The 56,260-nt window shown below is 70.9% G+C and carries 45 protein-coding genes and 15 pseudogenes (1 of these 60 cut by a window edge); 32 read left to right on the forward strand and 28 right to left on the reverse strand.

What is annotated here, in order from left to right; genetic code table 11:
- The first annotated feature begins 148 nt into the window (after positions 1-148).
- Both AB0M56_RS12885 and AB0M56_RS12890 read left to right on the forward strand, forming a co-directional pair.
- The gene (locus AB0M56_RS12885; RefSeq protein WP_364174472.1) at positions 149-1,129 is read left to right on the forward strand and encodes a helix-turn-helix transcriptional regulator; all 981 of its coding nucleotides are present in this window, start codon (positions 149-151) and stop codon (positions 1,127-1,129) included.
- A 120-nt stretch (positions 1,130-1,249) separates the two neighbouring features.
- Complete coding sequence (locus AB0M56_RS12890) at positions 1,250-1,696, forward strand: hypothetical protein (RefSeq protein ID WP_364174475.1); 447 nt, start codon at positions 1,250-1,252, stop codon at positions 1,694-1,696.
- 42 nt (positions 1,697-1,738) lie between these two features.
- Here the strand turns inward: AB0M56_RS12890 and AB0M56_RS12895 are convergent.
- Positions 1,739-2,488 (reverse strand): annotated as a pseudogene (locus AB0M56_RS12895) (nitronate monooxygenase); the annotation flags it as partial.
- A gap of 77 nt (positions 2,489-2,565) precedes the next feature.
- Between AB0M56_RS12895 and AB0M56_RS12900 the strand changes: the two are divergent.
- The 3 pseudogenes from AB0M56_RS12900 to AB0M56_RS12910 form a co-directional block, all read left to right on the forward strand.
- Positions 2,566-2,949: pseudogene (locus tag AB0M56_RS12900) on the forward strand (Zn-ribbon domain-containing OB-fold protein); the annotation flags it as partial.
- Positions 2,950-2,958: 9 nt separating this feature from the next.
- Positions 2,959-3,429 (forward strand): annotated as a pseudogene (locus AB0M56_RS12905) (lipid-transfer protein); the annotation flags it as partial.
- Positions 3,430-3,527: 98 nt separating this feature from the next.
- Positions 3,528-4,674: pseudogene (locus tag AB0M56_RS12910) on the forward strand (thiolase domain-containing protein).
- Here AB0M56_RS12910 and AB0M56_RS12915 read toward each other — a convergent pair.
- The 3 genes from AB0M56_RS12915 to AB0M56_RS12925 are packed head-to-tail and all read right to left on the reverse strand — an operon-like array spanning position 4,669 to position 7,776.
- The gene (locus tag AB0M56_RS12915; RefSeq protein WP_364174478.1) at positions 4,669-5,691 is read right to left on the reverse strand and encodes a YhjD/YihY/BrkB family envelope integrity protein; all 1,023 of its coding nucleotides are present in this window, start codon (positions 5,689-5,691) and stop codon (positions 4,669-4,671) included. The pseudogene AB0M56_RS12910 and the gene AB0M56_RS12915 overlap by 6 nt on opposite strands.
- A 44-nt stretch (positions 5,692-5,735) precedes the next feature.
- Complete coding sequence (locus AB0M56_RS12920; RefSeq protein WP_364174481.1) at positions 5,736-6,512, reverse strand: transglutaminase family protein; 777 nt, start codon at positions 6,510-6,512, stop codon at positions 5,736-5,738.
- A 37-nt stretch (positions 6,513-6,549) separates the two neighbouring features.
- Positions 6,550-7,776, reverse strand: coding sequence for a cytochrome P450 (locus AB0M56_RS12925; RefSeq protein WP_364174484.1), 1,227 nt, complete (start codon positions 7,774-7,776; stop codon positions 6,550-6,552).
- A 219-nt stretch (positions 7,777-7,995) separates the two neighbouring features.
- Here AB0M56_RS12925 and AB0M56_RS12930 point away from each other — a divergent pair.
- Together AB0M56_RS12930 and AB0M56_RS12935 are read left to right on the forward strand one after the other, a co-directional pair.
- Positions 7,996-9,218 (forward strand): annotated as a pseudogene (locus AB0M56_RS12930) (steroid 3-ketoacyl-CoA thiolase).
- Positions 9,219-9,249: 31 nt separating this feature from the next.
- A complete protein-coding gene (locus tag AB0M56_RS12935; protein WP_364174487.1) occupies positions 9,250-9,612 on the forward strand; it encodes a VOC family protein in 363 nt (120 codons plus the stop codon).
- A 6-nt stretch (positions 9,613-9,618) separates the two neighbouring features.
- Here AB0M56_RS12935 and AB0M56_RS12940 read toward each other — a convergent pair whose 3' ends face one another.
- Both AB0M56_RS12940 and AB0M56_RS12945 read right to left on the reverse strand, forming a co-directional pair.
- On the reverse strand, positions 9,619-10,233 hold the full coding sequence (locus tag AB0M56_RS12940) for a hypothetical protein (protein WP_364174490.1): 615 nt from the start codon (positions 10,231-10,233) through the stop codon (positions 9,619-9,621).
- A 371-nt stretch (positions 10,234-10,604) separates the two neighbouring features.
- Positions 10,605-11,075: a pyridoxamine 5'-phosphate oxidase family protein gene (locus AB0M56_RS12945; protein ID WP_364174493.1), complete on the reverse strand. Its 471-nt coding sequence runs from the start codon at positions 11,073-11,075 to the stop codon at positions 10,605-10,607.
- Between the two features lie 138 nt (positions 11,076-11,213).
- Between AB0M56_RS12945 and AB0M56_RS12950 the strand changes: the two genes are divergently transcribed.
- The 4 genes and pseudogenes from AB0M56_RS12950 to AB0M56_RS12965 all read left to right on the forward strand — a co-directional run bounded on the left by AB0M56_RS12950 (position 11,214) and on the right by AB0M56_RS12965 (position 14,719).
- Positions 11,214-12,074, forward strand: a complete 861-nt coding sequence (locus tag AB0M56_RS12950) for a CoA-transferase (RefSeq protein ID WP_364174496.1) — start codon at positions 11,214-11,216, stop codon at positions 12,072-12,074.
- Positions 12,075-12,144: 70 nt separating this feature from the next.
- A pseudogene (locus AB0M56_RS12955) lies at positions 12,145-12,862 on the forward strand (CoA-transferase).
- Positions 12,859-13,909, forward strand: a pseudogene (locus AB0M56_RS12960) (nitronate monooxygenase). The pseudogenes AB0M56_RS12955 and AB0M56_RS12960 overlap by 4 nt, the downstream one beginning before the upstream one ends.
- Before the next feature lie 9 nt (positions 13,910-13,918).
- Positions 13,919-14,719, forward strand: coding sequence for an alpha/beta hydrolase (locus AB0M56_RS12965; protein ID WP_364174499.1), 801 nt, complete (start codon positions 13,919-13,921; stop codon positions 14,717-14,719).
- 4 nt (positions 14,720-14,723) lie between these two features.
- Here the strand turns inward: AB0M56_RS12965 and AB0M56_RS12970 are convergent, their stop codons facing one another.
- Complete coding sequence (locus AB0M56_RS12970) at positions 14,724-15,341, reverse strand: cytochrome P450 (protein WP_364174502.1); 618 nt, start codon at positions 15,339-15,341, stop codon at positions 14,724-14,726.
- Between the two features lie 61 nt (positions 15,342-15,402).
- Between AB0M56_RS12970 and AB0M56_RS12975 the strand changes: the two genes are divergently transcribed.
- The gene (locus tag AB0M56_RS12975; protein WP_364174505.1) at positions 15,403-15,651 is read left to right on the forward strand and encodes a hypothetical protein; all 249 of its coding nucleotides are present in this window, start codon (positions 15,403-15,405) and stop codon (positions 15,649-15,651) included.
- On the opposite strand, the gene AB0M56_RS12980 is transcribed toward AB0M56_RS12975, so the two are convergent.
- A complete protein-coding gene (locus AB0M56_RS12980) occupies positions 15,624-16,202 on the reverse strand; it encodes a VC0807 family protein (RefSeq protein ID WP_364174508.1) in 579 nt (192 codons plus the stop codon). The genes AB0M56_RS12975 and AB0M56_RS12980 overlap by 28 nt on opposite strands.
- A 102-nt stretch (positions 16,203-16,304) precedes the next feature.
- Complete coding sequence (locus AB0M56_RS12985; RefSeq protein WP_364174510.1) at positions 16,305-17,468, reverse strand: low temperature requirement protein A; 1,164 nt, start codon at positions 17,466-17,468, stop codon at positions 16,305-16,307.
- 75 nt (positions 17,469-17,543) lie between these two features.
- Here AB0M56_RS12985 and AB0M56_RS12990 point away from each other — a divergent pair, with 75 nt between their 5' ends.
- The 5 genes from AB0M56_RS12990 (at position 17,544) to AB0M56_RS13010 (ending at position 22,316) form a co-directional block, all read left to right on the forward strand.
- On the forward strand, positions 17,544-18,674 hold the full coding sequence (locus AB0M56_RS12990) for a sensor histidine kinase (RefSeq protein ID WP_364174513.1): 1,131 nt from the start codon (positions 17,544-17,546) through the stop codon (positions 18,672-18,674).
- Complete coding sequence (locus tag AB0M56_RS12995) at positions 18,659-19,318, forward strand: response regulator transcription factor (RefSeq protein WP_364174516.1); 660 nt, start codon at positions 18,659-18,661, stop codon at positions 19,316-19,318. Before AB0M56_RS12990 ends, AB0M56_RS12995 begins: the two co-directional genes overlap by 16 nt.
- Before the next feature lie 20 nt (positions 19,319-19,338).
- Entirely contained in the window at positions 19,339-20,283 is a 945-nt protein-coding gene (locus AB0M56_RS13000; protein WP_364174519.1) for a squalene cyclase, read from the forward strand.
- A gap of 330 nt (positions 20,284-20,613) precedes the next feature.
- On the forward strand, positions 20,614-20,895 hold the full coding sequence (locus AB0M56_RS13005; RefSeq protein ID WP_364174522.1) for a hypothetical protein: 282 nt from the start codon (positions 20,614-20,616) through the stop codon (positions 20,893-20,895).
- A gap of 32 nt (positions 20,896-20,927) precedes the next feature.
- Positions 20,928-22,316: a hypothetical protein gene (locus tag AB0M56_RS13010; protein ID WP_364174525.1), complete on the forward strand. Its 1,389-nt coding sequence runs from the start codon at positions 20,928-20,930 to the stop codon at positions 22,314-22,316.
- A gap of 320 nt (positions 22,317-22,636) precedes the next feature.
- Here AB0M56_RS13010 and AB0M56_RS13015 read toward each other — a convergent pair whose 3' ends face one another.
- Genes AB0M56_RS13015 through AB0M56_RS13030 form a run of 4 tightly spaced genes read right to left on the reverse strand, consistent with a single transcriptional unit; the run spans position 22,637 to position 26,673 of the window.
- The gene (locus tag AB0M56_RS13015) at positions 22,637-23,839 is read right to left on the reverse strand and encodes an amidohydrolase family protein (protein WP_364174528.1); all 1,203 of its coding nucleotides are present in this window, start codon (positions 23,837-23,839) and stop codon (positions 22,637-22,639) included.
- Positions 23,836-25,269: a sodium:solute symporter family protein gene (locus tag AB0M56_RS13020; RefSeq protein WP_364174530.1), complete on the reverse strand. Its 1,434-nt coding sequence runs from the start codon at positions 25,267-25,269 to the stop codon at positions 23,836-23,838. Before AB0M56_RS13020 ends, AB0M56_RS13015 begins: the two co-directional genes overlap by 4 nt.
- A complete protein-coding gene (locus tag AB0M56_RS13025; protein WP_220238265.1) occupies positions 25,269-25,469 on the reverse strand; it encodes a hypothetical protein in 201 nt (66 codons plus the stop codon). Before AB0M56_RS13025 ends, AB0M56_RS13020 begins: the two co-directional genes overlap by 1 nt.
- Positions 25,470-25,473: 4 nt before the next feature.
- On the reverse strand, positions 25,474-26,673 hold the full coding sequence (locus AB0M56_RS13030) for a M20 family metallopeptidase (RefSeq protein ID WP_364174534.1): 1,200 nt from the start codon (positions 26,671-26,673) through the stop codon (positions 25,474-25,476).
- Between the two features lie 121 nt (positions 26,674-26,794).
- Here AB0M56_RS13030 and AB0M56_RS13035 point away from each other — a divergent pair, with 121 nt between their 5' ends.
- On the forward strand, positions 26,795-27,808 hold the full coding sequence (locus tag AB0M56_RS13035; RefSeq protein WP_364174536.1) for an Lrp/AsnC ligand binding domain-containing protein: 1,014 nt from the start codon (positions 26,795-26,797) through the stop codon (positions 27,806-27,808).
- Between the two features lie 127 nt (positions 27,809-27,935).
- On the opposite strand, the gene AB0M56_RS13040 is transcribed toward AB0M56_RS13035, so the two are convergent.
- The 4 genes from AB0M56_RS13040 to AB0M56_RS13055 form a co-directional block, all read right to left on the reverse strand.
- Positions 27,936-28,115, reverse strand: coding sequence for a hypothetical protein (locus tag AB0M56_RS13040; RefSeq protein ID WP_364174539.1), 180 nt, complete (start codon positions 28,113-28,115; stop codon positions 27,936-27,938).
- A gap of 318 nt (positions 28,116-28,433) precedes the next feature.
- Positions 28,434-29,927: a DUF1996 domain-containing protein gene (locus tag AB0M56_RS13045; protein WP_364174542.1), complete on the reverse strand. Its 1,494-nt coding sequence runs from the start codon at positions 29,925-29,927 to the stop codon at positions 28,434-28,436.
- 241 nt (positions 29,928-30,168) lie between these two features.
- Positions 30,169-30,918, reverse strand: a complete 750-nt coding sequence (locus AB0M56_RS13050; RefSeq protein ID WP_364174545.1) for a zf-HC2 domain-containing protein — start codon at positions 30,916-30,918, stop codon at positions 30,169-30,171.
- A 7-nt stretch (positions 30,919-30,925) separates the two neighbouring features.
- Positions 30,926-31,543 carry a sigma-70 family RNA polymerase sigma factor gene (locus tag AB0M56_RS13055; RefSeq protein ID WP_364174548.1) on the reverse strand — a complete coding sequence of 206 codons (618 nt, stop codon included), beginning with the start codon at positions 31,541-31,543 and terminating at the stop codon, positions 30,926-30,928.
- 311 nt (positions 31,544-31,854) lie between these two features.
- On the opposite strand from AB0M56_RS13055, the gene AB0M56_RS13060 reads away from it, so the two are divergent.
- The 5 genes from AB0M56_RS13060 to AB0M56_RS13080 are packed head-to-tail and all read left to right on the forward strand — an operon-like array spanning position 31,855 to position 35,129.
- Positions 31,855-32,280 (forward strand): hypothetical protein, encoded by a 426-nt coding sequence (locus AB0M56_RS13060; RefSeq protein ID WP_364174551.1) that lies wholly within the window; start codon positions 31,855-31,857, stop codon positions 32,278-32,280.
- Positions 32,264-33,007, forward strand: a complete 744-nt coding sequence (locus AB0M56_RS13065) for a DUF4142 domain-containing protein (RefSeq protein ID WP_364174554.1) — start codon at positions 32,264-32,266, stop codon at positions 33,005-33,007. The genes AB0M56_RS13060 and AB0M56_RS13065 overlap by 17 nt, the downstream gene beginning before the upstream one ends.
- Positions 33,000-33,608 (forward strand): ferric reductase-like transmembrane domain-containing protein, encoded by a 609-nt coding sequence (locus tag AB0M56_RS13070; protein ID WP_364174556.1) that lies wholly within the window; start codon positions 33,000-33,002, stop codon positions 33,606-33,608. The genes AB0M56_RS13065 and AB0M56_RS13070 overlap by 8 nt, the downstream gene beginning before the upstream one ends.
- Positions 33,605-33,829 (forward strand): ferredoxin, encoded by a 225-nt coding sequence (locus AB0M56_RS13075; protein WP_220238256.1) that lies wholly within the window; start codon positions 33,605-33,607, stop codon positions 33,827-33,829. The genes AB0M56_RS13070 and AB0M56_RS13075 overlap by 4 nt, the downstream gene beginning before the upstream one ends.
- On the forward strand, positions 33,822-35,129 hold the full coding sequence (locus AB0M56_RS13080; RefSeq protein WP_364174559.1) for an NAD(P)/FAD-dependent oxidoreductase: 1,308 nt from the start codon (positions 33,822-33,824) through the stop codon (positions 35,127-35,129). The genes AB0M56_RS13075 and AB0M56_RS13080 overlap by 8 nt, the downstream gene beginning before the upstream one ends.
- A 169-nt stretch (positions 35,130-35,298) precedes the next feature.
- On the opposite strand, the pseudogene AB0M56_RS13085 reads toward AB0M56_RS13080, so the two are convergent.
- The 4 genes and pseudogenes from AB0M56_RS13085 to AB0M56_RS13100 form a co-directional block, all read right to left on the reverse strand.
- A pseudogene (locus AB0M56_RS13085) lies at positions 35,299-36,382 on the reverse strand (acetyl-CoA C-acyltransferase); the annotation flags it as partial.
- A complete protein-coding gene (locus AB0M56_RS13090) occupies positions 36,375-36,974 on the reverse strand; it encodes a TetR/AcrR family transcriptional regulator (protein ID WP_364174562.1) in 600 nt (199 codons plus the stop codon). The gene AB0M56_RS13090 and the pseudogene AB0M56_RS13085, both read right to left, overlap by 8 nt.
- A 10-nt stretch (positions 36,975-36,984) precedes the next feature.
- Complete coding sequence (locus AB0M56_RS13095) at positions 36,985-37,749, reverse strand: SDR family oxidoreductase (RefSeq protein ID WP_364174565.1); 765 nt, start codon at positions 37,747-37,749, stop codon at positions 36,985-36,987.
- A complete protein-coding gene (locus AB0M56_RS13100; RefSeq protein ID WP_364174930.1) occupies positions 37,746-38,846 on the reverse strand; it encodes an acyl-CoA dehydrogenase family protein in 1,101 nt (366 codons plus the stop codon). Before AB0M56_RS13100 ends, AB0M56_RS13095 begins: the two co-directional genes overlap by 4 nt.
- Positions 38,847-38,932: 86 nt before the next feature.
- On the opposite strand from AB0M56_RS13100, the pseudogene AB0M56_RS13105 reads away from it, so the two are divergent.
- The 5 genes and pseudogenes from AB0M56_RS13105 (at position 38,933) to AB0M56_RS13125 (ending at position 45,102) form a co-directional block, all read left to right on the forward strand.
- A pseudogene (locus AB0M56_RS13105) lies at positions 38,933-40,493 on the forward strand (FadD3 family acyl-CoA ligase).
- 329 nt (positions 40,494-40,822) lie between these two features.
- Positions 40,823-41,641 (forward strand): annotated as a pseudogene (locus tag AB0M56_RS13110) (enoyl-CoA hydratase); the annotation flags it as partial.
- Positions 41,636-42,907 (forward strand): acyl-CoA dehydrogenase, encoded by a 1,272-nt coding sequence (locus AB0M56_RS13115; RefSeq protein ID WP_364174933.1) that lies wholly within the window; start codon positions 41,636-41,638, stop codon positions 42,905-42,907. The pseudogene AB0M56_RS13110 and the gene AB0M56_RS13115, both read left to right, overlap by 6 nt.
- A gap of 79 nt (positions 42,908-42,986) precedes the next feature.
- Entirely contained in the window at positions 42,987-44,021 is a 1,035-nt protein-coding gene (locus AB0M56_RS13120; protein ID WP_364174568.1) for an acyl-CoA desaturase, read from the forward strand.
- 10 nt (positions 44,022-44,031) lie between these two features.
- A complete protein-coding gene (locus AB0M56_RS13125) occupies positions 44,032-45,102 on the forward strand; it encodes an MBL fold metallo-hydrolase (RefSeq protein ID WP_364174571.1) in 1,071 nt (356 codons plus the stop codon).
- A 375-nt stretch (positions 45,103-45,477) separates the two neighbouring features.
- Here AB0M56_RS13125 and AB0M56_RS13130 read toward each other — a convergent pair whose 3' ends face one another.
- Together AB0M56_RS13130 and AB0M56_RS13135 are read right to left on the reverse strand one after the other, a co-directional pair.
- Positions 45,478-45,744 carry a hypothetical protein gene (locus AB0M56_RS13130; RefSeq protein WP_364174574.1) on the reverse strand — a complete coding sequence of 89 codons (267 nt, stop codon included), beginning with the start codon at positions 45,742-45,744 and terminating at the stop codon, positions 45,478-45,480.
- A gap of 3 nt (positions 45,745-45,747) precedes the next feature.
- A complete protein-coding gene (locus AB0M56_RS13135; RefSeq protein ID WP_364174577.1) occupies positions 45,748-48,270 on the reverse strand; it encodes a BTAD domain-containing putative transcriptional regulator in 2,523 nt (840 codons plus the stop codon).
- Positions 48,271-48,411: 141 nt separating this feature from the next.
- On the opposite strand from AB0M56_RS13135, the gene AB0M56_RS13140 reads away from it, so the two are divergent.
- Positions 48,412-48,831, forward strand: a complete 420-nt coding sequence (locus tag AB0M56_RS13140) for a peptidase inhibitor family I36 protein (RefSeq protein WP_364174581.1) — start codon at positions 48,412-48,414, stop codon at positions 48,829-48,831.
- Between the two features lie 95 nt (positions 48,832-48,926).
- A complete protein-coding gene (locus AB0M56_RS13145; protein ID WP_220238245.1) occupies positions 48,927-49,181 on the forward strand; it encodes a Smr/MutS family protein in 255 nt (84 codons plus the stop codon).
- Between the two features lie 12 nt (positions 49,182-49,193).
- Here the strand turns inward: AB0M56_RS13145 and hsaB are convergent.
- The 5 genes and pseudogenes from hsaB to AB0M56_RS13170 form a co-directional block, all read right to left on the reverse strand.
- Positions 49,194-49,729 (reverse strand): annotated as a pseudogene (hsaB, locus tag AB0M56_RS13150) (3-hydroxy-9,10-secoandrosta-1,3,5(10)-triene-9,17-dione monooxygenase reductase subunit).
- 512 nt (positions 49,730-50,241) lie between these two features.
- Positions 50,242-51,138, reverse strand: coding sequence for an iron-dependent extradiol dioxygenase HsaC (gene hsaC, locus AB0M56_RS13155; protein WP_364174584.1), 897 nt, complete (start codon positions 51,136-51,138; stop codon positions 50,242-50,244).
- Positions 51,139-51,187: 49 nt separating this feature from the next.
- Positions 51,188-52,015 carry a 4,5:9,10-diseco-3-hydroxy-5,9,17-trioxoandrosta-1(10),2-diene-4-oate hydrolase gene (hsaD, locus tag AB0M56_RS13160; protein WP_364174587.1) on the reverse strand — a complete coding sequence of 276 codons (828 nt, stop codon included), beginning with the start codon at positions 52,013-52,015 and terminating at the stop codon, positions 51,188-51,190.
- Positions 52,015-53,184: pseudogene (gene hsaA / locus AB0M56_RS13165) on the reverse strand (3-hydroxy-9,10-secoandrosta-1,3,5(10)-triene-9,17-dione monooxygenase oxygenase subunit). The gene hsaD and the pseudogene hsaA overlap by 1 nt, the downstream one beginning before the upstream one ends.
- A pseudogene (locus AB0M56_RS13170) lies at positions 53,181-54,158 on the reverse strand (FAD-binding protein); the annotation flags it as partial. The pseudogenes hsaA and AB0M56_RS13170, both read right to left, overlap by 4 nt.
- A gap of 23 nt (positions 54,159-54,181) precedes the next feature.
- Between AB0M56_RS13170 and AB0M56_RS13175 the strand changes: the two are divergent.
- Both AB0M56_RS13175 and AB0M56_RS13180 read left to right on the forward strand, forming a co-directional pair.
- Positions 54,182-55,535, forward strand: a pseudogene (locus tag AB0M56_RS13175) (FAD-binding protein); the annotation flags it as partial.
- Positions 55,536-55,568: 33 nt separating this feature from the next.
- Positions 55,569-56,260: pseudogene (locus AB0M56_RS13180) on the forward strand (Rieske 2Fe-2S domain-containing protein) (its annotated part continues 426 nt past the right edge of the window); the annotation flags it as partial.

The following is a 56,260-nucleotide window of genomic DNA, read 5'->3' on the forward strand; positions in this document are numbered from 1 at the left end:
GCGCCCGTACGGCGTGCGCACGAGCACCACCGGTCCCGATCGCTGGCCGGCCGGCGTGTACCGGTCGGCACGTTCGGGCACGCCGCTTCCGTAACGTGAGCAGCCGATTACCCGACTTGCCGGAAAGGGGCGAACCACAGGGGGCGGCATGCGCGGGAGCACACGGACGGAGGTCCTCGCGGGCCTGGTCTCGGCCGAGGCGGCGGGGGCGTACGACCGGCTTCACGCCGCAGGCCGGCTGCCGGTCGGCGTGGGCGCATTCGACGCGGACGCCCCCGCCGAGCGTGAGCTGCAGGAGGCGGGGGTGATCAGCTTCGGCGGTTCGGGCGCGGACCGGTTCGCGCGTGCCGTACCACCGGCCGTCGCGTTGCGGCGACTGCTCGATCGGCAGCACCGGCACATCTCCGAGCTGCAGGCCGATCTCGCGGGCACCTGGGAACGGTTCACCGCACTCGTCGCTCCGACCGGCGGCTTCACCGCGGTCGACCGCGAAGGGGTTCGCGCCATCGAGGACCACGACGAGCTGACCCGGCTCGCGTCCGGCCTCTACCGCTCCCCGCGGCGGCTGCTGCGTGCCACGTTCACCGGCAGCACTGGCGGGCACCGGGTGAGCGAGGGTGTGCTGCTGCCGCCCGCCGACGCCCTCGCGGCGGGCGCGGCGTTCCGGATGATCTACGACACCGCCCACGCAGCCGACGGCTGGGGCGCCCGCAGCATCCGCGAGTCCACGGCCGCCGGTGAACAGGCGCGGGTCCGCAAGTCGGTGCCGTTGCGGATGATGCACGTGGACGACACCGTCGCGCTGGTCACGATCGATCGCACGGGCGCGTCGGGTGCGCTGCACGTGACCTCGCCCGAGCTGTTGAAGCTGCTCGCCGAATGGTTCGACGCGCTGTGGGCCGCGCCGGACACCGTGCCGCTCGACGGTGCCGACGGCGACGAGCTCACCCCCGCCCGTCGCCGGGTGCTGTCCCTGCTCGCCGCGGGGCTGACCGACGAGGCGATTGCCCGCAGCACCGGCACTGGCGAGCGGACCGTGCGCCGGCACGTGTGCGCGATCCTCGAAATCCTGCAAGTCGAGAGCCGATTCGCCGCCGGTGTGGCTGCCGCCAAGCGCGGCTGGGTGTAACGCGGTCACCCGGTGGCCGGAACCGGACATTGGCCGGAAAATCACTCGCCGGGTCTCTCCGGCAGCCGCGAAGGTGGGACGAACGGGTCGAGGGGCGACCCGGTCAGGGGAAGGATTTCGATGCGCAGGATTCTCACGCTCGCCAGTGCCGTGGCGCTCGTCGGTACCGCGGTCTTGGCGGCAGCACCGGCCGGACAGGCGGCCGGGCGGTACTCGATCGTCAGCACGTGCCCGGGCAGCATGGTCAGTGGCTTCCCGAAGACTTTGCACAACGCGGTCGACGAGACGCAGGGCACCGTCGAGCTCAGGTATTCCAGTGCCAACGGGGGCACGAACTGCGCGAAGGTCTACGACAACGCGTCAGGCAAGCACGCCATGAGCGTGACCATGACCGTCGACGGGATTGCCGGCTCGGGACAGGACTCGGGCACCTTCGAGACCTACGCGGGCGGCGTGCTGGTCACCGGCACCAACGGTCACTGCGCACACGTGAGCGGCACGCTGGTGATGGGCACGCACTCGATCGACCACTTCAGCTTCAGCTCCGGCCCGGTGGCCTGCGGCTGACGGGGGTGAGGTCCTTTCAGGACGGATCGTCCTGAAAGGACCTCACCGCGTCTTGTCCAGCCGATCGAGCGCCGCCTCGTAGCCATTCACCAGTTCCGCCATCACCTCGGCCACCGGGCGGACACGGTCCATCCGGCCGACGATCTGCCCGACCGGCATCGACACCACCGCCGGGTCGTCCGCGGCGTGGATGCGGTTGTGGGCGTGGGAGACCAGGAGGTTCTGCAGCGGCATCGGCAAGGGCTCGGGCGCGTCGGGAGCGGCCCAGGCGTCCGTCCAGCGCGTTTTGAGCAGGCGGGCGGGTTTGCCGGTGTAGATGCGGGTGCGGACGGTGTCGGCCGACGTGGCGTGGGCCAGCGCCGTCTGCATGGCGCCGGAGCCCGGCATGGTGCGGCGGTATTCCTCGGTGGCGAGCCAGAACGAGCCCATCCACACCCCCGACGCGCCGAGCGCCAGCGCGGCCGCGGCCTGCCGGCCGAAGCCGATGCCGCCGGCCGCGAGCACCGGGACCTGTGCGCCGACGGCGTTGGCGATCTCCGGCACCAGCACCATCGACGCGACCTCGCCGGTGTGCCCGCCGGCCTCGTACCCTTGCGCCACCACGAGATCCACGCCGCGTTCCACGTGCCGCGCCGCGTGCGCACCTTTGCCCGCCAACGCCGCCACGGGCACACCGGCGCCGTGCGCGCGCTCGATCACGTCTTCGGGCGGCGAGCCCAGCGCGTTGGCGATGAGGCTGATGCGGTGCTTGAGCGCGACGTCCACATGGGACCGCGCGACCGAATGTGACCACCTCGACGGGGGTGCCGTCTTCGCGTTTCGCCACTGGGGGCGGTGGTTCGGTCGGTTGTGTTTCGGGTGCTTCCGCGGGCAGGAAGTACGCGATGCCCGCGTGCGTGAAGGTCTACATCCCGCCGCGCGGCGCGTGCCCCACCGACGGCGTGCCGACCACCGATGAGGTCGAGCTGCCGGACACCGGCATCGTCACCACGTTCTGCATCGTCAACGTCCCCTTCCTCGGCCAGCGCATCAAACCGCCGTACGTCGCGGCCTACGTGCTGCTCGACGGCGCCGACATCGCCTTCCTGCACCTAGTGCTCGGCTGTGCCGCCGAGGACGTGCGGATGGGGATGCGCGTGCGCGCGGCGTGGCGCCCGCGTGAGGAGTGGTGGACGTCGCTGGAGAACATCAGCCACTTCGAACCGACCGGCGAGGCCGACGCGCCGTATGAATCCTTCGCCCACCACTTGTGAGGGGGACGCATGCCCGAAGTCGCCGTCGCGGGGTTCGCGCAGGCGCCAAACGTCCGCGAGACCGCCGGCACCACCAACGGCGTGGAGATGCTCGTGCCGATCCTGGCCGAGGTGTTCGCCGCGACCGGATTGTCCCCAGCGGACATCGGGTTCTAGTGCTCCGGCTCGTCGGACTACCTGGCCGGGCGCGCGTTCTCCTTCATCGCGGCCGTCGACGCCATCGGCGCCTTCCCGCCCATCCACGAGTCGCACGTGGAGATGGACGCCGCGTGGGCGTTGTACGAGGCCTGGCTGAAGATCCGCATGGGTGAGGTCGACACCGCGCTCGTCTACGGCTTCGGCAAGGCCAGCGCCGGGCAGCTGCGCCGGGTGCTCGCGCTGCAGCTCGACCCGTACGGGCTCGCTCCCCTCTGGCCCGATTCGCTCGCCATCGCCGGCCTGCAAGCGCACCTTGGTCTGGACGCCGGGCTGTGGTCCGAACCGCGGCGAGGCAGGCAAGGCACTCGCCCACGCGACGAGCGGCCCGGCCCTGCAACAGAACCTCCTCGCCGTGCTGGAGGCGCGATGACCAAGCAGCGGTGCTCGGCACCGGCCAGACGCACCACCGCGCGAAGCGCACCGACGTGTCCATGCCCGGCCTGCTGCGCGAAGCGATCGACCGCGCGATGGCCGACGCTCAGGTCGGCTGGGCCGACATCGAGGCCGTGGTGCTCGGCAAGGCCCCCGACCTGTTCGAAGGCGTGATGATGCCCGAACTGTTCCTGGCCGACGCGCTGGGCGCGACCGGAAAACCGTTGCTGGCGCGTGCACACCGCGGGTTCCGTCGGCGGCTCGACCGCGCTGGTCGCCGCGTCGCTGATCCAGGCCGGAGTGCACCGGCGCGTGCTGATGGTGGCATTCGAGAAGCAGTCGGAGTCCAACGCGATGTGGGGGCTCTCGATCCTGCCGCCGTTCCAGATGCCGGTGGGCGCCGGCGCGGGCGGGTACTTCGCGCCCCACGTGCGCTCCTACATCCGGCGTTCCGGCGCGCCCGCGTACGTCGGGGCGATCGTCGCCGCGAAGGATCGGCGCAACGGGGCGCTCAACCCGTACGCGCACTTGCGCCAGGCCGACATCACCGTGGACTCGGTGCAGGCGTCGCAGATGCTGTGGGGCCCGATTCGCTACGACGAGACCTGCCCCTCCCCCGACGGCGCTTGCGCCATGGTGCTCGGCGACGAAGCCGCGGGCGACGCCGTGCCGGGCGGGGCCGCGTGGATCCACGCCACGGCGATGCGCACGGAACCCACCACGTTCGTCGGCCGTGACCAGGTGAACCCGCGGGCCGGGCGCGATGCGGCGAAAGCGCTGTGGCACGAGGCCGGGATCACCGATCCACTGTCCGAAGTGGACGTCGCCGAGATCTACGTGCCGTTCTCCTGGTTCGAGCCGATGTGGCTGGAGAACCTGGGGTTCGTGCCGGAGGGCCAGGGCTGGAAAGTCACCGAGGCCGGCGACACGGCGCTCGGCGGCCGGCTGGCGGTGAACCCGTCGGGCGGGGTCCTGTCGTCGAACCCGATCGGCGCGTCGGGGATGCTGCGGTTGTCCGAGGCGGCCAAGCAGGTGATGGGCCGCGCGGGCGCCTACCAGGTCGACGGCGCGCGCGTGGCGCTCGGCCACGCGTACGGCGGCGGCTCCCAGTACTTCAGCATGTGGGTGGTGGGCTCGGTCAAGCCCGGCTCATGACCGGCGGCGGCCGCGCAGCGCGAACAAAGTGCCCAGCGCCCCGAGCACCGCGCCGAGCGCGAGGGGACCGGCCGTGTGCCGGCGCGGCGCGACGACCGGCCGCAGCTCCGTGGGCGACGGCGGCGGGACCGGTTTCCGCGGCGCGTCTCGAGCCGTGGCCGTCCAGGCCGTGATGTACACGAGCATGCGCGCGATCAGGGAGATGAAAAACAGGAGACCGATCACGGAGCCGAACGCGACGCCCGAGGGCGACGCGCTGATCAAGTTCAGGTAGATACCGCCCGCCTGCTTCAGCAGCTCGAACCCCAGCGCCGCCGCCACCGCGCCGCGCATCGCGCTGCGCCAGCCGACGCGCTCGCGCGGCAGCCGCGTGAGCACCCACAGGAACACCAGCCAATCGGCCAGCAGCGCGAGCGGCACCGACGCGGCCGAGAGCACGGAATGGCCCCAGCTGGTGTCGTCGACGCCGACGAGTTTCAGCAGGTAGCGGCCCATGGCCGTCCCCGACACCGTGATGCCGAACGACACCAGCAGCGCAGCCGCGAGCCCCAGCAGCGCGAGCACGTCCATGAGAATCGTGCGCAGCAGCGGTGCGTCGGAGCGGTTCTGGCCGTACATGGCGGTGAGCGCGTCACGAAGGGAGTTCATCCAGTTCCACCCGGAGTACAGCCCGACGACGAGACCCGCGACGCCGACGCTGGTGCGCTGCTCCACGAACCCCGTCAGCAGGTCCGAGGCTTTCTCCCCCAGCGCCCCGGGCAGCGTGCCGGAGATGGCGTGCAGCATCTGGTCGAGCAGGTGCGGCTGCGTGGCCAGCACGAACCCCGCGGCCGACGACGCCAGCATCAGGATCGGCACCAGCGAGAGCAGGCTGAAGTACGTGATCGAGGCGACGTAGTGGTAGCCCCCGTACTCGAGGTACCGGTTGGTGGCCAGCGCGAGGTGGTCGAGCCAGCGGTACCGGGCACGCGCGCGGGCCCACCGGCTCGGCCCAGGCAGTTGACGGTTCACGGTCACTGTCTACCCAGCCGCGGCCGGGTTTGTCGCACCGGACACACCTTTCACGCCAGGACCACGGGTTTGTCGTGATCGTCGGGCGGCGGCGCGGTGTCGGTGGTCGCGAACACGGTGGCGCCGAGGAAGTCGAGCTCGCAGCCGAGCGGCGTGAGGAATCCGGTGTCGGCGGCGTCGCGACCGGTGGCGATGCGGAGCATCACGGGGCGCGGGGCGAGGCGGGTCGCGTCGAACACGAGCCAGCGCCCGCCGACGCCGGCCTCGAACACGGCGTGGAAGTCCATGGGTTTCAGGCCAGGGGCGTAGACGGTGGCGAAGCGGGCGGGGATGCCCACGGCCCGGCAGAGCGCGATGCAGGCGTGGGCGAAGTCGCGGCAGGCGCCTTCGCCGGCTTTCAGGGTGGTGGCGGCGTCGCGGCCTTGGGGGGTGGCGGGGACGTAGCTCAGCCGCTCGTGGACGTGGTCGGCGATGGCGCGGACGCGGGCGCGGTCGTCGCCGTGGTCGGGCTTCAGGGCGGCCATGCGGTCGGACGGGCAGAAGCGGCTCGGGCGGGTGTAGCGCGCGAGGTCGGCGAGCGTGACGGGCTCGGCGGTGGCGCGGCAGAGCGTGCGTTCGCCGTGGTAGGTCACGCGGTGCTCGCCGGCGGGGAGGTCGTACACCTCGGCGCGCGTGCCGTGGTCGAGCTCAGCGGCGCGAGGGGCGCCGGCGGCGGAGACGGTGAGCTCGTCGGTGTCGGCGTGGACGGCGGCGACCGAGATCGCGGCGAGACCGGGCTTCGTCACCCGGACGCCGAACTCGACGTCGACCGTCACGCGTTGCGCCACCTGGCCATCATGCCGGTTTCGGGCGGATCGGGCCTGGTCAGGCGTAGCGGACCGGGTAGTGCTTGATGCCGTTGAGCCAGCCGGAGCGCAGGCGCTGCGGGGGCGCGACCTCGGCGATGCCGGGCATGACGTCGGCGATCGCGGAGAAGATGAGGTCGATCTCGAGGCGGGCGAGGTTGGCGCCGAGGCAGTAGTGCGAGCCGGTGCCGCCGAAGCCGACGTGGGGGTTGTCCGCCCGGAAAACGTCGAAGCGCTCGGGCTCGTCGAACGCGTCGGGGTCGAAGTTGGCGGAGCTGTAGAACATGCCGACGCGGTCGCCGCGGCGGATGTGCGCGCCGCCGAGCTCGGTGTCGCGCGTGGCGGTGCGCTGGAACGCGACCACGGGCGTGGCCCAGCGGACGATCTCGTCGGGCGCGGTCTTGGGCTTTTCCTCGCGGTAGCGCGCCCACTGGCCGGGGTGGTCGAGGAAGGCCTTCATGCCGTGGGTGATGGCGTTGCGTGTGGTCTCGTTGCCCGCGACGGCCAGCAGGATCACGAAGAAGCCGAACTCGTCGGAGCCGAGTGCTTCGCCGTCGACGTCGGCCTGCACGAGCTTGGTGACGATGTCGTCGACCGGGCAGCGGCGGCGTTCCTCGGCCATGTTCCAGGCGTAGCCGACGAGCTCGGCGCTCGCGGTGAGGGGTTCGAGCTCGTACTCGGGGTCGTCGTAGGCCACCATCTGGTTGGACCAGTCGAAGATCTTCATGCGGTCCTCCTGCGGCACACCGATGAGCTCGGCGATGGCCTGCAGGGGCAGCTCGCACGCGACGTCGGTGACGAAGTCGCCTTCGCCCTTGCTGCGCGCTTCGGCGACGATGCGCTCGGCGCGTTCGCGCAGGGTGTCCTCGAGCTTGGCGATCGACTTCGGAGTGAAGCCCTTCGAGACGACGCGACGCAGCTTCGTGTGCTGCGGGGCGTCCATGTTGAGCAGCACGAGGCGGTTAGCGTCGAGGTTCTCCGACGTCATCTGGTCGTCGAACCGGATGATCGCGGTCTTCTCCCACGACGAGTACAGCTGGCTGTCGCGCGAGACCTCCTTGACGTCGGCGTGGCGCGTGACGACCCAGTAGCCGTCGTCGCCGAAGCCGGCGGTGTTGCGGCGCTGCGGGTTCCACCACACCGGCGCCGTGCGCCGGAGCTCGGCGAACTCCTCCAGCGGCAGGCGGTTCGCGTAGAGGTCCGGGTCCGTGAAGTCGAAACCGGCGGGCAAAAGCGGAGCGGCCACGGCTGCCTCCTGCACCGGGATCGGCGATGATTCGCGCACTGCAACACGTTCTATGGCTCATTGGAGCATACGGTGTTAACTTACGGAACCCCGTTTGGTGATACCCGTTTACTTTACCGATTCTGCGCTGGTGAGCGAGCGCTCAGTTGGTGAAGATCGAGATCGTCCGGCAGCTGGGAGTTCTTGTGCTTAACTGTAACATGTTCTAATTCCGGATGGGTGAACACTGTTAGTTCTTCCGGCGAGCCCGTGATCGTGGCGGCGGTGCGCACGCCGATCGGCAAACGCGGCGGCCGGCTCTCGGGCCCGCACGCGGCCGAGCTGCTGGGCGCGGCGGACCTCGCGGTGCTCGACCGCAGCGGCATCGACCCCGCCCTGGTCGAGCCGGTCATCGGCGGCGCCGTGACCCAGGCCGGCGAACAGGCCGGCAACATCACCCGCACGGCTTGGCTCCACGCCGGCCTGCCGCCCACCACCGGCGCCACCACCATCGACGCGCAGTGCGGCTCGGCTCAGCAAGCCACGCACTTGATCGCGGGGCTGATCGCGGCGGGTGCCATTTCGGTCGGGGTGGCGTGTGGGGTGGAGTCGATGAGCCGGGTGCCGTTGGGGGCGAACCGGTGGGTGGGGCGGCCGGGTCAGGTGGGCCGGTGGGGTCGGCTGGGCCCGCCCGCTCCGGCGTCTCCACCGGATCGCCGCGGCCGGAGTCGTGGTCGATCGCCATGCCGGACCAGTACCGCGCGGCCGAACGCATCGCGGTGCGGCGCGGCCTCACGCGCGCGGACGTCGATGAGTTCGGTGCTTCTTCGCAGCAGAAGGCCGCAGCCGCGTGGGCGGCCGGTCGGTTCGACCGCGAGATCGTCCCGGTGAAGGCCCCCGACCCCGTATTCGGGGAACCCCGCCTGATCACCCGGGACCAGGGCCGTCGAGAGACCACTGTGGACGGTCTGGCCGCGTTGAAACCCGTGCTGCCCGACGGCCTCCACACCGCCGGCACGTCCTCCCAGATCTCCGACGGCGCCGCCGCGCTCCTGCTCATGGACGCCACGCTGGCGCGCTCCCTCGGCCTGCGCCCCCGCGCGCGCATCCTGGCCCAAGCCCTGGTCGGCGCCAAACCGTACTACCACCTCGACGGCCCGATCCAGGCCACCGACCGCGTGCTGGCCCGGGCCGGCATGACCATCGACGACCCGGACCTGTTCGAAGTCAACGAAGCGTTCGCCTCTGTCGTCCTCTCCTGGCAGCGCACGCACTCCCCCGACCCCACGCACGTGAACGTCAACGGCGGCGCCATCGCCCTCGGCCACCCCGTCGGCTGCACCGGCGCCCGCCTCCTCACCACGGCGCTGCACGAACTCGAACGCCGCGACACCGCAACCGCCCTCGTCACCATGTGCGCGGGCGGCGCCATGTCGACCGCGACGATCATCGAACGCTTCTGAGTCCGGCCGCGGATCGGCCTACGCTGGGGCGATGAAACTGACCGCGACCGTGCTCGGCGCGCCCGACCCGCGGGCGCTGGCGAAGTTCTACCAGGCGCTGCTGGGGTGGCCCCTCGGCGCGGACGAGCCGGACTGGGTCACGCTGCGGCCGCCCGAGGGCGGGCCCGGGCTGTCGTTCCAGCTGGAACGTGAGCTGGTGCCGCCGAGGTGGCCGCAGGAGCCCGGGTACCAGCAGATGATGCTGCACCTGGACATCGAAGTCGACGATCTGGCGCAGGCAGGCGCGAAAGCCGTCGCGGCCGGGGCGCGGCTCGCGCCGTTCCAGCCGCAGAAGCACGTCCGCGTGTACCTCGATCCGGCCGGGCACCCGTTCTGCCTGTGGGCCCGGGCCTGAACCGGCTCACGACAGCGGCACGGCGATGACCCCCGGCGGCCGCTGCCCCGGCTCACGCCGCCACACCGCGGCGAAGGCCTGGGCGAGCCGCTTCGGAACTTCCACCTGCGCGCCGCCTTCGTGGAAATCGACGGTCACCAACGTCGCCTCGACATCCCAGGGCACGCGGCGCAGCAGCTTCGCGTAGTCCGCGCTCGCGGACCCGAACCCGAGGACCCGGCGGGCACCGAGCCGGTGCACCTCGTACTGGATCGCGGCCTCGAGCGTGCCGGGCGGCCAGTCACGAAGGCGGAGTTTCCGGTCGTAGAACGCGATCTGCTCGTCCGCCCTCGCGACGCCGTAGCCACCGCTGAGGATGAGCAGCCGCCCGGACGCCGCGGCGTCAGGCAGCGCGTCGCCGACGTGCCGGTAGAAGTGGCCGTTGTAGCGCTGCCACGCCGGCAGCCGCGTCCGCTCGTCGACAGCGGAGCGGGGCAGGAGTTCCTCACGAGCCCGGAGCAGTTCCTCGGGCCAGTCGGCACGAGCCGCCGGGCGGGGACTGCCGCCGGTGACCTTGGCCTTCGACGGTCCGATGATCAGCAGGGTGCCGGGCTCGTCGACCAGGTCCTCCACCAGACGCATGCCCGCATTCAACCACCCGGCCCAGCGCCGTCACCGCACGCGTGCACCTGCGGGCAGGCCGAACCCGGCCTTACCCCAGGCCGCCGGCAGACGCTCCAACGCGCGCAGCCGAAACCCAGTCAGACTCGAGCACACGGCACCGCCCGTCCCGACCGACCGCCGCCCCGACCCTCACGCAACCCCGGCAACACTCAACCCAGCACCCTGCGCTCCCCCGGGCCGCTGTCCGGCCGCGCGAAACGCACACACGCGAGCAAGCCAACCCCGCACAACCCCACGTAACCCCAGGCCGCCGCAAGACACCCCAACACACGCAACCGAAACTCGATCAAACACCACCCGACCCGCGTCCTCTCGCAACCCCGCATCACTCATCCCAGCACCGTCCGCTCCACCGGGCCGTTGTCCGGACGTGCGAAACGCACCCAAGCACCCCCCGCGTGCCAAGACTCCACGAACAGCGTGTTGTCCGCGACCCACGTGTAGACCGCTTCGTGGATGTCCAGCTCGAAGAGGTGGCTGCCGGAGTCAGCGCGGTCGTCGGTGATTTCCCGGGCGACGCCGGCGAGTTTCGCGTCGCCTGGGCCGTTTTCCTCGATGCCGGGGAAGGCGTGGAGGGCGAAGCGGCCGTCGTGCTGGAGGTCGCGGGCTTTGCGGGCGTCGAGCATCGAGCCGACGTACAGGGAGCCGTCGTCGCGGAAGGAGACTTCGGAGCCGCTCACGCGAGGTGAGCCGTCGCGGCGCAGGGTGGCCAGGACGTGGGACTCGCCGCTGAGGAAGCGTTCGTGGATGCGCTCGGCCAGCGAGGGGGCGGCCGCCGCGAAGGTCTGCCAGGTGGTCATGCGAACGAGTCAAGCACGCGCCACCGACAAAACAAGCTCAAGCGCCGTACACCGGTTCAGGTGAAGGCGCGGAAGCCAGCAACGAAGCCACCACCGGTCCCAGCTCGGCCGGCTCCCCCTCGACGGAGAGGGAAAGCCTTGAGCGACAAGCGGATGACAGCCGACGAGGTCGTCGCCGAGCTGCGCGACGGCATGACGGTCGGCCTCGGCGGCTGGGGTTCGCGGCGCAAGCCGATGGCCCTCGTGCGGGCGATTCTGCGCTCCCCGCTGAAGGACCTCACCGTCGTGTCCTACGGCGGCCCGGACGTCGGTCTGCTCGCCGCCGCGGGCAAGATCCGCCGGCTGGTCTTCGGGTTCGTCACGCTCGACTCCGTCCCGTACGACCCGTGGTTCACCCGCGCCCGCGAAGCCGGCGCGTTCGAGGTCACGGAGTACGACGAGGGCGTGCTCGGCACCGGTCTTTCCGCCGCGGCCCAACGGCTTCCGTTCCTCCCGACCCGCGCCGGCCTCGGCTCCGACGTCGTGACGCTGAACCCCCACCTGCGCACGATCCACTCCCCCTACGCCGACGGCGAGGAGCTCCTGGCCGTCCCCGCGCTCAAGCTCGACGCGGCGCTCGTCCACCTCAACCGCGCCGACGCCCGCGGCAACGCCCAGTACCTCGGCCCCGACCCGTACTTCGACGAGCTGTTCGCCCTCGCCGCCGACCGTTGTTACGTCTCCGCCGAACGCGTTGTCCCCACTTCGGAGCTGCCCGCCACGCCCCTGCAGAGCCTGCTGCTCAACCGCGCGAGCGTGCACGGCGTCGTCGAAACCCCGCACGGCGCGCACTTCACCAGCGCCGTGCCCGACTACGGCCGCGACGAGAACTTCCAGCGCCACTACGCGAGCTCGGCCAAGGACCCGGACCGGTGGCCGAAGTTCGCCGACCGGTTCCTGTCCGGCGACGAAGCCCGGTACCAAAGCGAAGTCGCCCGGTTCGCCGAGGAGGCGGCATGAACCTACGATCGCGCCGGCCCGCTCGTGCCGCCGACCGGGTGCCGGTGTCCCGCAAGGCCCAGGAGGCGCCATGACCGAGGTGACGCGTGCCGAGTACGCCGTGATCGCGTGCGCGGAGCTGTTCCGCGGCAACGGCGAGATCCTGGTCAGCCCCATGGGTTTCCTGCCCTCACTGGGCGCGAGACTGGCGCGGCTGACGTTCGAGCCTGATCTGCTGCTCACCGACGGTGAGGCGTCCCTCGTGACGGCCGACGGCGTCGTCGAAGGCTGGCAGCCGTTCCGCAAGGTGCTCGACACCGTGGTGCCGCACGGAAAACGGCACGTCGTGATGGGTGCGAACCAGCTCGACCGCGAGGGCAACCAGAACATCTCCGCCATCGGCCCGCATGCGAAGCCCGAAGCAGCTTCTCGGCGTACGCGGCGGGCCCGGCAACACCGTGAACCACCGCACGAGCTACTGGGTGCCACGCCACAGCCGGCGGGTGTTCGTCGACCGCGTGGACGTGGTGTCGGGCGTCGGCTACTCGCGGGCGGACGCCCTGCCGTACCACGACGTGTACCACGTGGTGACCAATCTGGGCGTGCTCGACTTCGGCGGCGCGAACCACTCGCCGCGGCTGCTTTCCGTGCACCCTGGAGTCTCCGTCGAGGACGCCACCGCGGCGACGTCGTTCCCGCTCGACACCTCCGGCACCGGACAGACCCGCGCACCCGGCAACGACGAACTACGGTTGATACGAGAAACCCTGGACCCGAAATCGCTGCGCGACAAGGAAGTTCCGTCGTGAGAACCGCGCTGACCGACCTCGTCGGCGTCCGCCACCCCGTCGTCCAGACCGGCATGGGCTGGGTCGCGGGCCCCCGGCTCGTCTCCGCGACCGCCGAAGCAGGCGGTCTCGGCATCCTCGCCTCGGCCACCATGACCTACGACGAGCTGGCCGCCGCGATCAAGGAAATCCGCTCCCGCACCGAAAACCCCTTCGGCGTCAACCTCCGCGCCGACGCCGAAGACGCCGCCCGGCGCGTCGATCTGATGATCACCGAAGGCGTGAAAGTCGCGTCCTTCGCGCTGGCTCCGAGGCGGGAGCTGGTCACCAAGCTCAAGGACCACGGCGTGGTCGTCCTGCCGTCGGTCGGCGCGGTCCGGCATGCGGAGAAGGTTGCGGCCTGGGGCGCCGACGGCGTCGTCGTGCAGGGCGGCGAAGGCGGCGGGCACACCGGTGGCGTCGCCACGACGCTGCTGCTGCCCGCCGTGCTCGACGCCGTCGACATCCCGGTGGTCGCAGCGGGCGGCTTCTTCGACGGCCGAGGCCTGGCGGCCGCGCTCGCGTACGGTGCGGCCGGGATCGCGATGGCACCCGGTTCCTGCTCACGCGCGAAAGCACGGTGCCCGACGCGGTGAAGCAGCTGTACCTGGACCACGACCTCACCGGCACGGTCGTCACGCGCAAGGTCGACGGCGTCGGGCACCGCGTCCTGCGCACCGGACTCGTCGACGCGCTGGAGAAGTCCGGCCCGTCGCCGGGTTCGCGCGCGCGGCCGGGAACGCCGCCCGGTTCCGCCGGCTCAGCGGGCTTTCGTGGGCCGCGCTCGCGCGCGAGGGCCTGCGGCTGCGCACAAGCGGGCGAACACGGGCGCAAGTGCTGATGGCCGCCAACACGCCGATGCTGCTGCGCGCGGGCCTCTTCGACGGCGACCCGGCGGCCGGTGTGCTGGCGTCCGGGCAGGTCGTCGGGCTGCTGCGTGACCTGCCGCCGGTGGCGGACCTGATCGAGGGAATCGTGGCCGACGCGGAGGCGATCCTGCGCCGCCTCGGCGACGGCCGTTGTGCTTGACTTCAAGGCATGATCTCGGAAAGCCGCTGCCCGGTCGCGGAGGGCGAGCTCGCCGTCAGCACCGGTGGCGAGGGCCCGATGCTGCTGCTCATCCCCGGGGGCACCGGCGGCGCGGACTCGCTGCGCGCGCTCGTCAAGCAACTGCAGACGGACCACACCGTGGTCACCTACGACCGGCGCGGCCACTTCGCCAGTGCGGACACCACGTCGGGTCCGGTGCCGGTTTCTCTGCATTCGGACGACGCACTCGCCGTGCTCGACCACGTCGGCGCCGGCCCGATCCCCGTGTTCGGCACCAGCGCCGGCGCGCAGATCGGCCTCGACCTCGTGGCGCGCCACCCCGAGCGGGTGTCCGTGCTCGTCGCGCACGAACCGCCTGCCGTGCAGCTGATGCCCGACGCCACGGGCTGGCTCGAGGCCGCGAACGACCAGATCCGGCTGGCCCGTTCGGGTGATCTGATGGGCGCCGTCACGCGCTTCGCCGACGGCATCGCGGGCGCGGCGCTGCCCGATCTGCCCAACCTGCGCCTGCCGCACGAGGCCGACTGGCTGCGCCTGTTCGACCGCGAGCTCGCCGAGTTCTTCGACTACCTACCGGACCTGCGCGCGTTGCGCCGCGCGAGCACCGAGATCGTGCCCGTCGCCGGCGAGGCCAGCCGCGGCCGTTACCACTACCAGCCGGCGAAGATCCTGGCGCTCGAGCTGGGCCTGCCGTTCGTCGAGGTCCCCGGCGCGCACCTGGCGCCGCAACGCAACGCGCCGAAGTTCTCGGCCGCGCTGCGCGAGCTGCTCGCGTCGGCGCAGGCCTGACCGCTCACCACGTCAGGGGCAGCTCGGCGAACGCCGCGTGCTCGGCATCGGCGCGCAGCCCCGGTTCTTCGGCCGGCACGGCGAAGTGCCCGTCCGGCACCAGCCGCGGCAGGGCCGTGAAGACCGCCTGCAGGTCCAGCCGGGCCGGTGGTGCGCCGAGGCAGTCGTACGGGCCGTCGCCGAACGCGAGGTGGCCGGTGGCGTCCCGGTGGACGCCGAACTCGCGGGCGTCCGGGAACGCCGCCTCGTCGAGGTTCGCCGCCACCGCGCTCAGCAGGACGAGGTCGCCGGGTTCGACGCGGTGCTCGCCGATCGCGAAGCCGGCCTTGGCTCGGCGAGGACGCCCACCCCGTGGCGGGTGCAAGGGAAATCGGAGGATCTCCTCGACGGCGCCGGGCACCAGCGCGGGGTCGGACCGGACGGCGGCGCGTTGCGCGGGATGGCTGTCGAGGAGCACGACGCCCTTGTCGATCGCGGTCGTTGTGGTGACGTGTCCCGCGTAGAGCAGCAGTGTCGCGTACCGGGCGGCTTCGGCGGGCGGGACATCGCGGACGAGCTCGGACAGCAGATCGTCCGCGGGGTGGTCGAGCTTGCCGCGAGCGACGTCGGGCCAGGTCTTCACCGGGCGGCGCGCCGAGCAGGCGCCGGATCACCAGCTCCGGGAACGGAGCCGAGAAAGCCGCGTGGAAATCGGCAGGCGGGCCGGGCAGCTCCGCGAGAAGCCGCTCGGCCAGCGCCTCGACATCGTCGCGCAGTGTGGCCAGCCGCCGGGCGGCGAAGGCGCCGCTGAGCAGGCGGCGCATCCGCCGGTGCTCGGCCGGGTCGCGGGCCGGCAGCGGCTCAAGCCGTGGGTCGGCGACGAGCCGCTAGACCTCCGCGTACCCCCGCAAGACCCACGGCTCCTTCACGCCGCACGCAGCCGGTTGCGATAGACGAACATCGCCAGTAACCCAGCGCCGATCACGGCATAGCCGACGGGCTTGCCCACGGCCAGGAACGTCGCGGTCGGCAGGGAGATCGCCAGTACCAGCAGCACCGCCGCGTGGAGGGTGAGCATCCCGCCGATCATCGCGGTCATCACGGTGATCCCCCTGCGCTGGGCCGGCTCCGGCGCGGGACGGCCTGTGAACCGGTGGACCAGCAGCAGCAAGGGCTTCCCGATCACCGCCGAACCGATCAGCACGAGCCCCACCGGCCCGGTGAGCACCGCCTCCTGCAGTTTCAGCACGAGCTCGTTGCCGCCGGTGAGCCCCAGGACCACGAGCATCACCACGAACCCCGCGATCGCCACCACCCCGACCGGGTCCAGCCGTCGGCGGACGGCGAACTCGCCCACCGTGACGAGCAGCGGGATGGCCGCGGAGATCGCGAGCGCCACCACTTCGCTCCCCACGACGGGCTTCAGCAGCAGGTACACCACCAGCGGCAGCGCGACGTTCAGCACGAGGCTCGGCAGCAGCCGGCGCAGCAGTTCGGGTTTCATCAGCAGGTCCTCCCCATCGGTGATTCGGACCTGCTCAGCGTGGCTTCCGGCGCCCCTCACCGCGTCGGCGCCAGGGTGGGAAATCCTTGTCCACCCACGGGTCTACGCGGGCGCCCGCTCCGCCGATCGACGCCGCAGCAGCCCCGCTCCCGCCGCCACGACCAGGAGCCACAGGAACACCGCCGGGGCCAGCGTCTGACCCGCCAGCCCCAACGTCAACGGGATCGCCAGGCCCGGGATCGCCGTCACCACGGCCCACTGGACCCCGCGGCCCGCCGCCAGCCCGGCGAGGGAGCCGATCACCGCGAACGCCGCGATGCTGCCGCACAGGAGCCAGCGCGTGGACGGTTCGAGATGGCCTTCGGAAACCGACTCGACGGCGTCGCCCAGCGCGCCGGCGAACGCGGCCAGCAAGCTGGCCACCAGGCAGTGCAGGGGCAGCAGCAGGCGCGGCCCGAGGGCGTCGGCGGCCAGGTACGGGATGCCACCGAAGCCCTGGTTGAGCGAGGTGCCCCAGAGGGTCGCGAGCAGGGCCAGCGCGGCGATCACCGTCAGGAACACGCGGGAGTGGTTCCACTCGGGGATGGCGGCCATCGCATCGGTGACGTTGAGAACGCCTTCGCCGAGCACGATGATCGTGAACAGGCCCAGCCGTTCGCCGAAGTGGACGGTGTCGAGGCGGGCGAGTGTCGGGCGCGGGCGGGCGCCGTCGTGGTGTGCGAGCTTCGCGGTGATGTTCGCGACCAGCCGGTCACCGGACACCGCGAACGTGATGACGAGGTCGAGCGCCAGCCCCAGCGCCCACAGCCCGTAGCGCCACGGCGAGTCCACCCAGAGCGACACCACCCACGGCACCACGCCGAACCCCAGCTGCGCCACCGGCCAGTCGACGATCACGCGCACGCCGCGGCGGCTCTCCCACACGCGGTCGGCCAAGGCGCGCACCGCGATGTAGGCGATGGCGAACACCTTCGCGTGCTCGCCGTGGATGTCCTCCACCGACGCGGCCATGAACGCGAGCCCGGCCATCGCCAGCAGCACGGGCATCGTGCGGGCCGCGCCTTTCGCGACGTTGCCGTAGACGGTGAAGCACATCCACGCCGTCCAGAAAGCCAGGAAGCACACCACGTACAGTCCGACGTCGCCCCAGGACGTGCTGCCGTGCACCAGGTGCGCCAGCTGCGCGACCCCGGCCACGGCCACCAGGTCGAAGAACAGCTCGAGCCAGGAGGCGTGCCGTTCCTCGCTTTTCTCGATCGTGGTCATGGCCGACAGTATGGTCGCGCGATCTACACCCGAGGGTTGAAGACTCCAGCGCGCCCCGCCGATATCGTCGGCCGGGTGTCCGACGCACCCGTGAACAGCGCCGACCACCGCGTCCAGCGGCTGGTCTCGGTGCTCATCCTGGTGCTGCTCACGTGGCTCGCGGCGAAGTCCGAACCACACCCCGCGCTGCACGGCCAGGGGCTCGGGGTGCTGCTCGGCCTGCTCGGCGTGCTGCTCGGCGGGGCGATGCTGATGTCCGGCGTGCAGCAGTGGCGGCTGCCGGCGCCGGTCGAGATCGGCTTGTTCGTCCTCGTGCTGGCCAGCTCCGTGACGCTGGTGTGGCTCGAACCCAACGGCACCGGGTTCTTCGGCGGGTTCCTTCTGGCGGCCACGGCGTCGGCGCGGCTGGACCCGCGCAGGGGTGGGATCGTCGCCGGTCTGGTCGTGGCGACGCTCGTGGCGGCGAGCCTGTTCGGGGCGCGTCACGAGGCCGTGCCGACGCTGCTGAGCGCGCTCGGCGTGCTGGCGTTCTACCGCCTGGGCGTCTACATGCGAAAGCTGCGCGAACGCACGGAAGAGCTCGAACAGACCCGTGCGGCCCAGGTCCGCGCGGCAGCGCTGGCCGAGCGCCAACGGCTCGCGCGCGAGATGCACGACGTGCTCGCGCACTCGCTGTCCGGCCTGCTGCTGCACCTCGAAGGCGCGCGGCTGCTGTCCGTCCACAGTGGAGCTGATCCGCGGCTGACCGACACTGTGGAACGCGCCCACCAGCTCGCGCAGAACGGGCTCGCCGAGGCGCGCCAGGCGATCGGCGCGCTGCGCGGCGAGGACCTGCCCGGCCCGGAACGGCTGCCGGTGCTGGCGGCGGAGTTCGAACGCGACACCGGGATCCCGTGCGAGGTCACCGTGAGCGGGCAGGCACCGGAGCTGGCCGCGCAGACGCGGCTGACGCTGTACCGGGTGGCGCAGGAGGCGCTGACCAACGTCCGCAAGCACGCCGACGCCGAGCGCGTGGACCTGCGGCTGAGCTACGAACCGGACGGCACGCTGCTGACCGTCGAGGACCTCGGCAGCCCGGGTGCGGCACCCGGCGACCACGGCTACGGCGTGAGCGGCATGCGCGAACGCGCCGAACTGCTGGGCGGGCAGCTCGACGCCGCGCCGACCGGCACCGGGTTCCGGGTGAGCCTGTGGGCGCCGGCGTGATCCGCGTGCTCGTGGCCGACGACCAGCGCGTGGTCCGCGACGGCCTGTCGATGCTGCTCGGGCTGCTGCCCGGCGTCGAGGTCGTCGGCACCGCGGCCGACGGCGATCAGGCGGCCGAGCTGGCCGGGCGGCTGAAGCCGGACGTCGTGCTGATGGACCTGCGCATGCCGCGCTGCGACGGGATCGAGGCCACGCGCCGCATCCGCGCCCGCGACCACGACGTGCAGGTCGTCGCGCTCACCACGTACGCCGACGACAAGTCCGTGCTCGACGCGTTGCAGGCCGGCGCCCGCGGCTACCTCACGAAAGACGCCGGGGCCGACGACATCCGCCGCGCGCTGAGCCAGGTGACGCGCGGCGCGGCCGTGATCGACCCCGCGGTGCAGCACCACCTCGTCGACGCGCTCACCTCCGGCACGCCCCGCCCGGCGTCCGCCTCCGCGCCCGACGGCCTGACGCCGCGCGAGGTGGACGTGCTGACGTTGATCGCCGACGGCCTGTCCAACACCGAGATCGCGCACCGGCTCTTCGTGGCCGAAGCCACGGTGAAGAGCCACATCAACCGCATCCTCGGCAAGATCGGCGCGCGCGACCGGGCGCAGGCCGTCGGATACGCCTACCGCCACGGGCTGACTTCGGGCTGAGGCCGCCGTAGAGTCGGCCCATGGCTGAGGTGCTTCCGTGGCTGCTCGATTCCGACCCGGCGCTGCGCTGGCAGGTCGAACGCGACCTGGCGGGCTCGCCACCGGAGGTCTGGGAGGCGACGCGCGCCCGCGTCGCCACGGAGGGGTTCGGCGCGCGGCTGCTCGCGCTGCAGGACCCGGACGGCCAGTGGGCCGGCGGCGCGTTCTTCCCCGCCGAGTTCCAGGGCTCGCCCGAGGACGGCCAGCCGTGGACCGCGACAACCTGGTCCCTCAACGCCCTGCGCGACTGGGGCCTCGACGCGTCGGTGCTCAACGGCGCGGCCGAACTGCTGGCGCGCAACAGCCAGTGGGAGTACGAGAACCTGCCGTACTGGGACGGCGAGGTCGACGTCTGCATCAACTCGTGGACGCTGTCCAACGGCCTGTGGCTGGGCGCCGACGTCCACGGCATCGCCGAGTGGTTCATCGAGCACCGCCTGCCCGACGGCGGGTGGAACTGCCTCTGGGTCGAGGGGGCCGAGCGCTCGTCCGTCCACTCGACCCTCAACGCGCTGAAGGCCTTGCTGGACTACGAGAAGGCCGGCGGCTCTGTGGCTGATGTTCGCCTCGGTGGCGAGGAATACCTGTTGTCCCGCAACCTTTACCGGCGCCGGTCGACCGGCGAACCGATCGCACCGTGGGTTCGGTTCTTCAGCTACCCCTTCCGTTGGTTCTACAACATCCTCAACGCAGCCGACTACTTCCGCGCCGCCGCCCTGTTCGACGGCACAGCCCCCGATCCGCGCATGGCGGAGGCCATCGAGATCATCCGCGCCGCACGGCAGCCCGACGGAACGTGGCTGCAGGCCCGCCGCCACCCCGGCGAGGTCTGGTTCGAAATCGACGCGCCGGGCGGGGAACCGTCGAAGTGGGTCACCTTCCACGCGCTGCGGGTGCTCGACTGGTGGGACTCTGACACACCCTGAGGACGTCGGACGGTCCCTCGGGCCAGTCAAACCCCCGCCCTCTCTGGGGGCGTGCCCATGTCCATTCTATCGCCCCACACCGACAAAACCGGCCATCGCGGCGCTGGGGGGCCTGGTTGTCCACAACCCGGTTTGCCGGTGGACAACCAGGCAAGTCCTTCGCGAAGCGCCGTGCGGTGGTCGGCTACGTCGAGACCTACGGGCAGCGGCGACTCCTCGTGCGCTCGCGTGGGGCGCCCGGCTGGTGAGCATGACCCACAACGCCATCGCAGCAGCCGTGCTGCGCGGCGAGCCGGTGCAGTTGTCCGAACGGGAGTCGGCGCTCGCGGAGTGGGCCCGAAAAGCGACCCGAATGCGACGACCGCCGAGGACGCGGCCGCGCTGCGCGCCGCCGGTCTGGACGACCGCGAGATCTTCGAATCCACCACGTGGATCGCGCCGCGGCTGACGTTCGCGACGGTCAACGACGCCCTCGGCGCAGCTCCCGACCCCGAGCTGCGCGCTAAAGTCCCCGCCGCGGTCCGGACAAACGGTCACGTCCGGCAGGTGACGGTTCACTCGTGCGGGTGCGAGGACGCGTCCGTCCCTGCCGCGCCCGGCTCGGCGGTGTAGGCCTGAGGAGGTCGCCGCCGAGGGGAGAGAGCATGAAGCTGGGTCGGGCGCTCGTGCTGGCCGTTGTCGTCGCTGTTCCGCTCGCCGCACCTGCCACAGCCACGCCGCCGGACGCCGCCACGGCCCAGGTCGCGCAGGCGGTGCGCGCGGGGACGCTGGGCGAGGACCACAGCGTCGCCGACTCGTGCACCGGCGTCGTGCAGGGGCACCAGGTGGACCTCGGCTGCCTGACGAAGGTCGTCACGCGCGACAAGGCGTCGGCCGATCCCCTCACCACCCCCGCGCCCGCCGGGTTCTCGCCCGCCGACCTGGCGCGGGCCTACCACCTGCCGGACGCGAAGACCGGCGAACGCGGCATGGTGACGATCGTCGGCATCGGCGCGTACCCGACGCTGGAGGCCGACCTCACGACCTACCGCGGCCAGTTCGGCCTGCCCGAGTGCACCACGGCCACCGGCTGCCTCAAGATCACCGACTACCACGGCGGTCCGGCGCTCAAGCCCGTCGACGGGCTCGGCGAGATCGAGGAGGCCTACGCCACCGAGACCGCGCTCGACGTCGACCTCGCCTCCGCCGCGTGCCCGATGTGCCGCATCACCATGGTCCAGATCCCGATGGACGTCGGGCGCCTGCTCAACGCCGTGCTCCTGCAGCTGCCCGGCCAGCTCGCCGACGACTTCGGCACCGCCGTGAGCTACGCGGCGAGCCTGCGGTCGAGCGCCGTGAGCATGAGCTACGGCGTGCCCACCGGACTGCAGGGCGACTACCTCAGCAGCGGCGCGCCCGCCGTGGCGCTGCACCACCCGGGCATGGCCGTGGTCGCCGCGTCCGGCGACAAGGGTTATCTCGGCGGGCCGCAGCTGTGGCCGCAAGAACTGCCGTGGGTCACGTCGGTCGGCGGAACGTCGCTGAGCGGCTCCGGCGGCTCGTTCGCGCAGAAGGCCTGGGGCAGCCTGTTCACCCCACACGGCGAGCAGCAGCGCTGGGTCGGCGCCGGCAGCGGCTGTGCCCTCGACTTCGGTCCCGCGCAAGGGCAGCCGGCCGCCATCGCCGCCAACTGCTCCGGCCACCGCGCGGGCTCCGACGTCTCCGCGGTCGCGGACCCGCTCACCGGCGTCGCCGTCTACCGCTCCTACGCGCCAAACGGCGGCAAAGCCGGCTGGCTCATCGTCGGCGGCACCAGCGCCGCCTCGCCCTTCGTCGCCGGCCTCTACGCCCGCGGCGGCAGGCTGTCCGGTGTGGACGGTCCGAACACTCTGTACAGCGCCCCTCCCGGCACGATCGCCGACGTATCCTCCGGCTCCAACGCCCAGCACGGCCCCGCCGACTGCGCGCAGTTCAAGCCCGTCGTCTGCTCCGCCGGCCCGGGCTGGGACGGCCCGACCGGCCTGGGCGTCCCGGTGGGACTCGGCGCGTTCTAGCCGGACGCGATGAGGACGTACCGCTCGACGACGAACCTGTCGAGCACCGGCAAGAGGGCGACTTTCGTTGTGGTGCCCCGGTTCGCGAGCATCGCGCGGATGATCGACCCCTGGGTTCTCCGCGCCGGGCGCGGCGGACAGCGGTGACAGCGCCTCAGCAGAGAGCTCGCAGTCCTCGGCGATAGCGGAGAACCGGCAGCAGCAGATTTCCTGGGCGGTGATTTCGTCGACGTTGCGCGCCCGGGCGCACTTCAGCCGAGCATGCCGGCGACGACACCACGCCGCTTCAACCCCGAACGACCCGAAGCACCACAGACGCATCACACCGCGCGCACGCCGCCCTGCCAGACCTCGCGGACGTTGGCCCCCAGGTCGGCGAAGTCGTACGGATCCCCGGCCACCACCACGATGTCCGCGCGGTGACCAGGAGCCAGCCGGCCCAGCTCGCCCTCCATGCCGAGCAGCCGGGCGGCCGACGACGTGGTCGCCACGAGCACGTCGGCCGGGCTCATGCCGCACGAGCGCATCAGCTCCAGCTCCTCCAGGTTCGTCCCGTGGGGACCCACCCCGCTGTCCGTACCCATCGCGATCCGCACGCCCGCGGCGACCGCCCGGCGCACCGAGTCGGCGTGGACCTCCGCGACCTCCTTGGCCTTCTGCACCACGGCGTCCGGCAGCGAAGCACCCGCCGCGGCCGCGCGGATGACGTTGACCGGCGCCACCAGCGTCGGCACGAGCCAGGTGCCGCGGGCCAGCATGAGTTCGATGGCCTCGTCGTCGAGGTAGATGCCGTGCTCGATGGAGCGGATGCCGGCGCGCACGGCGTTCTTGATGCCCTCCGCGCCCTGGGCGTGGGCCATCACGGCGCGGCCCTGCATCTGCGCCTCGGTGACGAGGACGTCGAGCTCCTCCAGCGTGAACTGCGAGTGCCGCGGATCGTCGCGGGGTGACAGGACGCCGCCGGTGGTGCAGACCTTCAGCACGTCCGCGCCGGCGCGCAGCAACGTCCGCGCGATGCGGCGCATCTCGTCCGGGCCATCGGCCGTCGCGTCGGGGCGGCCGGGGTGGGGCAGCGACAGCGGAAGGCAGTGGCCCGAAGGCATCCAGCCGTCGCCGTGGCCGCCGGTGGGGCTGATCAGGCCGATGGCGATCTGCAGCCGCGGCCCGGGGATCAACCCGTCGGCCACGGCCTGCTTGATGCCGAGGTCGGCGCCGGCCGCGTCGCGCACGGTGGTGATGCCGAGCTTGAGCGTGGTCCAGAGGTTGCGGGCGGCCTCGTAGAACTGGTACGAGAACGGCTTCTGCACGCGCGGCAGCAACCCGAGGTCAGACACCGTCACGTGCACGTGGCAGTCGAACAATCCGGGTAACAGCGTCGCGCCGGTGCAGTCGACCGAGCGGTCGCCGTCGAGGCCGGTGCCGACCTCGACGATCCGGCCGTCCTCCACCACGACGTCGGCCGGGGCGGGGGCGCTGCCGGTGCCGTCGAACACCGAGCCGCCGCTGAACACCGTGCGGGTCATACCGGTTCTCCTGTCTTCACGGGAACGCCGGGCCGCGTCACGGCCCGCTCGATGCCGGTGGCCACGGCGAGCACGACGACGTTGGCCGCGAGCCCGATCAGGCCGACGTTCACGGTGCCGGCGAACTTCGTGTCGAAGAACGTCAGCCAGATGACCACGAGCTCGCCGGCGATCAGCCCCGCGAGCACCGGGCCCTTGCCGACCGGCACCTTCTTGAGGAAGCCCAGCAGGTTGGCCGGCGCGAGCTGCACAGAGCCGGAGTACGTGAGCAGCAGCAGGTTCGCGAGCAGATCGGGCCGGAAGATGCCGAGCACCAACGCGAGCGCGCTCGCGAGCACGACCGTGCCGTGGTTGATCCAGAACTGCCTGCGCTCCCCGCGCACCCGCGCGATGTTGCGCGCCACCAGCGACGAGATCCCGATCAGGATGCCGGCCGCGGGCACCATCGCGGTGGCCGTGGCCGCCACGACGACCAGCCCCGTGACCCAGCCCGGCAGCGCGTCCTTGCTCAGGGTCAGGAGCACGCCGTTGGGGTCACTGGTCTTGTCCACCACGAGGATCGCGGCGAACCCGATGATCATCGGCAGCAGCAGGCACAGCTCGTAGATCGGCATCCACGTGTAGTTGCGCCGCAGCACCTTCGGGTCACGCGCGGCCATCAGCGCGGGCCACGAGTGCGGCAGCGTCATCAGGCCGACGCCGATCGCGCTCACGAGCATGCTGGTGATGAACCACGTGTGGTCGTTGGTGCCGGCGTGGATGAACAGCTTCTCCGGGTGCAGCTGCTCGATCTTGTGGAACACGCCCGAGACGCCGCCCGCGAAGTGCGCCGGCACCGCGATGATCAGCACCACGAGGACCACGAGCATGATCGCGTCCTTGAAGTACGACGTCGCGGCCACGCCCCGCAGCCCGGCCCACAGCACGAACGCGACGATCAGCACGCTGCCCAGCACCATGCTCAGGTTGCCCGACGCCGCGTCGCCGGTCACGAGCCGCACTATCAGGCCGAGCCCGGTGATCTGCAGCTGCAGGTAGGGCAGCACGAAGATCACGCCGAGCACGGCCGAGAGCGTGCCGAGGAACTTGCTGGAGAAGCGGTCCTCGAGGAAATCGCCCTGCGTGAGGTACCCGCGTTCCTTGCCCATCCGCCACAGGCGTTTGGCCAGGAAGAACAGGACCACGTAGGCGATCGGCACGTACGGCAGCGCGTACATCGCCGCGAAGCCGCCGGAGAACGCGAGCCCCGCCATGCCGAGGAAGGTGAAGGTGGTGAATACCTCGCCGGCCTGCAGGAACCACATCGTGAGCGCGCCGAACTTCCGGCCGCCGACGGTCCACTCGCTGAGATCCGCCGCGGGCTTGCGCCGCCCGACGAAGCCGAGCACACCGATGAGGACGATCCCGACGAGCGTGAAGGTCAGGATCATCAGTCGTCACCCGCCCCCGCGCGCGCCATCATGCGCTCGCTCAGCAGCAGGGCCGGGGTGAACATGAGGCACCAGAAAGCGCCCCACACCAGCATCTTCGGCAGGCCTAGCCACAGTCCGGTGGAGTTGACGAACGGCAGGAACGGCATGAGGACCAGCGCGATCACCGGGATGATCGGCGGGAGGTGGTAGCTGCGCATGTGATCACGCTGCCAGGACCGCGAGCTGCCGGCACGCCAGCTCGGCGAGCAGGGTCGCGCCGTCGGCGAGCACCGAGTCGTCGAACGCGGCGCGCGGTGAGTGGTTGTTGGGTGCGCCGACCGGATCGTCCGACCGCGACGCGCCGAGGAACACGAACGCGCCCGGCACCTTCCCGAGCACCCGGGAGAAGTCCTCCGACCCCGTCATCGGCTGTTCCAGCAGCTCGAACCGTTCCTCGCCGAAGACCTCACGCACGGTGCCGGCGATGAACTCGTGGCCGGAGTCGTGGTTCACCAGCACGGGGTACTCGGCGTCGTAGGTGATCTCGACGTCCAGACCGTGCGCGGCGGCGATGCCCTCGCACACGCGCACGACCTGCGTGCGGATGCGCTCGCGCACCTCCGGGTCGAACGAGCGCACGGTAGCCTCGAACACCGCGTCGTCCGGGATCACGTTGCGCCGCGTGCCGGCGTGGAAGCTGCCGACGGTGAGCACCACCGGCTCGAACGCGCCGAACGCCCGGGTCATACGCGTCTGAAGAGCGGTGACCATCTCGCACGCGGCCGGGATGGGGTCACGCGAAGCCTCCGGCGCCGAACCGTGGCCGCCCGCGCCGACCACCCGCACCTTCACCGCGTCGGACGCGGCCATGAGCGGCCCGGGCCGGCAGGTGAACAGGCCCCGCGCATGGCGCGAAGACGAAACGTGCAGCCCGTAGGCGGCGTCGACCTGGCGGCCGGACGCGGTGAGCACGCCCTCGTCGATCATGTAGCTCGCGCCGTCGCAGCCTTCTTCACCGGGCTGGAACATGAACACGACGTCGCCGGCCAGCTGGTCGCGGCGGCAGACGAGCAGCTGCGCGGCGCCGACGAGCCCGGCTGTGTGCAGGTCGTGGCCGCAGGCGTGCATGGCGCCGTCGATCTCGGAGGAGAACTCCTCGCCGGAGGCCTCCGTGACGGGCAGCGCGTCCATGTCGCCGCGCAACAGCACGGTGCCGCCGGGTCCGCCGCCGCCGCGCAGCACGGCGGTCACCGACGACAGGTCACGGCCGAGGCTGATCTCGAGGCCGAGGCCGTCGAGGGCCTGGAGCACCTTTTCCTGGGTGCGGGGCAGGTCGAGGCCGATTTCGGGGGTTCGGTGCAGCGATCGGCGGAGCGCGACGAGGTCGGGGCGGAGCGCTGCGGCGTCGGAGCGCAAGGACATGGGTCTCCCTCGCTGGAACATCGACATATGCTGGCCCGAAGATGATGCGAGTGTGGAACGCTCCTGCCGGCCGGATCGCAGGAATCCGCCAAATCGGCGCCGCGCGGACGAAGGATCGGCCATGTTGAGCGAGAGCGACCTCAAACTCCTCGACGCGCTGCAGACCCGGCCGCGCGCGACGTGGGCCGTGCTGGGCCAGGCGCTGGACATCGGGGCGGTGACGGCCGCGCGGCGTTGGGAGACGCTGGTGGCGCGCGGGCAGGCCTGGCTCACCGCGTACCCGGGCGGCGAGCTGGTGGCGCAGCTGGCGCTGGCGTTCGTGGAGATCGACTGCGCGCCGGGTTCGGCGTTGGCGGTGGCCCAGCGCCTCGCGGCCGACCCGCACGTGGCGACGGTGGAGTACCTGGCCGGGCACTGCGACCTGCACATCCACCTGGTGGCGCCAACGCTGCGCGCGATCTCCGACTACGTGCTGCACCGGTTGTCGGCGCTGCCCGGCGTCACGGCGACGCGCACGGTGGTGTCGCCGCGCTTGTTCACCGAGGGCAGCCGGTGGCGCGTCCGCGCCATCTCGCCGGGCGAGCGGGAGGCTTTGGTGTCACCCTCGGCGCGGACGTCCGGACCTTTGCGCTTCGGCGAGCTGGACCGGGCGCTGATCCTGGCCCTCGGGGAGGACGCCCGGGCGTCGGCCGCTTCGCTGGCGGTGGAGCTGGGTGTGGGGGCGAGCACCGTCCGGCGCCGTCTCGAGGCCCTGCTGGCCCGCGGCGCCGTCCGGCTGCGCTGCGAGATCGCGCGGCCCCTGTCCCCCGCGCCCGTCACGGCGATGCTCTGGCTGCGCGTCCCGCCCGACAAGCTCGAGACGACCGCGCGCTCGCTCGCGATGCTGCCGGAGGTACGCATGTGCGCCGCCCTCAGCGGGGCGGCGAACCTGATGCTGGTGGTGTGGCTGGGTTCCCAGCACGACCTGCCGGCACTGGAGGGCTCGCTCGCGGCCAAGCTGCCGTGGCTGGAGATCGTCGACCGCGCCGTGACGCTGCGCGGGATCAAGCTCATGGGCCACCTGCTCGACGACGAGGGCCTCGCCGCCGGCCACCTCCCCCTGGACTTCTGGTCCGCGGTGACGAAAAACCCTTGACCGGTCCGGCGGGTGCGGGGGGATGTGGGAGGGAAGCGCCCGCCGGACCGGCAAGGAACCCGACCCGGCGAGTGGGGGGTGGGTGAAGGAGAGGGAACCTCGCCGAATCGGAGCTTTTTTGGGGGGGTCAGCCGGTTTCCGATGTGGACACCGGGGACACCGGCAACACACCGGAGAACCGCCCGGAACCTGCCGCCCTTCCGCCGCCCTCACGCCACGGCAGGTCGGCAGCGGTGTCGCGCGCCGCGCCGACCGGGTCCTCGCGACCGTCCCGGTCGAAATCCTCGACGTGGTAAGGGAAATTCATGACTGCTCCTGAATCTTTCCGTGTTCCGTCAACGCCAAGGGTGCCCGCGCAGAGCCCGAGCGAGGCATCGCACCGCGCCGCCGGTCCTGGCGGCGGAATCGCAGGACCCGGGTTCCCACCCGCCGGCGGCCGCGACGCGCCGTGAACTCCGCGTGGCTCGGGGAGATTCGCATCGAAACTCCTTTCCTGGTCTGGTCGGGTCCGCATCGGCCGGCGCAACGGGTGCTGCGAGGGGTCGTGGCGCCGGACGGGGCCGGGGGCGGCCCGGGTCCCAGCGGTGCCCGAGCGAGGCACCACACCGGGCCGCCGGCTCCCGGGTCATTCCTTACAGCGCTTGCCCGTGTTGATGCAGGAGACCACGCGGTTCATCTGCGACTGCGTCATGACGTTGGCGAAGTCGTCGTGATCCGAGCGGGGGTTGTGCTTCTCCTCGGGGAAAGCGTCCACTTTGTACTGGCCCTTGACCTGCACGTCGTGCGGGATGTTGTAGACCAGGGTGATCTTCAGCTGCGGCACGGCCTTGAAGCCGCGCTTGCAGTTGCCGTTGGCGTCGGAGAACACGATGTGGGTGCGGTGGTTGGCGCTGTCGATGTTCTTGCCGTCCCAGCAGTTCGGGAAGGCGTGGATGCGCTCGACCTTGCTGCCGTCGGGGCAGATCGGGTAGTGGTCGGTCAGCCGGTCCTCGAAGCCGGAGCACGTCCAGCTCGCGCGGGCGTTGGCGGGACCGTTGGCGCCTTCCTTCGCGTCACCGTAGAGCACTCGCAGGAACCGCGGCATCGCCACGACCTTGCGAGCGCCACCGCTGCCGAAGGACAGCGTCGCGGAAACCACGCGCTGGATCTCGCCGTCGTTGCCGGCGACCTCGTTCTCGCCGTTCACGCCCGGCAGCTCAGCGGCCGCGCCGTTGTCCTGCTTCTGGTCCTGCTCCGTGGCGCTCTCGCCGCCGGTCGGATCGCTGTTGGCGCCGCCGTTGTCGAGGCCTGTGCTGTCGGAGTCCTGCACGGCGCAGCCGGCCAGCGCGGCCGGGTCTTCCGGCTTCACGCCCTGCTCGGCCATCGTGTCCGAGATCTTCTTCAGCGACGCGGACCGCTTGCCCTTCAACGACTTCAGCACCGCATCGGAATCCTGCCCGGCCTCGACCTGCTTGTCGGCCTGGTCGACCTGCGAGTCCATCGCGTCGAGCTCGGTGTTGACCGCGTCCATGGCCGCGTCGGGCACGTCGGGCAGCTCGCTCGCCACGTCGGGGCACTCGACCTGCGGCTCGGCGGCTTCCTTCGCCGCGTCGGCGCGGTCGGCGGCCACGTCCTCACTCTCGGCCGGGGCTGCCGCTTCGGAAGACGCCGGGGCTTCCTCCTCCTCCTCGTCGTCGGTGTCGATGCGGACCACCGGCCAGTAGTAGGTGGACTTGTCACCGTTCTTGCACGTCGTGCCGGCACGGGCGAGGCTGCGGTTGGTCGAGTCGGCGTTCGTGGAGAGGTTGCCGACGTAGTCGTGCAGGTGCTGGGCGCCGTTGCGCACACCCGGCTGCGCGATGAAGTTGTCGGGGTTGAAGTGGCCGTTCTCGTTGCGTCCACAGTCGACGGTGAACGTGCCGCGCGCGCCGCGGTTCTGCGCCCGGCTCACGTTCGAGCCCTTCGGGACCTTGGTGATGTCCAGGAAGAACGACTTGTCGGCCGGGTCGGCGCCGGCGCGGTCGGGCTCGCCGGACGTCGCGTTCACGGCCAGCGCGCCCACCGCGAGGGCCAGGCCGAGCGCACCGGTGACGATCGTGACGCGCTTCGCCGGCCGGTGACGGGGATGGTTCCTGGTCATGGTGCTGTGCTCACCTCGTTCGATCCTCCGGGCGCGCCGAACTACGGCCGCGGCCCGGGTGTGAACTACTTGGAGTCGAGACGCTCAGCAGCTCGGATGCGGGGGAATCCGGTGCCGGCACTGGGGAATACGGACGGGAAGTCGAAGTGGTTCAAAAAGAAATCGCCGCGTTATCCGCACGTGATCGGCAGGTCAGCCCCGAAAATCCATAAAGGACAGAGTATTTCCCCAGCAGGGAGGGTCAGCGATCGACGACCACGAGCAGCGTGCCGTCGTCGGCCCGGACCTCGAATCGCGTGATCTCGTCGGCAGGCAGCGACGTGCCGCCCGTCACATGCAGCGGATCGGGGGAACCCGGGATCCCGTAGCCCTTCGCGGGCACGGACCAGCCCGTGACCGTGCGGATGTCTCCGGCCGAGGAGATCGCGAGCAGCTGGTAGTTCATCGGTCCCGCGACCCCGCTCAGATCGAGGCCCACGGAGCTGCCCCACTCGCGCGGCGTCACGGACACGCGCGCCGTCACGGCCGAAGCGCCCTGACCCGACGACGTGCCACCGCCGGGCGCGGACAGCGAGGAAGACGGCGACGGCGGGACCGAAGTCGGCGCCGCCAGGCTCACCGCGGGACCCGCGGCGTCGGCCGGGCGCACCGCGAGCGTGACGAGCGGACCCGCCACCACGAGCGCCACCGCGGCCGCCGCGGCGACGAGCCCGAGGCGCCGGCGCCGCTTGCGCTTCACCGTCGCCTCGGCCATCAGGGCGCGCAGCACGCGCGGACCGGGCGCCAGCGTGCGCCCCGGCGTGACCGGTACCGGCGGCTCCGGCCAGGTCTTCTTCACGAGGTCGAGCACGTCGGGCAACTGGTGGAGCTCGACGAGGTCGAGCTGGCAATGCGGGCAGTCGAGCAGGTGTTCCTCGAACCGCGTGTTGTCGGCTTCACTGAGCACGCCGAGCACGTACGCGGCGAGGTCGGTGTGCGGGGATCCGGCCACCGTCACGTCACCCCCGCTCGCGCATGGCCTTCCGCAGGGCGCGGACGGCGTGGTGGATTCGCGATTTGACGGTACCGGGCGGCACTCCCAGGGTGGCGGCGACCTCGTTCACGGTCCGGTCGGCCAGGTACGTCTGCTGCACCGCCTCCCGGTGCTCGGGAGAAAGCCCTTGCAGCGCCTCATAGAGGATCATGGCCGCCACCGTCTTGTCCGACTCGTCGGACACGAACACGGCATCGGACTCGATCTCCTCGAGCTCCTGCGGACGAACACTGCGGCTGCGCCAGCCGTCGATGACGATGCGCCGAGCGACGGTGAACAGCCACGCGCGCAGCATCGCCGGCCTCCGGTCGAGCTTGTCGGCGTTGCGCCAGGCCTTGATCAACGTCTCCTGCACCACGTCTTCGGCCCACTGCCGGTCGTGACCGGTCAGGCGCAGCGCGAAGCCCATCAAGGCTCCGCCGAACTCTTGGTACAACGCTTTGGCCAGGTCGTCATGAAGTCCGGGGGTTTCGGTTTCATGATCGTCCGTCGGGCTCAGCGTTCGATTGTGCCGTCCCACGCCGCACATCTTTGTGGCAACGACGCCATTTCGTCCAGTACCAAAATCACCGGCTTTGGTCACGAAAGTTTTTTGAACCGTGTCGAACCTGTGTCCGTATCCCCCGTCGAAGACCCCGACAACGCGTCGTTCCCCCGCGACGCACCGCATTCACCCTGGGCTTACTGTCCACAGTGGATAAACTGCGCCCTTTTCCCGCCGTTCCGCGTGACGGCGCGCAGTTCCGCCCCCTGGAGGAAGCCGTGAACCGCTTGTTCCGCACAGCGGCACCGCCCGTTGTGTGCCTGGCCGCATTCACTTTGTTGACCGCATGTCAGTCCGGAACCGCTCCCGGTGGCTATATCCCGAGCCCCGCGGGCCCGATGAGCATGCCGATGCAGATGCCGGCCGACCAGACCGACCCCGCGAAAGCCGCCCTGCGGGCCGCGCGCGCATTCGACCTCGGCGACGTCGTCGTGGACGGGAGCGGTTTCGCCGTCTACCGCTACGACCGCGACAGCGCCAAGCCGTCGCGGTCGCGCTGCACCGACGAGTGCGCCGAGAAGTGGCTGCCCGTCCGCGCGAGTGGTGACGTATCACTCACCGGCATCGACCGTGATCTCGTGGGCAGCGTCACGCGTCCCGACGGCACCGATCAGGTCACCCTCGCCGGCTGGCCGCTCTACCGCTACACCGGCGACGAGATGCCGGGTCAGACCGCCGGGCAGGGCGCCGACCGCGCTTGGTTCCCGCTCACGCCCGAGGGCGGCAAGATCGCGACCACCACCGATTCTTGGCGGGCCGATGCGTTCCGGATCTAGCCGTTTCCGCAAGTTCTTCCGCGTCGTGCTGGTGGTGTTCGCCGCCGTCGTGGTGCTGCAGCCCCAGCCGCCGGCGTCGGCGCAGACCGGCGTCGACGCCGGTGACGAGCTGCTGCTCGTGAAGGTGCGCCAGGCCGGGCTGTGGGAGATGCCGGCCGGCACGTGGGCCGAGACCCGCGGCGCGAGCCCGAAAGTGCGGGAGGTCGGCGCGGCGATCATGGTCGACCACGGCCGGCTCGACGTGCTCACCCGCCAGCTCGCCGCCAAGCTCGGCGTCACGCTGCCCACCGAGCCGTCGGCTCAGCAGCTGGGCTGGCTCAACGAACTGCAGAGCGCTCCCACCCCGCAGGACTTCGACCGCCTCTTCGCGAACTTGCTGCGCGCGGCCCACGGGCAGGTGTTCTCCGTGATCGCACAGGTCCGCGCCGGCACTCGCAACCCCGAGATCCGCGCGTACGCGACCGTCGCGAACCAGGCCGTGCTGCGGCACATGACGCTGCTGGAAAGCACCGGATTCGTCGACTACACCGCGCTGCCGCAGTCCGCAGTGGCCGATTCCGCGGCGCCCGCCGGCGCCGCACTCGACGTGCGGACCACCGACGTGCTCACTGCCGCGCTGCTCATCCTGCTGGTCGGCGGCGCGACGCTGCTCGGGGTCCGCTACGCGAAGTCAGGTCGCCTGCGCGGCGGCCGGCTCCGCCCTGACTCAGGAGAAACCCATGGTTGACACCGTCCACGAGGCGGTGACCACCCTCGCGCAGCAGACCACCGACCCGGCCGCCCGCGGCATCGCGGCGTTCTCGGCTCGGCTGTCGTACGCGTTCATGTGCCTCACGCTCTGCTGGGGCGTGCTCACCGCCACGGGCTGGGTGCGCTCGGTCACCGGCCGCAAGGCCCTGCGCAGCGGCCACCTCATGCTGTCGACGCTCGCGCTCGCGTTCGGCTGCCTGCACGCGGTGGGTTTCCTCTACCTCACCGTGAACCCGTACTCGCTGGCGTACATCTCGATCCCGTTCATGCCGGGCACGCTCGCGCGGCACACGTTCGGCATCGTCGGGCTGGAGCTGATGCTCGCCATCGCGTTCACGACGTGCGTGCAGCGCTGGACGTCGTACCGGCGGTGGCTGTGGCTGCACCGGCTGGCCTACCCGGCCGTCGCGCTCACGGCGCTGCACGCGTTCTTCGGCGCGATCGCGAACGGTCACCTCGCGGCGATGTGGCTGGTCGGCATCACCCTGCTCGTGCCGCCGTTCACGCTGGCGCTGCTGCGGTTCCTGCCGCCGCGGACGCTCGAGCGGATCGGCCTCGTCGAGGAGCAGGTGGCGTGAAACTGCCCGGTAGCGGGCCGCGCGTGAGTGTCGACAACGACCGGTGCGAGCTCTACGGAATCTGTGCGATGGAGGCCCCCGGCCTCTTCGACCTCGGCCGGGACGGGCGCCTGCGCTTCCGCAAGCGCCTGCTCGAACCCGAAGACATGACCCAAGCGATCGCCGCGGCCCGGGTGTGCCCGATGCAGGCGGTCGTGCTGAGAGGGGAACTCGATGGCTGACGGCGACCGGATCGTCATCGTCGGCGCAGGTGTCGCCGGCTTGCGCGCGGCGGAACGATTGCGTGAGCTCGGCTTCGACGGCGAGATCGTGGTGGTGGGCGACGAGGCCCGCCGCCCGTACCACCGGCCGATGATCTCGAAGCAGCTCGTGATGGGAGCGGCGCGACCGCCGGACACCACGCTGCGTGCCTACGGCGACCTCGACGTCCACTGGCGCCTCGGCACGCGCGCGACGCACCTCGACACCGTCGAGCGCGTCGTGCACCTGCCCGGCGGTGAATCGCTTTGGTACGACGGGCTCGTGCTGGCCACCGGCGTCGTGCCGCGACACCTGCCCGGCTCGCCGCGCCACGACCCGCGCGTGCGGGTGCTGCGCACGATCGACGACGCGCTGGCCGTGCGGCACTGCCTGCACGCGAGCAACAAGCCGGCCGTGGTGATCGGCGGTGGCTTGATCGGCAACGAGTTCGCCGCGAGCATGCGCCACCTCGGCCGCGACGTCACGCTCGTCGGCCACGCGAAGGCGCCGCTGCACCGCTTCGGCAGCCGGATCTCCGACGCCGTGGTGAAGCTGCACAAGGAGCACCGGACGAAGCTGGCGATGGGCTCGGAGGTGCGGCACTGGATCAGCACCGACGACACCGTCGGGCTGCACCTGACGAACAACAAGCTGCTCGTGGCCAGCTGCGTGGTGCTCGCGATCGGCAGCGTCCCTGCAGTCGACTACCTGCGCGGCTCGGGCCTCGACGTCGAGGACGGTGTGCTGTGCGAGCCGACGCTGTTCGCCGAGGGCGCCGACGACGTGGTCGTGGCGGGTGACCTCGCGCGCTGGCCCAACCTGCGTTTCGACGAGGTGCCGCGCCGTGTTGAGCACTGGATCAACGCCGTGGAGTCGGCGCGCGCGGCCGCGGAGAACCTGATCGCGGGCCGGTCGGCGGCCACGCCGTTCGCGCCGCTGCCGCGGGCGTGGTCGACGCTCTACGACGTGCGGCTGCAGATGGCGGGCATGCCGTCGCTCGGCGAGGACACCGTGTCGCTCGCCGACGGCATCACCGGGTTCATCCGCGCCGGGCAGCTCGTGGGCATCACGGCGTGGGACAAACCGCGCGCGATGCTCGACTGGACGGCCGAGCTCGACCGGCGGCTGCCGGTGCCGGAGCACATGCCGTCCTTGGCCGCACCGGAGCCCGTCGAGACCTGGCCGGACGAGCAGTTCGACACCGATGAGCGGTTCGACACGCAGGAGTTCTACGCGCAGTTCGCCGACGAGTTCGACGCGGCGGAGGACTTCGCGCGGTGAGAGCCGGGGGTGGCCGCGCGCGGCGGCCGCCCCCTTCCACCGGTCACCACACCGTCCCAGCGGCTGGGCGGTGTGGTGACCGGCCCTTCGGCTTTTGGCGCGGCTACAGCCGTTCGACGATCGTGACGTTGGCGGTGCCGCCGCCTTCGCACATCGTCTGCAGGCCGAACCGCGCGTCTCGCCGTTCGAGCTCGTGCAGGAGCGTGGCGAACAGTTTGGTGCCCGACGCGCCGATCGGGTGGCCGAGCGCGATGGCGCCGCCGTTCACGTTCACGCGATCCGGGTCCGCGCCGGTCTCGTCGAGCCACGCGAGCACGACGCTGGCGAACGCCTCGTTGACCTCGAACAAGTCGATCTCACCGATCGTGAGGCCGGTCTTGCGCAGCGCGTGCGCGGTCGCGGGGATCGGTCCGGTGAGCATCCAGACCGGATCGGCGGCTCGCACCGACAGGTGGTGGATGCGCTCTCGGGGCTTGAGCTTGTGCTCGCGCACGAACGCTTCCGAGGCCAGCAGCGTCGCGCTCGCGCCGTCCGAGAGCTGGCTGGAAACGGCGGCCGTGATGCGGGAACCTTCGGAAAGCGGCTTCAGCGTGGCCATCTTGGCGAGGCTGGTGTCGCGGCGGGGACCTTCGTCCACGCGGAAGTCACCGTAGGCCACGAGTTCGGCGTCGAAGCGCCCTTCGTCGATGGCGGCGGCCGCGCGTTCGTGGCTGCGTAGTGCGAACTCCTCCAGCTGTGCGCGTGAAAGGTCCCAGTGGCGCACGATGAGGTCGGCGCCGCGGAACTGTGAGACCTCCTCGGCGCCGTAGCGCTCCTGCCAGCCTTTCGCACCCGAGAACGGGTCGGGGAACCCCAGCTCGCGCCCGGCGAGCATCGCCGAGCCGATCGGCACGGCCGACATGTGCTGCACCCCGCCCGCGAGCACGAGGTCGGCCGTGCCGCTGAGCACGGCCTGCGCGGCGAAGTGCACGGCCTGCTGGCTCGCACCGCACTGGCGCCACCGTCACGCCCGGCACGTGGTCCGGGAACCCGGCGGCGAGCCACGCCGTGCGCGCGAGGTTGCCGGCCTGCGGCCCGAGCGTGTCGACGCAACCGAGGATCACGTCGTCGACCAGTGCGGGGTCCACGCCTGAGCGATCGACGACCGCTTTGATCACGTGCTCGCCGAGGTCGGCCGGGTGTACCGCGGCGAGCGCGCCGCCGCGCCGGCCGACGGGCGTGCGCACGGCGTCGAGCACGTAGGCCTCAGCCACGGCGCCTCCGCTTCGCTATGCCGTCGAGCAGGATGCCGAGGTACTGGCCCGCGACGTCGTGGGCGCTCAGCGCGCCATCGGGGTTGTACCAGCGCACGGCGACCCAGACCGTGTCGCGGATGAAGCGGTAGACGAGCTCCACGTCGAGATCGGGGCGGAAGACGCCGGCCTCGACGCCGTCGGTGAGGATGCCGTTCCAGAGCTTGCGGAACTCGGCGTTGCGATCGTTGAGGTACGCGAAGCGCGGCAGCTGCATGAGGTGCTGGGCTTCGTTCTGGTAGATCGCGACCTCGGCGGGGCGCCGGTGGATCGAGTCGAACGACGCGACGACCACGGCTTCCAGCGTCTCGCGCGGGCCTTTGCGCTCCGCGACGATCTCCGCGTAGGCCCCGAACAGCTCGTCGAGGAAACTGGACAGGATCTCGTCGGCCATCGACTCCTTCGAGTCGAAGTGGTGGTAGAGGCTGCCGGACAGGATGCCGGCGGCGTCGGCGATGTCGCGGACCGTGGTGGACACGTACCCGCGCTCGGCGAACAGCTTCGCGGCGAGCGCGAGCAGCTCGGCTCGCCGGGATCCGGGGGCGTTCTTCACTCGTTCCACCTCACGCGTGCTGGGCACTGACCGACACCACCTCGCCGGTGAGGTACGAGGCGTACTCACTGGCCAGGAACACCATCACATTCGCCACCTCCCACGGCTGCGCCGCCCTCCCCGAGGCCTCGCGCGCGCTGAGCTCGGCGAGCAGCTCGTCGCTGGTGACCTTCGCGAGGTTGGCGTGCATCGCGAGGCTGGGCGCGACGGCGTTCACGCGCACGTCGTACGGAGCGGCGTCCACGGCGGCGCAGCGGGTCAGGGCCATCACGCCTGCCTTCGCGGCGGCGTAGTGGGCCTGGCCACCCTGTGCGCGCCAGCCGAGCACACTCGCGTTGTTCACGATGGCGCCGCCGGTTTTCTGCACCGCGAACCGGCGCAGGGCCGCCCGGGTGGCGCGGAAGGTGCCGGTGAGCGTCACGTCGAGCACGCGGGACCACTCGTCGTCGGTCATGTCGAGGATGGAGGCGGTGCCGCCGAGGCCGGCGTTGTTGACGAGCACGTCGAGGCGGCCGAAGTGCTCGACGGCCGCGTCGACGAGGCGCTGGACGTCTTCTTCGCGGGTGACGTCGCAGGGCACGCCGGGGACGCCGAGGTCTTGCGCGGTCTCCTTGAGGCGGCGTTCGTGGCGGTCGCTGATGAGGACGTTCGCGCCTTCTTCGAGGCAGCGCTTCGCGGCGGCCGAGCCGATGCCCGTGCCGGCAGCCGCGGTGACCACGACGACCTTGTCCTTGAGCAGGTTGTTGCCACTGGGGTACTTCGGGACGGTGATCACGGCCGGGCCTCCCGGGGCAGGCCGAGGACGCGCTCGGCGATCAGGGTGCGCTGGATCTCGTCGGAGCCGCCGTAGATCGTGTCGGCGCGGGAAAAGAGGAACGAGCGTTGCCAGCGGTCTTCGGTCGCGACCAGGCCCGCGGCGCCGCGCACGAGCATGGCCAGCTCGCCGCGCTTGCGGTGCCAGCCGGCCCAGACCAGCTTCGCGACGGAGGCGGCGCCGGGTCCGTCCGGTGCGCGCAGTGCGTGCGCGTGCATGACTTCGAGGCCCACCCACGCCCGGGCGATGGCCTCTTTTATGTGCGGATCCGTTGCCGCACCGGACGTTTCGGCGAGTTCCGTGATCGCCTCCAGCTCCCGGCGGAATCCGACCTGCTGACCGAGCGTGGCGACGCCGCGTTCGAACCCGAGCACGCCCATCGCGACCCGCCAGCCGTCGCCGGGCGCGCCGACCACGAGGTCCTTGGCGGTGCGGGCTTCGGTGAAGAAGACCTCGTTGAACTCGGCGGTGCCGGTGAGCTGGCGGATCGGCCGGACTTCCACGCCGTCCTGGTGCATCGGGATGAGCAGGAACGACAACCCGTGGTGGCGCTTGCTGTCCGGCTCGGTGCGGACGAGCGCGAAGCACCAATCGGCGACGTGGGCCAGCGACGTCCAGACTTTCTGACCGGTGATCACCCATTCGTCCTTGCGGAGTCGCACTTTCGTGCCGACCGCGGCGAGATCGGACCCGGCGCCGGGTTCGGAGTGGCCCTGGCACCACAGCTCGTCGACCGCGAGGATCTTCGGCAGGAACCGGCGCCGCTGGGCTTCGGTGCCGAACGCGATCAGCGCCGGTCCCAGCAGCTCCTGCCCGAGGTGACTCACCCGCGCGGGCGCGTCGGCGCGGGCGTACTCCTCGTGGAAAGCGATCTGCTGCTCGATCGTCGCGCCGCGCCCGCCGTGTCCTGGGGGCCAGCCCAACCCGTTCCACCCGTCGGCGCCGAGTTTCCGTTCCCAGGCCCGGCGTTCCTCGAACGCTTCATGCTCCCGGCCGGGCCCGCCGATACCCTTGAGCGCGGGGTCGAGGTGCTCGGCCGGCCAGGTGCGGATCCGCATCCGGAACTCGTCCACCGCGTTCTCCTCTCTGGCCTCAGGGCTCGTCCGTAGGTTACCCTACCAAGCACTTGCTAGGGAGGTCTGCGATGACGCTGCCGCTGACCGTTCCCGCAGCGCTCGACGCGGCCGCGGAGCGGGACCCCACCGGCGAAGCCGTGGCCGACGGCGACGTTCGGCTGACGTGGGCGGCCCTGCGCTCACGCGTGCGGGCTTTCGTGGGCTTCCTGGCGTCGCACGGCGTGGGCACCGGCGCGCGAGTCGCGGTGTGCTCTCCCAACACGTGGCACTGGGTCGTGGCGGGCCTGGGCATTCTCTACGCGGGCGCGACACTCGTTCCGGTGAGCACCCGGTTCACCGCGCGGGAACCCCTGGATGTGCTCACGCGGGCGCGGGTCTCGGGTTTGGTGATCACGGGCCGGTTCCTGGAAACTTCGCGGCTGGCCGCGCTGGATTCCTTGCCGCCCTTGATGGTCCGCGTGCCGGTCGAAATCGCGGAGCCGCCGGTGCCGGGCGTCGTCGAATGGTCCGATGTGGACTGTACCGGTGGCTCGGTGGCGGTGACCCCGGACGACGTCAGCGACATCCTCTTCACCTCCGGCACCATCGGCCGCAGCAAGGGCGCGATGAGCGCACACCGTCAGGCCCTCGGCGTGGCGGCCGCGTGGGCGTCGTGTGCCGGGTTGTCTTCTGGGGACCGTTACCTGGTGGTGAACCCGTTCTCCCACAGTTTCGGTTACAAGGCAGGAATTCTGGCCCGCGTCCTGACCGACGCAACGATCGTTCCGCAGCGCGTTTTCGACGCTTCCTCGACGTTGCGCTTGATCGAGCACGAGCGCATCACCGTGCTGCCCGGCGCCCCGACCGTCTACCGGATGCTGCTCGACTCCCCGGACCGTTCAGACCGGGACCTGTCCACTCTGCGCCTGGCCGTCACGGGCGCGGCGTCGGTTCCGGCACCTCTTGTGGCCCGCATGCACTCCGACCTGGGCTTCGACACGGTGCTGACGGCCTACGGCCTGACCGAAGCCGTCGTCGCCACCATGAGCAGGCCGACGGATTCCCTCGACGTCGTCTCCCACTTCTCCGGCCGCCCCACCGCCGGCTTCGAAATCCGCCTCGGCGACCACGACGAGATCCTCCTGCGCGGCCCCAACGTCATGCTCGGCTACCTCGACGACCCGGCCGCCACCGCGGCCGCCATCGACCCGGCCGGCTGGCTCCACACCGGCGACGTGGGCTTCGTGTCCCCCGACGGCCACCTCCGCATCACCGACCGCCTCAAGGACATCTACGTCAGCGGCGGCTTCAACGTCTACCCCGCCGAAGTCGAGCAGGTGCTCGCCGCCCACCCCGCCATCGCCGACTCCGCCGTCGTCGGCCTCCCCGACCCCCGTGTGGGCGAAGTGGGCCGCGCCTACATCGTCCCCCGCCCCGGCGCTGGTCTGACCGTCGATGCTGTTTTGGCGTACTGCAGGGAGAATCTGGCCAACTACAAGGTGCCGCGCTCAGTCGAGTTCGTCCCTGCGCTCCCCCCGCAACACATCGGGCAAAGTCCTCAAACGCCTTCTCCGCGAGACCCCCACGCCCGACCCCGTCGACGAAGCGCCCGCCAATGCATCCTCACCGCAGGAGCGCCCACATGCCTGATCTCCTGGACTCGGCGGCCTCACCATCACCGCCACGCCGCGCGGACCCGACCGGATCCGGCCGTAGCGCAGGCATGCGTGACCTGCCAAGCGAACACCGCGACCCCGTCGCCCACGCGGATCGGCCCGCGCTGGAACCCCGGGGAGCACACCGATGCCTGAAGCCCTCCACGAACGCTGCGGCACCATCACCCTCGTCACCACGGACCGACCGGAGCACTGCAACCGTAGAGAACACACCGATGCCTGAAGTCCCCTACGAACACCACAGCCCGACCGCCCTCGTCACCACGAACCGGCCAGAGCACCCCGACCGGGAAGAACACACCGATGTCTGAAGTCCTCTACGAACGCCACGGCCCGACCGCCGTCGTGACCATGAACCGGCCGGAGTACCGCAACGCCCAGAACTCCGCGATGACCTACGCTCTCGACAATGCCTTCACCCGCGCCGTCGAGGCCTCCGAGGTTAAGGTCATCGTCCTGGCCGGCGCAGGCAAGCACTTCTCCGCCGGCCACGACATCGGCTCCCCCGGCCGCGACGCCGACGTGTCGTTCCCCCACCGCGCCGTCACCTGGTGGGACCACGTCGACGCCCCCGGCGCCGACCAGCGCTTCGCCCGCGAATCGGAGGTCTACCTCGGCATGTGCCGCCGCTGGCGGGACCTGCAGAAGCCCACCATCGCCGCCGTCCAGGGCGCCTGCATCGCCGGCGCCCTCATGCTCGCCTGGACGTGCGACCTCATCGTCGCCTCCGACGACGCCTTCTTCGCCGACCCCGTAGTACGCATGGGAATTCCCGGCGTCGAGTACTTCGCCCACCCTTGGGTCCTGGGCCCGCGCGCCGCCAAGGAAATCCTCTTCACCGGCGCGCGCTTCTCCGCCGACCAAGCGCTGGCGCGGGGCATGGTGAACCGCGTCGTCCCCCGCGACTCCCTGGAATCCGAGACCCTCTCGCTGGCCGCCAAAATCTCCGAGATGCCCCGCTTCGGCCTCGCGCTCGCCGAGAAAGCCGTCAGCCAAGCCGAAGAACTCATGGGCCTGCGCAACGGCATGGGCTCCGCATTCCCCCTCCACCACCCCACCCACGCCCACAACGCCGAAACCGCCGGCGACTCCCTCGGCGGCCACACCGCCCGCTCCATGCGCCACCCCGCACCGCCGTCGCCCCGCCCTGAGCCGACCGCCGCCGCCCACCACGCCACGGACCGACACACCTCAGGGTCCCCGGTCCCGACCCCGCCGACCACCCGACAAATCACAGCAGCACAAGCAATACCGGTCCCGCGTCCGCCGAGCACCCAGCAAATCACGGCACCGCAAGCAACACAGGAGCTCCGTGCCAGCGTCCGCAAGCTTCTCGACCGTGAGGCCGAGCCGTGGCCCGCCCTGTGCGCTCAGGTCGGCGTCGCCGCCCTCACGGTGCCTGAGCGGTTCGGCGGGTTCGCCACCGAACCGGCGACCCAGCCGGCCGATCCGGCCGACCCAAGCCACCGGGCCAGCCTGATCCGCCCGTCCAAGTCCACCGACTCGGCCGACCCAGCCCATCCGGACCAGTCCATCGGCCTCGCCGAGGTGCAGATCGTCGCGGAAGAGCTCGGCCGCAACCTCACCGATGTGCCGTTCCTCGGTTCCTCCGTCCTCGCCGTCACCTCCCTTCTCTCCACCCCCAACACCGGGGCCCCGGCTCTGGCCCGCCTGCTCCCGGCCTTGGCCGAGGGCACCGTCGGCGCTCTCGCCTGGACCGCCGACGGACGCCGGGACCCGCTGCAGCCCGCCTTCACCGCGGACGAGTCCACAGTGGATGGGACGGCCCACTACGTCCTCGACGCCGCCGACGCCGACGTCCTCCTGGCCGCCGCCAGGACCCCGGACGGCCCCGCCCTCTTCGAGGTCGATCCCGCACGCCCCGGCGTCCGCCGCGAACCCGTGCCGACGAGGGACGAGACTCGCCACCTCGCCACCGTGACGCTCGACCAGGTCCGCGCGCGTCCGCTAGGACGCGTCGACCTCGCACGGGTCCGCGACGTCGCCTGCGCCGTACTGGCCGCCGAACAGGTAGGCGCGGCCTCACGGGCGCTGGAGCTCACCGTGGAGTACACGCGCCAGCGGGTGCAGTTCGGCCGCCCGATCGGTAGCTTCCAGGCGCTCAAGCACCGGATGGCCGACCTCCACGTGCTGGTGGAGACCTCCCGCTCCGCCGCCTACGCGTCGCCGGCGTCGCCCCGGCTCGCGGCGGTGGCGAAGGTGCACTGCAGCGAGGTGTTCTCCGAGGTCACCGCCGAGATGATGCAGCTGCACGGCGGCATCGCCATCACCTGGGACCATCCCGCGCACCGGTACTTCAAACGAGCGCACGCGGCCGCGCAGCTATTCGGCGCACCCCATCACCACCTTTCGCGCGTCCACCCCTAGCGGGGTGGGGCCACCCCCCGTACGGGTTCTGGGGTCTGCCGGGTTCTGCTCGGCCGGCTTCCCCGAAAAACTCGACGAGGTGACCACAGACAATCTCGTTCTCCCGGCCGCGGCCGGTCCCGGCAGCGACTTCGCCCGCCTCTCCCGCCGCATCACCGACGCGGGGCTGCTCGCGAGGCGCCCCGGCTACTACACGGCCAGGATCGCCGTGGTGACCACGCTGTTCGCCGGCGGCTGGATCGCCTTCGCGCTCCTCGGGGACTCGTGGTGGCAGCTCGCCGTCGCCGCGTTCCAGGCCTTCATGTTCGGTCAGATCGCCCTGCTCTCCCACGATCTTGCCCACCGCCAGGTGTTCCGCACGCGACGCCCGTCCGAAGCCGCCGGACTCCTCGCGGGCAACCTGGGCGTGGGCATGAGCTACGGCTGGTGGATGGACAAGCACACCCGCCACCACGCGAACCCCAACCACGAGGAGCTGGATCCCGACGTCGACCCCGACATCCTCGTGTGGTCGCAAGACCAAGCCCGCGCCAGCCGCGGTGTGCCCCGGTTCATCGGACGGCACCAAGCGTTCCTGTTCTTCCCGCTGCTCACACTCGAAGGCCTGAACCTGCACTGGTCGGGCATCCGCGCCGTCGCCCGACCTGGCCTGCGCCGCCGCGGCCTCGAGGCCACTCTCCTGGCGCTGCACTTCGCGGCCTACCTCACCGCGTTGTTCGTGGTCCTCCCGCCGGGTCTGGCCCTGCTCTTCTTCGCCGTCCATCAGGGACTGTGGGGTGTCTACATGGGATCGATCTTCGCACCGAACCACAAGGGCATGCCGACGCTGACCGGCCGCCCCCAGCTAGACTTCCTCCGCAAGCAGGTGCTCACGTCGCGCAACGTCCGTGGTGGCGCGGTCGTGGACGTCGCCCTCGGCGGCCTCAACTACCAGATCGAGCACCACCTCTTCCCGAGCATGCCGTCGGTGCACTTGCGACGCGCTCAGCCGATCGTGCAGGGTTACTGCGCCCAGCTCGGCATTCCCTACCTGCAGACCAGCCTCGTGGAGTCCTACCGGCAGGCGCTGACCCACCTCCACGAAGCTGGGGCTCCTCTCAGGAAGCGTTCGTAGACTCGAGGGCATGCTCAGGAAAACTGTCTCGGCACTCGGTGACCTCCCGGTGGCCTTCGGCGCGACGGCCACCGGCGCGCGTGCCGAGCGGATGCGCCGCTCGCCGCAGTACGCCGACGGCGTCTTCCACAACGCCTCACCCACGCGCTCGGCCCCTTCGCCCTCGGCCGCCGGCGGCATCCTGCGCGAGCTGCTCTTCGGCGACGACCGCGACCGCCGCAAGCCCACCGGGGAGATCCCGCTCGTGGCCGACGCCGCCGCCGACTCCGACGAAGGCCTGTTCCTCACCTGGTACGGCCACGCCTCGACGCTCGTCGAGATCGACGGCGCCCGCGTGCTGTGCGATCCGGTGTGGAGCGACCGGGTGTCGCCCGCCGCTTTCGCGGGCCCGCGCCGCCTGCACGCCGCGCCGGTACCGCTGGACGCTGTCGGCCGGGTCGACGCGATCGTGATCTCGCACGACCACTACGACCACCTCGACCTCGCCACCGTGCGCGCCCTGCTCGAGGCGCACGACGCGCCGTTCCTCGTGCCATTGGGGGTCGGCGCGCATCTCGAGCGGTGGCACGTGCCGGCTTCGCGAATCGTGGAGCTCGACTGGCACGAGGAAGCCGAGATCGCCGGCATCCGGTTCGTGGCAACGCCGGCCCAGCACTTCTCCGGCCGCGGCATCGGCAACGACAGCACCCTGTGGACGTCGTGGGTGATCTCCGGGCCGCAGCACAAGGTGTTCTACAGCGGGGACACCGGCTACTTCGACGGCTTCGCCGAGATCGGCGAGGAGTACGGCCCGTTCGACGCCACGCTCATCCAGATCGGTGCGTACGCCCCGCACTGGCCGGACATCCACATGACGCCCGAAGAAGGCATCGCCGCACACATCGACGTTCGCGGCGGGCTGCTCCTGCCCGTGCACTGGGCGACGTTCACCCTTGCCATGCACCCTTGGGGTGAACCCGCTGACCGCGTGTGGCGCGAGGCCAAGGCGAACGACCTCGCCCTCGCCGTGCCGAAGCCTGGCCAGCGGATCGACGTGGCGAACCCGCCCGCTGTGGACGGTTGGTGGCAGACCCTGGGGTGACGCCCTGGGTCTTCGCTCGCCGTCCGTGAGGCGGCGCTCCGGTCTCCAGCTGAGACGAACCTGTTTGCGCGCCGCCGAATTGACTTCTGCTGGGTACATCGCTGATCCGTTCTCACGTGAATGTGTGTCGGTGTGCTGCTCGAGATGTGCTGCTCGAGTGCAGAAATGATTGCTGCTGAAGGATTTTCGCGCCGATGAGGACGGGGCGGAGTCGCACCGCGTCCGGCTGCTTTGATGAATTCGAGGTTAGCGCACCCCAGGCGGCAATTGCCGCCCTTCACCCGAGCGACCACTCGATCGTGCGAACATGTGTTCGAATCGATGACATCGGCGGATCACCGTGGGCATGATGGAACGGTGCTGCTCCAGTGATCCTTACTCGTCACCCGTGTCCGGGCGCCCGCCTGCTGTAGATCCCGCGACGGCAAGCCGCTCCTGCAGCCTCGCGTGCCGGAACTGGTACACCTCGCCGACCTGACGCAGCACCCCGCGCCGGCGCGCGTCGGCGAGGAAAGCCATGAATCCCCACGGAATCCGGCCCCGCGACGCCAGCCAGAGCCGGGTGAACGCGAACGCGCCCCACGCCCGGGCCAAACACACACTCACGCCGACCGAAAGGCCGAACAGACCGCCACCTGCCACCGCCTACACCGCGCTGGTCGCGGGCAGGAACACCTGTCCACCGATGACCGCGCCGGCGATTCCGTAGGCGATACCACCCAGGTTCGCCACGAGGTACCGGCCCAGCAGCCCGGCGGCCACCCCGCCCGCCAGGCCGAGCACCACGTCGTAGTGCCCGTTCAGCACTTCGAAGGTGGACTCGGCGGGGGTGAGAGCCAGTGCCAAACCATAGAAGAGACCCAGGGAGACCATGAATGACAACGTGAACGAGAGAGCCGCGGCACGATCGTGGCGCAGCACGGTCTCCGGGCTGGACACCCGGTTCGCGTCGAGCGGCGTGCCCAGCCAGACGTGCACGCCGATGGCCAGGCCGAACACGAGCGCGAGCAGGCTGACCACCCAGGCCGGGAGCGACCAGCCGAGGCCGAGGCAGACTCCGATCACGGCGCCCACCGCGAACCGGCGGGCGAAGCGGCCGGCGGTGCCCGCGAACCTCGGTTCCACTCGTAGCGGTCCTGGCCGGCGCCCGACGCTGTGCGTGACGCAGCCTGCGATCGCAAAGGAGCCTCCGTAGATCGCCCCGATCACCGGGCCGGCGGCCAGCCAACCGGTGAGGGCGAACAGCACCGCGGGCGGCAGGCCGAGGTACAGGCCGACGACGAGCCTCGGCACGGCGCGGTCGAGCTGCCACCAGGCGAGGTCGCCAGTGCGTTCGCGCTCAAGCAGCCGCGCGAGGAAGGTGAGCCAGCGCTCGGCCTCCGCGGGGTCGTAGTCGCGCGGCCGGTGTGGGCGGACGAGCTGAGCGGGAGGCGCGGGTTTGCGGGTGTAGACGGCGGGGAGGTACGCGTCGAGGAGGTGTCGTTCGACGGATGCGCGGTCCGGGAATCGCGTGGGGTCGCAGAGTTCGCCGGGGTCGGTGGCGGGGTTCGCGTAGGCGGTCCTGGCGAGGTCGACCATGAGGGGCGTGCGCAGGGCTTGGGCGAGCGGCCCGGTTGGCTCGCGGCGAAGGCGGCGGACGAGCGGGTCCCAGCGGGTTTCGCCCGAGCGTCGGCGTGCGGTGAGGAAGGCGATCGTGTCCTCGATCTCGACCGGCTCGATCTCGACCACCGCGGCCCGGGTCAGGAAGGAGCCCGCTTGGCGGACCGCGAGCTCGTACTCGGCGCTGCGGCAGGTCACCACCAGCGGGCGGCCGGCGCCGACGGCCTGGTCGAGCGCATCGATGGCGGCGGTGTGGAGGCCGGGCGGGGTTTCGTCGAGGCCGTCGAGGACCGGAATGATCCGGCCTTCGAGGACTAGGCGCAGGCCAGCGCCCTCGCCGTAGGCGGCGGTGTTCGCGAGGCCCGGGTATTCCTCGACCAGCTTGCGCGCCAGCCAGGTGTGCAGGTGCTCGCGGTGCGGGTTCCAGGAGGCGAGCGGCAACAGCACCGGCACCGGCTCGCCCGGTGGCGGGTCGGTAAGCAAACCGAGAGTGAGGAGGATCGCCAGCACGGACTTTCCGGCGCCGGGCTCGCCGAGTACCACGAGCTGACGGGCCGGGACCTGCCGGAACTTCGCGACGACGTCGGTCAGGTCGCCGCTCAGCACGAGGCGGTCCGGGCCCTCGCCGGGGCGGGCGCCGAGCACTGCTGACGCGGCGGCGGCGACCTCGCGCTCGGTGCTCGACCAGTTCAACGGCACCGGCTCCGGCCGCTTGAGCGAGCGCATCTCGACTTCGGCAGTCCACTGTCGGGTGATCGCCGCGGCGAGCTCCTTCGCCGCGCGGTCGAGCTCGTCCGGGGGTGCGGCGGTGGCGGGCACGTGGTCGGCCGGGCGGTTCTCGCCGCGGAGGATGCGTTCGTGCAGGTCGCGGACGTCGGGACCGGGGTCGATGCCCAGCTCTTCGGCGAGGTCGGTGCGCAGGCGCTGGAACACCTTGAGCGCGTCTGCCTGCCGGCCGGAGCGATCGAGCGCGAGCATCAGCTGGGCGTGCGGCCGTTCGCGGAGCGGGTGCTCGGCGACGACCTCGGCGAGTTCGTCGACGACCTCGCGGTGCTGGCCGAGCGCGATCTGCCAGTCGACGCACGACTCGAACGCGTCCAGGCGCTGCTCGTCCAGCCGGCCGGCACGGCTGACCAGCACTGAGGTTTCGAGCCCGTCGAGTGCGGGACCGCGCCAGAGCTTGAGTGCGGCGCGCATCTCGCGCACGCCGTCGCGCAGAGCGCCCTTCTCCGCGAACCGCCTCGCGTCGGCGATGCCCTTGGTGAAGCGGAACAGGTCGAGCTGGTCGTCGGCGACGGTGATCCGGTAGCCGGGACCGTTGGTGACGATGAGGCGCTGCTCGGCGTCACCGAGCCGTTCGCGCAGCGCCGACACGCAGTTCTGCACCTGCTTGGTGGCCGTGGCGGGCGGCTCGCCCTCCCACGTGGCCTCGATGAGCCTCGCCATGGGGACGACGGCGTTGGGGGTGAGCAGCAACGTCGCCAGCACGCGCTGATGCCGGGTTCCCGGGAGGGGCAGCCGTCCCCCGGCCGTCCAGATCTCCAACGGCCCCAGCACACAGAAGTCCATCCACAACCCTCCCCGGGCCGTGATCATACCTGCGCTGACCTGCGTGAGGACGGCGCGATGATGGCGCGAGGACGGATCTCGGCACGGTTGAGCCATCCGGTCGCCCGCTCCGGGGTGACCGCTCAAGGGGAGAGAACCGCCATGTCGAAGATCCGTTCTGTCGCCGCGATCGCGGCCGCCGTCGCCGGTGTCGCCGCCGGCACCGTGCTCGCCGCAGCGCCGGCCTCCGCCGCGACCGCGCCCTGCCCGGCGAACTACTACTGCTTCTACCAGGACAAGGACTACAACGCCGGCGTCTACAACCAGCGCTGGCACCTGAACTACAGCTCCACACCGTCGGGGAGCTTCAACAACCCGCCGCAAGCGACCAAGGGTGACCGGCGCAGCCAGCTGTCGTCGATCATCAACAACGGCAACCGCACCATCTGCCTCTACAACCACCGCGGCGTCCTGGGCGACAAGCTGATCCTGAAGGTCAGCCCGTTCAAGGACTACAAGAACCTCGTCGACATCCCGGGCGCCAACGACAAGGCCGACTCCTGGAAGATCAACGCCTGCTGATCTCTCCTCTTCGGACCGAGCCGCCGACGCCGTGAGGGGTGCGCCGGAGGCTCGGTCCGGTCGTCTCGCGGGGCGCGCGTGGCACGCTAAACGGCATGAAGCTCAAACTCGACCTGCACGACATCTACAACCGCAGCGGCGAGATCGACCGGGCGCTGCGGGCGGTGATCGACGAGGCGGTGGCCAAGAAGGCGCCGCTCGTGGAGATCATCCCGGGCAAGGGGTCCGGGCAGCTGAAGAAGCACGTGCTGCGGTTCTTGGAGCAGAAGGAGATCAAGGCGCTCTACCACCGGGTGGAGAAGGACAAGGACAACTTCGGGCGGGTGTTCGTGCATTTCCGCTGGAAGTGAGGCTCGGGCGCGCTACAGCCAGTCGTCCGGGCGGGGCCAGGGCAGGAGGGCCGCGAGCGGGTCGGGGACCGGTTCCGTAACGGTGTACTGGCCGCGGTGGAAGAGGAGCGGCCGGGCGTCGGAAGTGTCGCCGAGGGCGGTCACGCGGCCGATGACGACCTGGTGGTCGCCGGCGGGGTGCACGGTCTCGAGGGCGCAGTCGATCCATGTGAGGGCGCCGTGGATCAGCGGGCGCCGGACGGGGCGGGGTGCCAGGCGACGGTGGCGAACTTGTCGTCGCGGCGGGCGCCGAAGGTGGCGCTGAGGTCGCGCTGGTGCTCGGCGAGGACGTTGACCGCAAAGCGACCCGTGTCGGCGAGGACCGGCCAGGTGCGCGACGCGCGGGCCACGCAGAACAACGCCAGCGGCGGATCCAGCGACAACGCCGCGAACGACTGACACGCGAACCCGACGGGAGTGGCCCCGTCGCGTCCGGTGACGATGGTGACGCCGGTGCAGAAGTGCCCGAGCACGGCACGGAATCGAGACGGATCGAGTACGGCGGTCATCCAGGGCTCATCGACGGTGCCGTAGGACGCCAGGTCGCCGGTGGCTCCGAGGCCACGGCGGGCGGGCGTGGGCGGAGAAGACTGCGAAGCGACGTGGCCATCGGGAACGGAAGCAGAAGTCGCAGTCCCACAAAGACACCGCGAGGCCCGCGCACGCGGAAACACTGCAAAGCGACGTGGCCATCGGGAACGGAAGCAGAAGTCGCAGTCCCACAAAGACACGCGGCGCCGAGGCACGCGGAAACGCTGCAGAGCAACGCGGCCATCGAGAACCGACGCTGAAGCCACAGGCCCACAAAGACACCGCGGTGCCTGCGCACGCGGAGACAAATGCGAAGCACCGTCGTCATGGAGAACTGACGCTGAACGCGCGGCCCCACAACGACCCCGCGACGCCAGCCCGGGCCGAGACAACCGCGAACCGCCCTCATCATCGAGAATCGACGCCGAGGTCCTGTCCTCACAGCGACACCGCGATGCCGGCGTGCGGAAAAAACTGCCAAGCACCGTCGTCATCGGGAACCGACGCTGAAGTCGTGGCCCCACAACGACACGGCGGTGCTTTCGCGGGCGAGCCAGGTGGTGTCGTCGACGTGGCGGCCTTCGCAGCCGTATTCGAGGTCGAAGCCGCCGGGGGTTTTCATGTAGAAGGAGAGCATGAGGTCGTTGACGTGGCGGCCGAGGGTGGCCGACAGCGGCACCGAGCGGCGGTGGGCGCGGTCCAGGCAGCGGCCGACGTCGTCGGTGGATTCGACTTCCAGCATGAGGTGGACGATGCCGCTGGGGGTGGGCATCGGGAGGAACGCGAGGCTGTGGTGGCGGGGTTGCAGCCGAAGAAAGCGCAGCCATGCGGGTGGGCCGTCGGCGGGGCGGCCGATCAGCTGGGGTGGCAGGCGCATGGAGTCGCGGAGGCGGAAGCCGATGTCGCGGTAGAAGGCGAGCGCGGCGGCGTCGTCGTGGGTGGACAGGACGACGTGGCCCAGGCCTTGGGGGCCGGTGACGAAGTGGTGGCCGTAGGGGCTGACGACGCGGCGGTGCTGGAGGGCGACGCCGTGGAAGACTTCCAGTGTGGTGCCCGAGGGGTCGGCGAAGGTGATCAGTTCGGTGACGCGGCGGTCGGCCAAGTCGTCGGGCGTGCCTTCCTTGTAGTCCACGGAAGCGGCGGCCAGGCGGATGCGGATGTCGTCGAGTTCCTCGGCGTTGGCGGCTTCCCAGCCGACTTGTGCGAGGCGGTCGGCGGGGCCGGGGACGATGACGAGGCGGGCGGGGAAGTCCTCCATGCGCAGATACAGCGCGTCGGGGTTGGGGCCGGTGCCTTCGACCAAGCCCAGGACCTTCAACGCATAAACGCGCCAGGCGGGGACGTCGGTTGCTTCGACGCGGAGGTAACCGAGGGAGCTGATGGCCATTACGCACGCCCGAGGAAGTCGAGGGCCGGGCGGACGTACCTCAACGAACTCATGGCCCCAGGAAGTCGAGTGTGAGGCGGTTGAACTCGTCGAACTTCTCGAGCTGGGCCCAGTGCCCGCAGCCGCCGAAGACGTGGAGTTGGGCGCGCGGGATGGTTTTCAGGGCGAGGAGGGCGCCGTCCAGGGGGTTTACGCGGTCTTCGCGGCCCCAGACGAGCAGGACGCGTTGGCGTAGGCGGTAGGCGTCGCGCCAGAGGAGGCCGTCCTCGACCGACGATGCGAACGACTGGCCCAGCGAGCGCATGGCGGCCAGGGATTCCGGTGAAGAAGCGGCGGCGAAGCGGTCGTCGATCAGCTCGTCGGTGATCAGGGACTGGTCGTGGACCATGATGCGCAGGAACGCGGCCATGCGGTCGCGCGTGGGGGAAGCGGCGAAGCGGCCCAGCAGGCGCACGCCCTCCGTGGGGTCGGGTGCGAAGAGGTTCACGCTCAGGCCACCCGCGCCCGTCAGGACCAGGCGGCCGGCGCGCGAAGGGTGGTCCAGGGCCAGGCGTACGGCGGCGCCCGCGCCCAAGGAATTGCCGACGAAGTGGGCGCGCGCGATGCCGAGCGTGTCCATGAGGCCAACGATGGCGTCGGCGCTGTGGCGGAAGTAGTGGGGGTGCTCGGTGGGCTTCGACGACTGCCCGAAACCCGGCTGGTCGACGGCCAGCATGCGGTACACCTTGCCGAACTCGGGCAGGGTGCGTCCGAAATTGGACCACGCCGAGGCGCCCGGACCGCCGTCGTGGAGGAGGATCAGGGTTTCGGCATGCTCGGTGCCGGCTTCGTGGTAGTGCAGCGAGAGCCCACTCGGGACAGTAACGAAATTGCCCATCACACCATCGCATTCTCGACGGGCAGCCCGAAGGCGCCGGTGCCGAACATGACGTACGCGCGCTCGGCGTCGTTGGCGGCGTGGACGCGGCCGGCGTGCGCGTCGCGCCAGAAGCGCTGGATCGGGGTGCCGCGTTACAGCGCGCGGCCGCCGGAGTTTTCGAAGAGGCGGTCGATCGCGGAGATCGCGCGGTCGGTGCCGCGGACCTGGTCGCGCCGCACGCGCAGCCGCGTGGAGAACGGCAGCTTTTCACCGCGGCACGCCAGCTGGTACAGCTCGTCGATGTTGTGCGTAAGCTGCAGCCACGCGGCGTCGATCTCGCTGGCCGCCTCGGCGATGCGGATCCTGGCGAACGGATCGTCCTGCGCCTTCTCCCCCGCGTACGCCGCTCGCACGCGACGCCCTTGGTGCTCCACGTGCGCGTCGTACGTGCCCTGCGCCATGCCGATGATCGGTGCGGTGATCGTGCTCGGGTGCACCGAACCGTAGGGCAGCTTGTACAACGGCCCCGGGTTCACCTCCTGGCCCGGCGTCCGGCATTTGGACGTGGCCACAAAGGACAGTGCGCGGTGCGCGGGCACGAAGACGTCTTCCACCACAACATCGTTGGACCCCGTCCCGCGCAGGCCCACCGTGTCCCACACGTCCACAAGGGAATAGTCGGACAGCGGCAGCAGGTACGTGCAGAAGTCCACCGGCGCGCCGTCCGCGAACGCCGGCGCGCCCAGCAGCACCCACGTGCAGTGGTCGCAGCCGGACGAGAAGCTCCAGCGGCCCGACAGCCGATAGCCGCCGTCGACCACCGTCGCCTTGCCCATCGGCGCGTACGACGACGAGATCCGCACGTCGTGGTCCTCGCTCCACACCTCTTCCTGCGCCCGCGCGTCGAACAGCGCCAGGTGCCACGGGTGGACGCCGAGGATGGACACGACCCAGCCCGTGGACCCGCACGCGCTCGCCACGAGCTTCACCGCGGTGTAGAACGTGACCGGGTCGGCTTCCAGCCCACCATACCGCTTCGGCTGCAGCAGGCGAAAGAACCCGGTCTCCTGCAACGCCTTGACGGACTCGACCGGCACGCGCCGCGCGTCCTCGGTCTCCTGCGCGCGTTCCCGCAGCACCGGGAGCAGGTCACGCACTCCCGTGATCACGGCAGGCAGCTCGCTCATCGGCCGTCCTCTCGTTCGACGAGACCAAGAATAGAACACGTTCTCGTTTTGTCGACGCGATTGGACTCCGGAGCACTGCTCTTCCCTGCCCGACGACCGGAAAACACGCAGTCGGCCAGCGACAGACCGCTCACGTAGGACCTGGAACAGATTCCCACCGCCGTCCGCCCCGCCGCGTACAGACCGCGAACGCCGGCCACCGCGCCGGTGTCCTCGTCGACCACGAGCCCGCCCAGCGTCAGCATCGGGCACGGGTAGCCGAGGCTCGGCTTCACGGACACGTCGATCAGCGAGAACGGTGGAGTGTCCAGCGGCCGCGCGAACTCCGCGGGCTTGCCCAGCGGATCCCGGCCTTGCCGATACGCGGCGTACGTCTCCCGCAACCCCTCCGGGCCGACACCGGCACGCCGCGCGACTTCCTCCAACGAAGCACCCGTGACGCGCCCGCGGCCCAGGAGGTGCCACAGCTGCAACCGCGCGAACCACTGCCCCTGCTTGCGTCCGTCCCGCCGAGCTTCGGCGACCACCGGCTCGTCGACGAGCAGCCAGCCCCGTCCGCCGTGCGCGGTGATCATCCGCTCGCCGATCGCCGCGCCGTAACGGGATTCGTCGATGATCCAGCGCCCGGCGACGTCCACGAGCAAGCCGCCGAGGAACGCGGCCGGCGGCGTGAGGAACCGCCACGCCGAGATCCGGTCCATCTCCGCGACCCGCCCGCCCACCGACAATCCCAGCTCGATACCCGAACCGTCGTCGGCCGAAGTCCCCAGCGCAAGCCCGCCGCGGTACGCCGGTGCATGCCGGCGCACCAGCTCACGATTCGCGATGAACCCGCCCGCCGCGAGCACCACACTCCGGCGCGCGACGATCCGCACCTCACGCGAATACCGCTCTTCCAGCCGCTCCACGCGCCGGTGCAACGAGCGTCGAAGCGGTAGCACATAAATCCCCGGCTTCGCGGCGTACGAAGCCAGCAATGCATGCCGACGCCGCGCCCAACGCCCCACTCGAGTTCCGCTGGGTGCCCGGCTACAGCGACTACCACCCCGAAGCCCCCGGCGGACGCGCCGCAGGCCGCTCCGTCGAACCGAAGCCGCTCGACGCGAAGCTCCTGGGTGACGACCTGGCTCGACTGGAGCCGCCGTACAGCGCGCCGCCGCTCGGCGTCCCGATCACCCAGTCCGACTATCGCTGGCTGAGCCTGCTCCCCGCCACCCCCGCGGCCTCGCCCGCGTCGCCGAACTCGGCGCTCGCTGGTTCGCCGGGAGACTCCGCGGGCAGCAGCCGATCGCCATGGGGCAAGCGCTTGCGGCCGGGCTTTTCCTGGGGCTCAGGCGCGCCGGCGTCGACGTCCTCCTCGACGCCCCGCTCGTCGAGCTGACGACGGACGACGGCCGCGTCACCGGCGTCCGAACCACCGCCGGCGTCTTCCACGCCCGGCGCGGCGTGCTGCTCGCGTGCGGCGGCTTCGAGCACAACGAGGAGATGCGCACCAAGTACCAGCGCGCTCCGATCGGCACCGAGTGGACCGTCGGGGCCGCTGCCAACACCGGCGACGGCATCGCGGCCGGCCTGAAGCTCGGCGCGGCCACCGCCCTCATGGACGACGCGTGGTGGGGCCCGTCGATCCCGCTCACCGGCGGCCCGTGGTTCGCCCTCGCCGAGCGGTCGAGGCCCGGCTCCCCCATGGTCAACGCGCGCGGCAGCCGGTTCGTCAACGAGTCCGCGCCCTACGTCGAAGCCGTCCACGCGATGTACGGCGAAGGCGACGGCCCCGCCGAGCACATCCCCACGTGGCTCGTGTTCGACCAGCGCTACAAGGACCGCTACCTGTTCACCGGCATCGGGCCCCGCCGGCCGCTGCCCGGCCGCTGGTACAAAGCCGGCATCGTCGCGAAGGCACCGACGATCGAAGAGCTGGCCACCAGCATCGACGTACCTCCCGAAGCCCTGCGAAGCACCGTCGAACGCTTCAACGGCTTCGCCCGCACCGGCGTCGACGAAGACTTCCACCGCGGGCGAAGCGCCTACGACCACACTACGGCGACCCGCGCAACCACCCCAACCCCAGCCTCGGCCCGCTGGCCAAACCGCCGTTCTACGCGGTGAAGATCGTGCCCGGCGACCTCGGCACCAAGGGCGGGCTGCGCACCGACGAGCACGCCCGCGTGCTGCGCGAAGACGGCTCGGTCATCCCCGGGCTCTACGCGGCGGGCAACACCAGCGCGGCCGTGATGGGCCGCACCTACGCCGGACCCGGCGCGACGATCGGGCCCGCGATGGTGTTCGGCTACCTAGCGGCCGAGCGGCTCGCGACCGAAGATCGGACCGGCACGGGAGGCAGCCAGTGACGTCACCACCGCGAGAGACCGTCCGCACGATCGAACGCCGGCACGCCGCCCACACGCTTCGCCCGCGGCTGGCACTGCCTCGGCCTCGCCGGCACCCTCCGCGACGGGAAACCCCACGCCATCGAAGCGTTCGGCACGAAGCTCGTGGTCTTCGCCGACTCGTCGGGACGGCTCAACGTGCTCGACGGCTACTGCCGCCACATGGGCGGCGACCTCACCCAGGGCTCGGTGAAGGGCGATGAGGTCGCGTGCCTGTTCCACGACTGGCGCTGGAACGGCGCCGGCAAATGCGTGTCGATCCCTTACGCCAGACGGGTTCCTTCGTGCGCGGACACGGTCTTGGCGCGTGCTGGAGGAGAACAAGCAGCTGCTCGTGTGGCACGACCCCGAAGGCAACCCACCGCCCGACGACGTGGTGATCCCCCGTGTCGAGGGCGCGTTCAGCGCCGAGTGGAGCAACTGGACCTGGGAATCCATCCTCATCGAGAACGCCCACTGCCGCGAGATCATCGACAACGTCGTGGACATGGCCCACTTCTTCTACATCCACCACGCCTACCCCACCTACTTCAAGAACGTGTTCGAAGGGCACGTCGCCACGCAGTTCCTCAACACCAAGGGCCGCCCCGACATGGGGATGGCTTCGAACTACGGCGGCGAGGACAACCTGCTGCGCTCGGAAGCCTCGTACTTCGGGCCGTCGTACATGATCAACCACCTGGTGA

This window comes from Amycolatopsis sp. NPDC051372 (assembly GCF_040682095.1).
GTDB lineage: Bacteria > Actinomycetota > Actinomycetes > Mycobacteriales > Pseudonocardiaceae > Amycolatopsis.

Coding starts and splice junctions, on each gene's coding strand:
- AB0M56_RS12885 (WP_364174472.1), top strand. CDS start 149: ATGCGCGGGAGCACACGGACGGAGGTCCTCGCGGGCCTGGTCTCGGCC.
- AB0M56_RS12890 (WP_364174475.1), top strand. CDS start 1,250: ATGCGCAGGATTCTCACGCTCGCCAGTGCCGTGGCGCTCGTCGGTACC.
- AB0M56_RS12935 (WP_364174487.1), top strand. CDS start 9,250: ATGAAACTGACCGCGACCGTGCTCGGCGCGCCCGACCCGCGGGCGCTG.
- AB0M56_RS12940 (WP_364174490.1), bottom strand. CDS start 10,233: ATGCGTCTGGTGGAGGACCTGGTCGACGAGCCCGGCACCCTGCTGATC.
- AB0M56_RS12945 (WP_364174493.1), bottom strand. CDS start 11,075: ATGACCACCTGGCAGACCTTCGCGGCGGCCGCCCCCTCGCTGGCCGAG.
- AB0M56_RS12965 (WP_364174499.1), top strand. CDS start 13,919: ATGATCTCGGAAAGCCGCTGCCCGGTCGCGGAGGGCGAGCTCGCCGTC.
- AB0M56_RS12980 (WP_364174508.1), bottom strand. CDS start 16,202: ATGAAACCCGAACTGCTGCGCCGGCTGCTGCCGAGCCTCGTGCTGAAC.
- AB0M56_RS12985 (WP_364174510.1), bottom strand. CDS start 17,468: ATGACCACGATCGAGAAAAGCGAGGAACGGCACGCCTCCTGGCTCGAG.
- AB0M56_RS13000 (WP_364174519.1), top strand. CDS start 19,339: ATGGCTGAGGTGCTTCCGTGGCTGCTCGATTCCGACCCGGCGCTGCGC.
- AB0M56_RS13010 (WP_364174525.1), top strand. CDS start 20,928: ATGAAGCTGGGTCGGGCGCTCGTGCTGGCCGTTGTCGTCGCTGTTCCG.
- AB0M56_RS13015 (WP_364174528.1), bottom strand. CDS start 23,839: ATGACCCGCACGGTGTTCAGCGGCGGCTCGGTGTTCGACGGCACCGGC.
- AB0M56_RS13020 (WP_364174530.1), bottom strand. CDS start 25,269: ATGATCCTGACCTTCACGCTCGTCGGGATCGTCCTCATCGGTGTGCTC.
- AB0M56_RS13025 (WP_220238265.1), bottom strand. CDS start 25,469: ATGCGCAGCTACCACCTCCCGCCGATCATCCCGGTGATCGCGCTGGTC.
- AB0M56_RS13030 (WP_364174534.1), bottom strand. CDS start 26,673: ATGTCCTTGCGCTCCGACGCCGCAGCGCTCCGCCCCGACCTCGTCGCG.
- AB0M56_RS13035 (WP_364174536.1), top strand. CDS start 26,795: ATGTTGAGCGAGAGCGACCTCAAACTCCTCGACGCGCTGCAGACCCGG.
- AB0M56_RS13040 (WP_364174539.1), bottom strand. CDS start 28,115: ATGAATTTCCCTTACCACGTCGAGGATTTCGACCGGGACGGTCGCGAG.
- AB0M56_RS13045 (WP_364174542.1), bottom strand. CDS start 29,927: ATGACCAGGAACCATCCCCGTCACCGGCCGGCGAAGCGCGTCACGATC.
- AB0M56_RS13060 (WP_364174551.1), top strand. CDS start 31,855: ATGCAGATGCCGGCCGACCAGACCGACCCCGCGAAAGCCGCCCTGCGG.
- AB0M56_RS13065 (WP_364174554.1), top strand. CDS start 32,264: ATGCGTTCCGGATCTAGCCGTTTCCGCAAGTTCTTCCGCGTCGTGCTG.
- AB0M56_RS13070 (WP_364174556.1), top strand. CDS start 33,000: ATGGTTGACACCGTCCACGAGGCGGTGACCACCCTCGCGCAGCAGACC.
- AB0M56_RS13080 (WP_364174559.1), top strand. CDS start 33,822: ATGGCTGACGGCGACCGGATCGTCATCGTCGGCGCAGGTGTCGCCGGC.
- AB0M56_RS13100 (WP_364174930.1), bottom strand. CDS start 38,846: ATGCGGATCCGCACCTGGCCGGCCGAGCACCTCGACCCCGCGCTCAAG.
- AB0M56_RS13115 (WP_364174933.1), top strand. CDS start 41,636: ATGCGCCACCCCGCACCGCCGTCGCCCCGCCCTGAGCCGACCGCCGCC.
- AB0M56_RS13125 (WP_364174571.1), top strand. CDS start 44,032: ATGCTCAGGAAAACTGTCTCGGCACTCGGTGACCTCCCGGTGGCCTTC.
- AB0M56_RS13135 (WP_364174577.1), bottom strand. CDS start 48,270: ATGGACTTCTGTGTGCTGGGGCCGTTGGAGATCTGGACGGCCGGGGGA.
- AB0M56_RS13140 (WP_364174581.1), top strand. CDS start 48,412: ATGTCGAAGATCCGTTCTGTCGCCGCGATCGCGGCCGCCGTCGCCGGT.
- AB0M56_RS13145 (WP_220238245.1), top strand. CDS start 48,927: ATGAAGCTCAAACTCGACCTGCACGACATCTACAACCGCAGCGGCGAG.
- hsaC (WP_364174584.1), bottom strand. CDS start 51,138: ATGGCCATCAGCTCCCTCGGTTACCTCCGCGTCGAAGCAACCGACGTC.
- hsaD (WP_364174587.1), bottom strand. CDS start 52,015: ATGGGCAATTTCGTTACTGTCCCGAGTGGGCTCTCGCTGCACTACCAC.